This window comes from Bacillus sp. AR13-1 (genome assembly GCF_008042285.1).
GTDB lineage: Bacteria > Bacillota > Bacilli > Bacillales > Bacillaceae_G > Bacillus_A > Bacillus_A mycoides.
Genome location: NZ_QNUA01000037.1, coordinates 1 through 44107, shown reverse-complemented (window position 1 = coordinate 44107; position 44107 = coordinate 1). Strand labels below are relative to the sequence as shown.

General features: G+C 32.4%; 41 protein-coding genes and 5 pseudogenes. 34 read left to right on the top strand and 12 right to left on the bottom strand.

Annotated features, from left to right (window positions below; all coding sequences use genetic code 11):
• Positions 1-331 precede the first annotated feature (331 nt).
• A complete protein-coding gene (locus DN408_RS23770; RefSeq protein WP_147740417.1) occupies positions 332-1762 on the top strand; it encodes an IS4 family transposase in 1431 nt (476 codons plus the stop codon).
• Between the two features lie 166 nt (positions 1763-1928).
• Here the strand turns inward: DN408_RS23770 and DN408_RS23765 are convergent, their stop codons facing one another.
• A complete protein-coding gene (locus DN408_RS23765) occupies positions 1929-2216 on the bottom strand; it encodes a hypothetical protein (RefSeq protein WP_002166775.1) in 288 nt (95 codons plus the stop codon).
• A gap of 365 nt (positions 2217-2581) precedes the next feature.
• Here DN408_RS23765 and DN408_RS23760 point away from each other — a divergent pair, with 365 nt between their 5' ends.
• From DN408_RS23760 to DN408_RS31625, 4 genes are all read left to right on the top strand, one after another.
• Positions 2582-2833, top strand: coding sequence for a hypothetical protein (locus tag DN408_RS23760; protein ID WP_002139650.1), 252 nt, complete (start codon positions 2582-2584; stop codon positions 2831-2833).
• 26 nt (positions 2834-2859) lie between these two features.
• Positions 2860-3996 (top strand): homing endonuclease associated repeat-containing protein, encoded by a 1137-nt coding sequence (locus tag DN408_RS23755; protein WP_002139649.1) that lies wholly within the window; start codon positions 2860-2862, stop codon positions 3994-3996.
• A complete protein-coding gene (locus DN408_RS23750; RefSeq protein ID WP_002139648.1) occupies positions 3971-4204 on the top strand; it encodes a hypothetical protein in 234 nt (77 codons plus the stop codon). The genes DN408_RS23755 and DN408_RS23750 overlap by 26 nt, the downstream gene beginning before the upstream one ends.
• Positions 4205-4414: 210 nt before the next feature.
• On the top strand, positions 4415-4582 hold the full coding sequence (locus DN408_RS31625) for a hypothetical protein (RefSeq protein WP_002139645.1): 168 nt from the start codon (positions 4415-4417) through the stop codon (positions 4580-4582).
• Between the two features lie 59 nt (positions 4583-4641).
• On the opposite strand, the gene DN408_RS23745 is transcribed toward DN408_RS31625, so the two are convergent.
• Positions 4642-4914 carry an HU family DNA-binding protein gene (locus tag DN408_RS23745; protein ID WP_002166774.1) on the bottom strand — a complete coding sequence of 91 codons (273 nt, stop codon included), beginning with the start codon at positions 4912-4914 and terminating at the stop codon, positions 4642-4644.
• Positions 4915-5499: 585 nt separating this feature from the next.
• Between DN408_RS23745 and DN408_RS31620 the strand changes: the two genes are divergently transcribed.
• The 5 genes from DN408_RS31620 to DN408_RS23730 all read left to right on the top strand — a co-directional run bounded on the left by DN408_RS31620 (position 5500) and on the right by DN408_RS23730 (position 9628).
• The gene (locus tag DN408_RS31620) at positions 5500-5640 is read left to right on the top strand and encodes a hypothetical protein (protein WP_002166773.1); all 141 of its coding nucleotides are present in this window, start codon (positions 5500-5502) and stop codon (positions 5638-5640) included.
• A gap of 89 nt (positions 5641-5729) precedes the next feature.
• Positions 5730-7343 carry a DUF4135 domain-containing protein gene (locus DN408_RS23740; RefSeq protein ID WP_002166772.1) on the top strand — a complete coding sequence of 538 codons (1614 nt, stop codon included), beginning with the start codon at positions 5730-5732 and terminating at the stop codon, positions 7341-7343.
• Between the two features lie 67 nt (positions 7344-7410).
• The gene (locus DN408_RS23735) at positions 7411-8718 is read left to right on the top strand and encodes an aminotransferase class I/II-fold pyridoxal phosphate-dependent enzyme (RefSeq protein ID WP_002166771.1); all 1308 of its coding nucleotides are present in this window, start codon (positions 7411-7413) and stop codon (positions 8716-8718) included.
• 135 nt (positions 8719-8853) lie between these two features.
• Complete coding sequence (locus DN408_RS31615; protein ID WP_002166770.1) at positions 8854-9030, top strand: hypothetical protein; 177 nt, start codon at positions 8854-8856, stop codon at positions 9028-9030.
• A gap of 286 nt (positions 9031-9316) precedes the next feature.
• Entirely contained in the window at positions 9317-9628 is a 312-nt protein-coding gene (locus DN408_RS23730; protein ID WP_002166769.1) for a hypothetical protein, read from the top strand.
• Between the two features lie 208 nt (positions 9629-9836).
• On the opposite strand, the pseudogene DN408_RS23725 reads toward DN408_RS23730, so the two are convergent.
• Positions 9837-10100, bottom strand: a pseudogene (locus tag DN408_RS23725) (Tn3 family transposase); the annotation flags it as partial.
• Here DN408_RS23725 and DN408_RS23720 point away from each other — a divergent pair.
• Entirely contained in the window at positions 10061-10789 is a 729-nt protein-coding gene (locus DN408_RS23720; protein ID WP_002166767.1) for a recombinase family protein, read from the top strand. The pseudogene DN408_RS23725 and the gene DN408_RS23720 overlap by 40 nt on opposite strands.
• Positions 10790-10973: 184 nt before the next feature.
• Here the strand turns inward: DN408_RS23720 and DN408_RS23715 are convergent, their stop codons facing one another.
• On the bottom strand, positions 10974-11168 hold the full coding sequence (locus tag DN408_RS23715; RefSeq protein ID WP_033710306.1) for a hypothetical protein: 195 nt from the start codon (positions 11166-11168) through the stop codon (positions 10974-10976).
• A gap of 383 nt (positions 11169-11551) precedes the next feature.
• Here DN408_RS23715 and DN408_RS23710 point away from each other — a divergent pair, with 383 nt between their 5' ends.
• The 10 genes and pseudogenes from DN408_RS23710 (at position 11552) to DN408_RS23655 (ending at position 18739) form a co-directional block, all read left to right on the top strand.
• A complete protein-coding gene (locus DN408_RS23710; protein ID WP_002166978.1) occupies positions 11552-12817 on the top strand; it encodes a Y-family DNA polymerase in 1266 nt (421 codons plus the stop codon).
• The gene (locus tag DN408_RS23705; RefSeq protein ID WP_002166977.1) at positions 12814-13155 is read left to right on the top strand and encodes a YolD-like family protein; all 342 of its coding nucleotides are present in this window, start codon (positions 12814-12816) and stop codon (positions 13153-13155) included. Before DN408_RS23710 ends, DN408_RS23705 begins: the two co-directional genes overlap by 4 nt.
• 48 nt (positions 13156-13203) lie before the next feature.
• Positions 13204-13577: pseudogene (locus DN408_RS23700) on the top strand (hypothetical protein).
• Positions 13578-13727: 150 nt separating this feature from the next.
• Positions 13728-14783: a hypothetical protein gene (locus DN408_RS23695; protein ID WP_002166975.1), complete on the top strand. Its 1056-nt coding sequence runs from the start codon at positions 13728-13730 to the stop codon at positions 14781-14783.
• A gap of 19 nt (positions 14784-14802) precedes the next feature.
• The gene (locus tag DN408_RS23690; RefSeq protein WP_002166974.1) at positions 14803-15279 is read left to right on the top strand and encodes a GIY-YIG nuclease family protein; all 477 of its coding nucleotides are present in this window, start codon (positions 14803-14805) and stop codon (positions 15277-15279) included.
• 543 nt (positions 15280-15822) lie between these two features.
• A complete protein-coding gene (locus tag DN408_RS23675; RefSeq protein WP_002166973.1) occupies positions 15823-16395 on the top strand; it encodes a tyrosine-type recombinase/integrase in 573 nt (190 codons plus the stop codon).
• 91 nt (positions 16396-16486) lie between these two features.
• Positions 16487-16624, top strand: coding sequence for a recombinase family protein (locus DN408_RS23670; protein ID WP_082180398.1), 138 nt, complete (start codon positions 16487-16489; stop codon positions 16622-16624).
• A 35-nt stretch (positions 16625-16659) separates the two neighbouring features.
• A complete protein-coding gene (locus DN408_RS23665) occupies positions 16660-17229 on the top strand; it encodes a YdeI/OmpD-associated family protein (protein ID WP_002166972.1) in 570 nt (189 codons plus the stop codon).
• A gap of 16 nt (positions 17230-17245) precedes the next feature.
• Positions 17246-18160, top strand: a complete 915-nt coding sequence (locus DN408_RS23660; protein ID WP_002166971.1) for a helix-turn-helix transcriptional regulator — start codon at positions 17246-17248, stop codon at positions 18158-18160.
• 78 nt (positions 18161-18238) lie between these two features.
• Positions 18239-18739: a DinB family protein gene (locus DN408_RS23655; RefSeq protein WP_002166970.1), complete on the top strand. Its 501-nt coding sequence runs from the start codon at positions 18239-18241 to the stop codon at positions 18737-18739.
• A 357-nt stretch (positions 18740-19096) separates the two neighbouring features.
• Here the strand turns inward: DN408_RS23655 and DN408_RS23650 are convergent.
• Positions 19097-20526 (bottom strand): annotated as a pseudogene (locus tag DN408_RS23650) (IS4 family transposase).
• Positions 20527-20681: 155 nt separating this feature from the next.
• Positions 20682-21458: a MerR family transcriptional regulator gene (locus tag DN408_RS23645; RefSeq protein ID WP_002166967.1), complete on the bottom strand. Its 777-nt coding sequence runs from the start codon at positions 21456-21458 to the stop codon at positions 20682-20684.
• A gap of 384 nt (positions 21459-21842) precedes the next feature.
• Here DN408_RS23645 and DN408_RS31610 point away from each other — a divergent pair, with 384 nt between their 5' ends.
• The gene (locus DN408_RS31610) at positions 21843-22010 is read left to right on the top strand and encodes a hypothetical protein (protein ID WP_002166966.1); all 168 of its coding nucleotides are present in this window, start codon (positions 21843-21845) and stop codon (positions 22008-22010) included.
• Positions 22011-22069: 59 nt separating this feature from the next.
• Here DN408_RS31610 and DN408_RS23640 read toward each other — a convergent pair whose 3' ends face one another.
• From DN408_RS23640 to DN408_RS23635, 3 genes are all read right to left on the bottom strand, one after another.
• Positions 22070-22342 (bottom strand): HU family DNA-binding protein, encoded by a 273-nt coding sequence (locus DN408_RS23640; protein WP_002166965.1) that lies wholly within the window; start codon positions 22340-22342, stop codon positions 22070-22072.
• Between the two features lie 92 nt (positions 22343-22434).
• Complete coding sequence (locus DN408_RS31605) at positions 22435-22605, bottom strand: hypothetical protein (protein ID WP_002166964.1); 171 nt, start codon at positions 22603-22605, stop codon at positions 22435-22437.
• Positions 22606-22903: 298 nt separating this feature from the next.
• Complete coding sequence (locus DN408_RS23635) at positions 22904-24622, bottom strand: methyl-accepting chemotaxis protein (RefSeq protein ID WP_147740416.1); 1719 nt, start codon at positions 24620-24622, stop codon at positions 22904-22906.
• Between the two features lie 325 nt (positions 24623-24947).
• Between DN408_RS23635 and DN408_RS23630 the strand changes: the two are divergent.
• Positions 24948-25256, top strand: a pseudogene (locus DN408_RS23630) (HBL/NHE enterotoxin family protein); the annotation flags it as partial.
• 873 nt (positions 25257-26129) lie between these two features.
• Here the strand turns inward: DN408_RS23630 and DN408_RS32215 are convergent.
• The 3 genes from DN408_RS32215 to DN408_RS23615 all read right to left on the bottom strand — a co-directional run bounded on the left by DN408_RS32215 (position 26130) and on the right by DN408_RS23615 (position 26759).
• The gene (locus DN408_RS32215; protein WP_232304723.1) at positions 26130-26285 is read right to left on the bottom strand and encodes a SpaA isopeptide-forming pilin-related protein; all 156 of its coding nucleotides are present in this window, start codon (positions 26283-26285) and stop codon (positions 26130-26132) included.
• Positions 26257-26469 carry a hypothetical protein gene (locus DN408_RS23620; RefSeq protein ID WP_002166962.1) on the bottom strand — a complete coding sequence of 71 codons (213 nt, stop codon included), beginning with the start codon at positions 26467-26469 and terminating at the stop codon, positions 26257-26259. The genes DN408_RS32215 and DN408_RS23620 overlap by 29 nt, the downstream gene beginning before the upstream one ends.
• A gap of 119 nt (positions 26470-26588) precedes the next feature.
• The gene (locus DN408_RS23615) at positions 26589-26759 is read right to left on the bottom strand and encodes a cell surface protein (protein WP_002166961.1); all 171 of its coding nucleotides are present in this window, start codon (positions 26757-26759) and stop codon (positions 26589-26591) included.
• A 342-nt stretch (positions 26760-27101) separates the two neighbouring features.
• Between DN408_RS23615 and DN408_RS23610 the strand changes: the two genes are divergently transcribed.
• The 11 genes and pseudogenes from DN408_RS23610 to DN408_RS23560 all read left to right on the top strand — a co-directional run bounded on the left by DN408_RS23610 (position 27102) and on the right by DN408_RS23560 (position 43675).
• A complete protein-coding gene (locus DN408_RS23610) occupies positions 27102-28331 on the top strand; it encodes a helix-turn-helix domain-containing protein (protein WP_002166960.1) in 1230 nt (409 codons plus the stop codon).
• Between the two features lie 93 nt (positions 28332-28424).
• Positions 28425-28752, top strand: a pseudogene (locus DN408_RS32210) (DDE-type integrase/transposase/recombinase); the annotation flags it as partial.
• Between the two features lie 1111 nt (positions 28753-29863).
• Positions 29864-31183 carry a hemolysin BL lytic component L2 gene (gene hblC, locus DN408_RS23600; protein ID WP_002128071.1) on the top strand — a complete coding sequence of 440 codons (1320 nt, stop codon included), beginning with the start codon at positions 29864-29866 and terminating at the stop codon, positions 31181-31183.
• 61 nt (positions 31184-31244) lie between these two features.
• The gene (hblD, locus tag DN408_RS23595) at positions 31245-32465 is read left to right on the top strand and encodes a hemolytic enterotoxin HBL lytic component L1 (RefSeq protein ID WP_078178959.1); all 1221 of its coding nucleotides are present in this window, start codon (positions 31245-31247) and stop codon (positions 32463-32465) included.
• A gap of 36 nt (positions 32466-32501) precedes the next feature.
• Positions 32502-33629, top strand: a complete 1128-nt coding sequence (hblA, locus tag DN408_RS23590; RefSeq protein WP_016127245.1) for a hemolysin BL binding component B — start codon at positions 32502-32504, stop codon at positions 33627-33629.
• Positions 33630-33954: 325 nt separating this feature from the next.
• A complete protein-coding gene (hblB, locus tag DN408_RS23585) occupies positions 33955-35352 on the top strand; it encodes a hemolysin BL regulatory component HblB (protein WP_078178958.1) in 1398 nt (465 codons plus the stop codon).
• A gap of 688 nt (positions 35353-36040) precedes the next feature.
• The gene (locus DN408_RS23580) at positions 36041-38446 is read left to right on the top strand and encodes a PAS domain S-box protein (RefSeq protein WP_000584270.1); all 2406 of its coding nucleotides are present in this window, start codon (positions 36041-36043) and stop codon (positions 38444-38446) included.
• A 275-nt stretch (positions 38447-38721) separates the two neighbouring features.
• A complete protein-coding gene (locus DN408_RS23575; RefSeq protein WP_002185464.1) occupies positions 38722-40938 on the top strand; it encodes a binary toxin-like calcium binding domain-containing protein in 2217 nt (738 codons plus the stop codon).
• Positions 40939-41310: 372 nt separating this feature from the next.
• Positions 41311-42024 (top strand): response regulator transcription factor, encoded by a 714-nt coding sequence (locus tag DN408_RS23570; protein WP_002017159.1) that lies wholly within the window; start codon positions 41311-41313, stop codon positions 42022-42024.
• Positions 42021-43079, top strand: coding sequence for a sensor histidine kinase (locus DN408_RS23565; protein ID WP_002128066.1), 1059 nt, complete (start codon positions 42021-42023; stop codon positions 43077-43079). The genes DN408_RS23570 and DN408_RS23565 overlap by 4 nt, the downstream gene beginning before the upstream one ends.
• 98 nt (positions 43080-43177) lie before the next feature.
• Positions 43178-43675, top strand: coding sequence for a DM13 domain-containing protein (locus DN408_RS23560; RefSeq protein WP_002017161.1), 498 nt, complete (start codon positions 43178-43180; stop codon positions 43673-43675).
• Positions 43676-44107: the final 432 nt, after the last annotated feature.

Here is a 44107-nt window from a genome sequence, read left to right as displayed (position 1 = left end):
CAATATATGTATCATTTAATTATTAGCATAGTATTGCTTTTTGCTATACTATTTTCGTTTTTTGGAAACTATAAAAGTGCTATTTTTAAGTACTCATTTATCTTTATATGTTTAATTAATATGATAATAAATTTCCTTTCTTATTATAAAAAAAGAAATAATTAGTTTTCCATAAAATTAAAAAACACGCTATTCTTTCTTTAAATCATAGGAAAGGATGGCGTTTTTTATGTCTGTTTCTGTGTCTGACGAATTAAAACTATTTGCTCAATAGATTCACAGTTTATTATTTCCAAAGCTATTCTAATCATAGGAAAGGATGGCGTTTTTTATGTCTGTTTCTGTGTCTGACGAATTAAAACTATTTGCTCAAGAGATTCAAAGTTTTTTATCTCCAAATACCTTACGTGATCTTGCTAGAGATGTTGGCTTTGTACAACGAACCAGTAAGTACCAAGCAAAAGATTTAGTAGCTTTATGTGTATGGTTGAGCCAAAATGTAGCTATGACTTCTTTAACTCAGTTATCAAGCTGTTTAGAAGCATCAACAGAAGTACTCATCAGTCCTGAGGGACTGAATCAGCGGTTTAATAAGGCGGCCGTCCAACTTTTACAACACCTACTAGCCGAACTACTAAGCAAAAAATTGGCCGCATCTATGCCGATTTCTTCTCCATACACTTCTGTTTTCAAGCGTATTCGTATTTTAGATTCAACTGCATTTCAACTCCCGGATGTATTTTCATCGATTTATCCAGGTGCAGGAGGATGCAGCCATACAGCTGGGATAAAAATTCAACTTGAGTATGATTTATTAAGTGGACAGTTCCTACATATTCATACAGGTCCAGGTAAACAACATGATCGCACTTACGGCTCTCTGTGTGCACCAACTGTGACAGCGAATGATTTATGTATCCGAGATTTAGGTTATTTTCATTTAAAAGACCTTCAATATATACAAGATAAAGAGGCCTACTATATTTCTCGTATCAAGTCGAATACACGTATGTATCAAAAAAATCCTAACCCTGATTATTTTCAAGATGGAAGAATTAAGAAAGGTACAGAGTATATACAGATAGATATGGAGACGTTAATGAACTCCCTTCAACCAGGACAAACATATGAAATAGCTGATGCTTATGTAGGAATGATTGATAAGGTGCCAGCTCGTGTAATTGTTCATCGATTAACAAAACAACAGCAACAAAAACGATTACAAGATCAAGCTGTAAGAGAAAAAAAGAAAGGAATGAAGTATTCTCCTCGTAGTAAACGACTCAGTGGTATCAATGTATATATGACAAACACCCCTACAGATATTGTCCCGATGGGACAGGTACATGACTGGTATTCTTTGCGTTGGCAAATCGAAATTTTATTTAAAACGTGGAAGTCATTCTTTCAAATTCATCATTGTAAAAAGATAAAACCAGAACGATTGGAGTGCCATTTATATGGTCAATTGATTGCCATTCTACTCTGTTCTTCTATCATGTTTCAAATGCGCCAATTGCTCCTCATAAAGAAAAAACGAGAGCTTAGTGAGTATAAAGCCATATATATGATTAAAGACTATTTTCTTCTTCTATTCCAAACTATACAAAAAAACACCCAAGAGCTATCAAAGGTGTTACTTCGCCTGTTCAATCTCCTACAGCAAAACGGGCGGAAATCTCATCGATATGAGAAAAAAACAGTCTTTGATATATTAGGTGTCATTTACAATTGTACCCTGTCTGATAATCAAGCCGCTTAATTCAAAAAAGTGAAACCCGTTAGGGTTTATTTCGTATGCAAATCTTTCAATCACCTATACTTGCCCTTTAGGAAAAAGAAACAATCTCGTCTAAAATTGACTTTGCATAAGCTAAGCTTGATAGCGATGTGGTGCTACCCCTTAAAGTAATGGTATTAGATATTTTTCATAGCTCTAAATTTTCTTTGCTTATTTTTGCAATATATTTCAAACATTCTACAACTGGATACTGAATCAACGCTTTAGGTTGTGAGAACTTGATTCCCTCTTTTTCAAGAAAATTGACAAGTTGTTCAACAGTCATCTCTTTGCGTTGTATCCTATTGAAATGTTGTACCACAATGCTTTTCCAGTAATAAGATGGACTCTGGAAATAGCCTTCTCCCTGTACTGCATGATTATAAATCATATCCAGCTTTTCTTGTTTCCTCTTCTTTTGTAAATCTCTTTCCATTTGACTCATCTTAATTCACCCATTCTTTAGTGAAAATCTGCATTCCGTCCCCTTTATAATAAAATAGCTTTGTTCTGTGTAGATACCCTTTTGAAATAAGATAGTAAAATTAAGATAGGGGGTACTGTCTAATTATACACGATATACAGTTAATTCCCTTCAAGTTTAAAAATCTAGTCCTAACCGATACGCTGTTTGATGTCTACAGCGTGTATTTTTCCTTTTCAGCAAAAATCAAATTTAGCTTGAGCTTGATGCGCATGTATAGCGATACCTAATTAATTTTTTGAGGAAACAAATACGTAGACGTTTGTCTACGTATTTGTTATTATAAATATAAGAATATAATTAAGGGGGGTATAGGAATGAGAAGTTTAGAAGAAATCGCAATGGAATATGTAGAAATTGAAATGTGTGAAGGAAGTCATAGCAAAAGCAAAGATGAATATGATAATGAATTAGATTTTTATCTTGAAAATGTAACGAATTCAGAGGGTTCTTATGAAACCTACTTAGCTAATAGTCTTTCAAAAGAAGAGTTAGATCACCACGATGTAATTGAAGTATGGAATGCTATCGAAAAAGGAATAAAAGAAGCTGTGGGGAAAAGAAGATAATATTCTTTCATATAGGTGAGTGACGAATGCAATATACAAAAGAAGAGTTAATCTTGATTATTCAGTATAAAGCAAAAGAATTAGGGAAGATTCCAACCAAAAGAGATATTAAACAACAGACGCCAATTAAAAAAATATTTGGGAGTTGGAATAATGCCCTTGCTGCGGCTGGTTTTGAACATCTAAATCAGAGAACTTTTACAGCAGAAGCAATTATCGAGATATTTCATATGTGGATTCGTAAGAATAATAGAATACCGACAACAAATGATTTGAATACAGACAAAACATTGCCAGACTCCAAAGTAATTAAGCGGTATCTTCATATGGGGTATAGAGACTTCATTACTTCATTAGGCTATGAGCCTTTTGACGGGACTGTTTACACACAAAGTGATAAAGAGCTACTACAGTTACTTAAGGATGAGATAATGCGTCTTGGAACGACTAAAAAGAATGTATTTATGATCGAAAGAAATAAGGAAGTAGTGCCATCCGTAACATATTATGAAACTCGTTTTAACATGCGCTGGAATCGTATACTTTTGTTATCTGGTATTTCTAAAGACGAATTATGCGGATTTCACTATACAAGAGAAGAACTCATTCAAATACTACAAGAATTGTATAAAAAATTGGGGGAAGTGCCTTCCCAAAAGAAGCTTGAACAGCTAGGATATAGTCGTCATATCTTTATAAACATGTTTCAGAATTATAATAATGCGTTAATAGCAGCTGGTATTACACCAATTAATAAGACACCCGAGATTGTGAAAGAAACCGATGAAGAATTACTTCAAATGTATGTTAATTATTCTAATTGTTTAGGACAAGCAGCGACATCAAGGCAATTAAATGAATCTCATAATATATATAATGCAGATGTCTTTACTCTACGTTTTGGTGGTATGCTTGAATTGCATAAAAGAGCAGGACTTATTTCAACGTACGGTACTCGCAAAGTTTATACCAAACAAGGATTAGCAGAAAAATTAAAGCATGTATATAGAGTGAATGAGGGACGTATTCCAATACGTCGTTTCAATGAATTTGGATTATGTGCTAGCACACTCCTGCGGTATTTCCAAACAACCAAGATAAACGAAATATGGGAAGAAATAGAGAAGGAGATTAAGCATGACAATCAAAGCTTACGGGAATAGGGAAATCAGCAAAGTAGTTTTCTCAGGAAATCCTACAGCATTATCAGTATGGCTTAAGAAACGAAATGATCGTACGAAAATACTCGCTGCACTTCCAAAAGCGTATGTGGAGCTAGGAACAAGAAAAGGATGGACACAAGAACAGATAGAGAACTGGGCTAAAGAAAATGGCCTAAAATGTGATTGGTCACAAGTAGAGGAATTATAGAGGAGACTAGATCCCACTGAAAAAAATACAAAGCATCGCAACTTTATTTCAAATATATAGTGCACTAATAATTATTATTTTCAAAATTTAACAAATATGATATAATTTATGTTAAGCGATGTTTCTTAAAAGTAAATGGTGGTTCAAGTTAGGGGAAGGGCACTCATACGGGTGCCTTTTTCTTTAGAAATCATTAAAGGAGAGTGCAACATGACTATTATCAACTTGGATGATTTTCGAAAACAAAAAGAAAAACAAGTGGTGACGATACCAATCATTGAACGGATATACAAAGAAGATGGCGAGGTTAAGATTGAAGTATCTGGAGAACGAAAAGTTTCTAAAGCCTGGTTAAACAGACACGATAAGCAAGTATAATATGTCACTAAAGAAAAAGGACCTGATATGAATATCAGATCCTTTTTCACTATGTATAATTATTTCACTACTTCTTTTAATTCTTTTCCGGCTTTAAATGCAGGTGCTTTAGATGCAGCGATTTGCATTTCTTCACCTGTTTGTGGATTACGTCCTGTACGTGCAGATCTTTCACGCACTTCGAATGTACCAAAACCAATAATCTGTACTTTCTCTTCATTTGCAAGAGCGTTTGTTATAGCATCTAATACAGCTTGTGTTGCTGCAGCTGCATCTTTTTGTGTAAGTTCTGCTTTTTCTGCTACCATTTTTGTTAATTCGGTTTTATTCATTTTTTGCACCTCTTTGAATGTAATAAGAGATTATTATAACGTACCCACGTTTCTGATGTAAATTAGATATATAGAAAAAGCCCTAGCAAGAGCTAGGGGCAATTCTGTGTGATAGTAGTAGGGGTTTGTGTAGTAACGGAACAAAAACGGCAATAATATTCCAAATGTGAATTTGAACTAATATTACGATGTTTATGCGAGGCTTTTTCTCTAGCTCGCTTATCTAGAGCTTGTGTTATTTAATAAGTGGGATAGAGCAATAATATAAGAAAGTTATAAGGCATTGAAAGACTTTCTCTATCTTCTTGTTTTATACTAGAAAGAAGGTAAGTTCTACGGAGGGAATCAAAAATTTGTGTAAAAAAGACAATTGGTGATATGCATTTATTGGAGAGTCCAAAGGATTCCAATGTTTATCGACTGTTTATATTAATAGAGGTAACTAAGTCCCTTGCATTTATATGATGAGCTTTTCTTTGGATATCTAAATAATTAACAATAAATCCCAAAAATATTTTGAACAATACACCTAAAAATGTTATTATTATTTTGAATTTTCAGTAAAATAAGAAAGGAGGTGTTCATATGAAAACATCTATACAAGAAAATCAAACTTTTTCACCAAGTGGTGCACATCAACTTGATTTAGCGGAGTTTGTATCTATTGGTCCTGATGGTTGGGAATGTTTCTCTACGGAATGTGGAATTACAGCAAGCTGTGATTGATGGTTAATTTAATTACTTATAAAAATATGTTATCAGCAGATGTAGTAACATCTGCTGATAATTTTTTAGAATAGGGAGTGTATACTAAAATGTTAAAATATGATGTAGAACCACTCAGACGTTTATTACTCGAAAAAATTCTTATCCAACAATTTTCAAGCCTAAAAGATTTACTCCAACAAAATACATCTCCGTATATAACAACCAGTGCACAAGAGCAAATTATACAGCAATTTGCAATACATATGGACTGGATGGTGATCCCAACAATAGCTAAAGAAGTTAATTTTTCTCGACACGAAAGTAATCATACGACAAGAGTATTGAAAAGAGATGGTTATCAACAATTCATATCTAAACATCCTGAGTATATTAAATCTTTATTTAACGATAAATACAATGGACTTTTTAATGATTTGGTTATACGTGCAAATAGAATTATTGAACATATAGCACTATGTCTAAAAAGAATTCAAAATGATTGGCAACAAATATGTAGAAGCTTTTTTTTAAATAAAGAATCATCTATTTCTTCAATAGATATATTTGCAGGTGATCCTCATGCTGGTAAAAATACTGTTATCATTGAATTGACCGATCAAACAGCATTTGTATATAAACCTGTATCTGTTGTGCTTGATAATGTGTTACAAGGTATTATTGAATGGACAAATGGATCTGAAGGCCCCCCATTAAAAACAGTAAATAGCATCGTCAGGAATGGATATGGATATTTTGAATTTATAAAAAATGATTCTAAATGTGTAACCCAAGAAGAAGTAATCAGATTTCATAAATGTTTAGGAAAACATTTAGCACTAGACTGTGCTTTAGGTACTGTAGATGGACATATGGAAAACATAATAGCTGTAAAAGACACCCCTTATCGGGTTGATTTAGAAACAGGTTTTCATACAGTTAATTCTTATCAAAAAGAAAAATTTTCAGCTATTGAACAAACTGGACTTTTAATTAATATTACCAAAATGCCTAGTAATTGGCCTATTGTCTCCGGAATACAAGCTGGAACAATACCTAGACTAAGTTTTTTTGCACCATTTGTTATTAATGATGGTACAGATAATATGGAAGTCCAATATAGACGTAACAGTAGAGGTAAAGTAACTAATCGAATTTACTTTATGAATAGTTTAGTGCATCCAGAAGATTATATAGATGATATAACAGATGGATTTAATATGATGTATAAATGGATAACTACAAACAAAGAAGAACTTTTTAAATTAGTAGAGGAAAGAGTATTCAAATCTCAAGCGATTTCTCGCCATTTATTCCGTGCTACAGCTTTTTATTCATTATTAACTCGTCGGTTATTTCTACCTGAAGTTAGGCAAACAGGAAACCTTAGAGACCAATTACAAGATGCCACAAACCTTTTAGAAAACCCAAAAAGCAAACTAGAACCATTAAAAGAAGAGTTTAAATTATTTCATGAATTTCGGGATATATTAAATTTTGATATTCCGTATTTCTATAGACCTCTTGAAACTAATAACATATGTGCAAGTGACGGAAACACATTTCACAATTTCTTTGATTCCAACATTTTAGATGATCTGAGAACTCGTCTAGAAATTTTCGAACTCTCACTTAAAGATAATCATAAAGCAATCATAGAATGTCTTTCCAGTACAAAAAATAACAAAAGCAATTCATATTCATCAAATAATCCAGTGTATTAATAGTCAGTTATAAAAAAATAAAAAATGATATAATAATTAAAAGTAGAAAATTTGGGGTGGGAAAATTATGCACTTATTAGCTAATCAATTAAATGAACAGATTCAACATGAAAATCCATATATATATGCAATGCTTTCAGATTTAGGAAAACAAATATATTATCCCAAAGAGGGGATCCTGAGTCAATCTGCTGAAGCTAAACAAAAAGCTAATAAATATAACGCTACTATAGGAATTGCTTTAGAAAATAACGAACCAATGCATTTAAAAGTAATTCAAGATACACTATCTTCATACTCTCCCAAAGATATCTATGATTATGCACCACCTGCCGGGAAAGCAGAATTGAGAACATCATGGCGTAAAAAAATGTTTGAAGAAAACCCATCACTTAGAGAGAAAAAAATTGGAAATCCAATCGTCACTAATGCACTTACTCATGGCCTAAGCATTACCGCTGATTTATTTGTGGACGAAGGCGATAGTGTAATTATACCTGATAAAAATTGGGAAAATTACGAATTAACTTTTGGAATACGTAGAAAATGTGAAATTATTAATTATCAATTTTATAATGAAAATGGAAAATTTAATGTCGCTGGACTTTACCAAGCAATTATAAAGCAAAAACACAAAGGTAAAGCGATTGTTATATTAAATTTTCCGAATAATCCAACAGGGTATACTCCTGATATAGAAGAAGGTAAAGAAATTACAGCCGCTCTTAAAGATGCAGCCGAAAACGGAATTAATGTTGTAGTTATCACAGATGATGCATACTTTGGGCTATTTTTTGAAGATACATTACATGAATCACTTTTTGGAGCCTTATGTAATCTTCATCCACGTCTATTTCCTATAAAAATAGACGGAGCCACAAAAGAAGAATATATATGGGGGTTCCGTGTTGGATTTATTACGTATGCTTCGGAAAGTAATATACTATTAAATGCATTAGAACAAAAAACAATGGGAATCATTCGATCAACTATTTCCAGTGGACCACATCCATCGCAAACGTTTGTACTACATGCGTTAAATTCACCACAATTTCATGAGCAAAAAAAAGAAAAATTTAATATTATGAAAAGACGGGCTTGGCTTGTGAAAAATTCACTTGACAGTGGAAATTACAACGACGAATGGGAATGTTACCCATTTAATTCCGGGTATTTCATGTGCTTAAAATTAAAAACTGTTGATGCTGAATCCCTTCGAACTCATTTACTTAATCATTATGGTATCGGAACAATTGCACTGGGTAAAACTGATTTACGTGTCGCCTTTTCTTGTATCGAAGAGGAAAATATTGAAGACTTATTTTATCTGATTTATCAGGGAATCAAAGATATAAAACAAAGAATATCTCAATAAAATGTTGTTTTATTCCATTCTTCAATTATAAAAGTACACCTATTTAGCAGGAAATAGAGTATCTATAAAAAATATATAATTAAAAGCTTCATATCTAAATTAATTAAAATAATAGAATAGGGAAGGATTCGTATTATGATAGAATTACAAAAAATTGAGGAATTTAATGATGAACAAAAAAAGTTTATATTATACAGCATAATTAGTTATATAAATGTTTATAGTAAAGTGGCAACAAAAGAACAGTTAGAATTTATAGAAGATTTATTTCAACTTATAAAAGAAGACATGCAGACAATAATTAGTAATTAAAATTCTAGATTTCACTTAAATAAATATAGGATAACACCAATTCGCTATCAAGCTAAGGTTGGTAAAGGTCAGATTCAGACGGTAAATCTTTTTTATAAACAGTACGACTTTATTTCAAAGCTACAGGGAATACTTAGTCGAAACTTAGAATTAGACGGCTATAATGAAGAGTTGAATATCGCCTTTGAGTATCATGACATCCAACATTATAATTATGATCCTTTCTTTATTAAAATCATTGAAATTTTAATAAACGCAAAGCTTTAGAGTTATATAAAGAGGAACTATGCCGACAAAAGAGAATAAAACTAGTGTCATCCTTTATCACCGCTACACAACTAACGAATCACTGGCTGAATACATTTATATTTTTAATTGTTTAGAGGAATTGAAAATTACTGTACAAGTTTCTTTAAAAGATATACCTTTTAATAATTTTTATAAAAGTTCAACTGTACTAGACGAACTCAGAGAAATAGAAAAAGAAAGAGGAGGGAACTTACTATCTGCTTTCTACGTCAACAGTAAAACTCCGCTAAAATGGCATATTCAAAAGGCATATTTGGGAGGCAAGGCCAAACAATATAAAGAATGGTAGCTGATTTTAGGAATGTAATAAAGAGAAAAAATATGGTTAATTAGTTAAATAAGGTTCAATCAAACAATCAAATTTTGTTATAAAGATGAGCATGTTTTAGTCAAACTTTTTTTCAAAACATGCTCTTTATACATGTCTTCATATTAAGGTTATTAGTAAAAATTGAATTAAACTTTCTTTTAAAGCTACATCAAACCTCATATATATTTTATTTCTCTTCTATTTTTATCAATGGACGTAAAGCTCCGTTTTCAACTTCTTCTGGTAAGTGAAACGAATACCTTCTTACAATATTTATATGTTCATGTCCCACTGGGGAGAGTCTTTGTATGTCCTCTTTATCAATTTCTACACCATTTTCTCGTATAGCATCAAGAGCTGCTGTCATATATCGGGTATTCCATACGACAATGGCATTAACAATAAGACCTAATGCTCCTAACTGATCTTCTTGTCCTTCACGGTAACATTGTAGAAAGCTTTTCAAGGTTAGGGAGAAGTACCAAAGACTTAATCGAATTAGTTGAGTATTTTGAACAAAAAGGTGTAAAACTTATCAGTCTCAAAGAAAACTTTGATACGAATACACCACAAGGGAAACTAATGTTAATTGTATTTCAAGCATTCAGTCAATTTGAACGAGATTTAATCGTACAACGGACGAAAGAAGGAATAGAAAGTGCTAGAGCCAGAGGAAGAAAAGGTGGCCGTCCAAGAATAAAAGAAAAATATATAGAAAAAGCCTTAAACCTATATGCTTCTAAAGAATATAGTATTAGTGAAATTGTTGCCATGTCTGGAATTAGTCAAGCAACGTTATATCGATACATAAGAGAAAAAGGAATAAATGAAAAAGAAAAACAGAGTGCTGAAAAAGAAAAAACAGCTGAAATTAGAATGTGGCTTAGAGTAGAAAATAATAGCAAATTTGTCAGGGGAAAGAGTAAGGTACGGAAAAAAGTGGAGCAATATCTAAGATATCATTTTAATATGGAAGTGAATTCATCTGGTGAATATGTATTTTACGTTCCCTACAAAGATGTCGATGATTTAACAAAGCAGGTTGAAGATATTATTTGCGAGATTGCAAGTGATGCTGATAGAAGAAATTGCTTTATTGAGGCGAATACTTATTGTGATGAATTAGACTTGTATTTGTAAAGCTGTAAGGGGTTTGGAGTGCTATTGCCGTTTTTGTTCCGTTACTACACAAACTCCTAGTACCAAGGAAACTAATCTCAGCATACAGTCAACATTTAGATATTTATATTAATAAATATAAAACGGTGTTTCAGAGTATATGTTTGTTGCTGCATATTCTAAATTTAATAATATCCTTCCAAACTCATTTCATTTTAGAAGGATATTTCCAATCTTTTTCTGTTCCTGCTTTTGGAGTAGAATTAGACGTTTTTTGAGGAAGGGTTTGTTTCTCTATCTTATCCAATCGCTCTTCTACTTTTTCTATTGCCTCTTTTGTTTCTTTCAGCTCTAATTTAATTTCCGTCAACAAACGCAATATAGCGTCTCCTTTTGTCATTTTCAAAGCCAACCACCCCTTCATATATTCGTTCAAAAGAGTTTATATAGTTAGCATTTTACCATATCGACCTTAATACAAAAAACAAGTATTGATGCCACAAAGAAAAGACACTCTCCTTTGAGTGTCTTTTCTCCAACTTGAACCATCTTAATTCTAATAACATCCACTTCTTCTTACAATTACAAATATATCAGCTATCTTTCAAATCACATTCATTTTACCATATTTCTCTATAAAAATTTTTGAGAAATATGATATATAACTATTTTAAATTAAAATCTAGCAAAAAACGAACGTATTTTCGTAAAATAGGTTGAATATTTGGGTTGAATAGGAATATAATAAGAACAAACGTTCTTATATTTTAGGGAGGAATCACAGTGTATGACTATTCAATCCTACCGAATAGGATCATCTTATGTGTTGATTTACGAAGTTTTTACGCTTCAGTAAGCTGCATCAAAATGGGATTAGACCCAATGCATACAAAATTGGCTGTAGTAGGTGATGTGAATAGAAATGGTTCAATCGTGCTAGCTGCAACCCCTCCATTAAAAGCATTGGGTGTAAAGAAGATGGCAAGATTATACGAGATTCCTCGTAGAAAAGACATTCTTGTGGTAAATCCAATTATGAGCACTTATATAAAATGCTCCAATTACATAACAAAATTAGCTTTGCAATACGTTCCTATTGAGGATTTTCACCAATACAGCATCGATGAATTTTTTATGGATATTACTGATAGCATCCATTTATTCGCCCAAGATCCATACGAATTCGCTATGAAATTCAAACGTGAAATATACGATCATACACGAGTTGAATGTACCATCGGAATTGCTCCTAACCCATTAATGAGTAAGGTTGCTTTAGACATTGAAGCTAAGAAGAACAAAAACGGGATTGCTTTTTGGAAGTACGAGGATGTACCTACAAAACTAGGGAGCATACGACCCCTTAATAAATTTTGGGGCATATCATATAAAACAGAAGAAAAGTTAAATAGAAAGGGAATATACTCTATTGGTGATTTAGCCAATTATCCCCTTAAATACTTAAAACAGAGTTTCGGCAAGATTGGAGAAGAATTACACTTACATAGCCACGGAATCGACTTTAGTCGCATTTCAGAAAAATATGTTCCAGCCACAACTTCTGTTGGGAAAAGCCAAATTTTAATGCGTGACTACACAATAGAAGAATTCCCGATTATTCTACTGGAGCATATAGAAGAAGTTTGTTATCGGCTTAGAAGACAAAACAAACTTGCTCAAACCGTTCATTTTTCTGTAGGTTATAGCAAGAGTTATACAGGTGGTATTAGAAAAACACATACTTTAAACCGCCCAACAAATCTAACGATGGATATTTATCATATCTGTACATACTTCTTACATCAACAATATACTGGCGAACCCATTCGCAGCATAAACATATCCTTAACAAACCTACTTCAAGAAGGGGAAGAACAAATTTCTCTTTTTGATAATGTCACGAAACGAGAACAAGAAGTGAAGTTAACAAAAGTAATGGATGAAATACGCACAAGGTTTGGGAAGAACAGTATTTTACGAGGGATTTCCTACACGCATAGCGCTACAGCTAGACACAGAAATACACTAATTGGAGGACACAAATCATGATTAATGCTAATATGCCAAAAGGAAGAGGAATGGTGAAATTCACTCCGTTTGCAGCAATGCCTGAACAGTTTGTTGGTATTCGTGAAATCATCAAGGAGAAAAACAAAGTAACTCGGCCGATCTTAACCGCTGAAGAAAAAGAACTGATCGAGAACATGTTGTTATGTTCCTTATTATCTGAAGAAGAAATACTAATTACATATTATGAAGATGGTTATTTACTCTCTAGCTATATGACTGTTGTTGGTATTGACCAGCAAAATAGTGCTGTCATATGTACCGATGCTTTTCGTAATAAGATGACACTACGATTTTCTAATATAATAGACGTAAAATAGAATAGATTTAAGTGATCAGATTTGAATTGTTATAAAGGAGTGTATAAAATGCAAGGGAATCAGCTAAGAAGGAATACAGCAAGAACAGTTATTCATAACGATATAAATAACTATCCCCATTTAAATATACCTATGATTATTAATGAAAAAAACGGAATGATTTACGAGGTTTTAAACGTTGGTTTTCATAATAATGATGCGGTAGGAATGATAACAACGGACGGTTTCGCTACAACTAGGATAAATACACCAATCGTATCAATAAAAAACAATGATGGTAGCATTCAAGCATGTCACTACCTTTAGAATTGGAATATTGGGTACTTTCATGTATGCGTGCTGCTTCAACAGGAAAAAATCCGTTTCCATGTAAAGTTGCTTTTGGAATCATTGACACTAAATTTCATGTGGAATTCAGATGAAAAAGGAGCAATATTAGAATGCTCTACACCAATTCGTCCAACAACATCTTCCGATAGATGAAGAGCAGTATTTCAATTTAAATATGATAGTATTACACTTAGTATGAGCCTTATATTTTATTATATTGTACTAATCATGGGGGTATGTATATGCGTAAATTATTCAGTGGAAAACGTGTACTAGAAAGGGAAACAAACGAAGGTTCATCCTATTTTGTAGTACCAGAAGAGAAATTTCAGAAGTATGTGGTGCTATGGGGATATTTAATCCCACACGGAGTTTTCAATCAGCCTAATAAATGGGTAAATACGTATACGATCAACCCATTGGATAGATATGTTTTAGTAACAGAATTCAATCCTGAAGAGTATGAATATATGATTTACGAAGAAACAAGGGTTGCTAGAAAATTGCATAAAATATTAGAGCCTTATGGAATAGATATTAATAATGAATTTGAAGAGTTCGTAAAATTAAAAGAGATTCCAAAAGCAGCTATAAGCAAAGTGAAGGACTGTTTATTAGAAAAAGAGTGTATGAATGAATATCCAGAAGACTTTCCAGTAGTAGACGGCTATGAATATATAATTGAGGGACAGAAAACGAAACTTTTTGTTGAAACTGAAACTTATCATAATGATGACACACTATATGACCAAACAGGGAATTTTAATCATAGTTATATCGTTGAAACTTATCGTAAGACAGTTACAAATGGATTTATTTATGTGTTTAAAACGCATGACAATGAATGGTATCAATATTATGCAGCAGACGCTAGTAAAGACTGTTGGATAATGAAAGAAGTTTATGATGATGAGTTAGAAAATTTACCAATTTCATCTTATGAGCTAATTGAAACAGAGAAACGTGAGATTCCGGAAGAAGAATTAATGCCTAATATTAGCTGGAAAGAATTAATAGATCCGAATAATGAATGTGATTTCTATTACTCTGATAAAATGTTTGCAATGAGTTTCTTAGCAAATGAGGGAAGATATAATGTAGTGAACATTAATGGGGAATGGAAAAGATATAGTGAAATGGTTTTTAAAGGAGAAGCACCATTTTCCAAATGGTATGATTTAGTATTTATTGGGACGGCTAAACAAGGGGCAACTGAAGGAAAACAATTTACCCAAGAAGAAATGATGCAATTTGCAGTATATATGCGAGAAAAGAGAGAGAAGTCATCATTGCATTAATCAAAAGGAGTGTACGAATATGGACTTTTTGTACTTATTACCATTTATTCTTATAGTATTTATTATTTTAATCTTTTTATTTCAAGTTCGTCAGCAAAAAAAAATTAGAGAACAAATTTTCGGATTAGCTAATAATACTTTAGAGTTAACGACTAAGGAATTTTTAGAAATGAGAAATAAAAGTTTCGGTGGAAAAGGGAGAGCATTGTATTCTAATAATTATAACTTCGCAGGAGTGTATATATTACATAATAAATCTAAAGATTTATATTATGTGGGACAAGGAAAGCAGGTTTTAAATCGAGTGAACAATCATTTCACTGGAAAGGGTAATGGAGATGTTTATGCAGATTACAAATACGGAGATTATTGGACAATCAAGATGATAGCTCTTGAAAAAAGTGGTTTTAATACTTTGAATGAATTAGAAAGGTATGCAATTGAAACCTACAATTCTTATAAAAGAGGCTATAATAAAACCAGAGGAAATAAATAATATGTTTTAATTAATCTGGTTCATGGTAAACAACAACTAATCTACAAACAAGCAATCTCTACACTTACTATGTAAAACATACCGGGCTTATGTAAAAATTTCTCAATATTATTACTATGTAAACTATAATATAAGTAATTCTTTTTATTATTATATGTTTGTTCTTTCTTGTTGTAGAATCCTTATTATAAGGATTCTATTTTTTTTGCATTAAATTTCTACAAATAAAAAAAGATAAGATCGGAGAATACGATCTTATCTTCAGCACAAGGAGTAAACATAAGTGATAACCATCATATTTTTATTATACTTTAATTTTTGTTAATTTTGAATATTAAAACCATAATTCACAAGTATATCTATATTGAGAAATTTATTACAAAATTAGCTATAAATGATTCAAAATCCGAATGTAAACTTTCTCACAAAAGTTTACATTCGTTTCCCCTTAAACATTGACTTTCATCTAATTTCATTGATATTATAAAAACGGACAAAAAAGTATACATTCAAATCATTGAAAATAGAGGAATTGAAAAACAGATGGATAAAAAGCAACATTTAATTGATGTACAACCAATTCGGAGCATAGAACAGATCGAAGATATGAAATGGTCTCTTAAACGTCATTGTTCAGATCGTGATTATATTTTATTCCTACTTGGGATTAATACTGGATTACGTGTAAGTGACTTACTTAAAATGGAAACGAATGATATTTTAAAATTAAAGCGAAAAAAGCGGAAAGAATTTAAAGTTAAAGAAGGAAAAACAAAAAAGGAACGTATCATAAATATTACATCTATTTTTGAGGAAGTACTTCCATACGCTGAAGATCTAAAAAGTACCTGGTTATTTCCTTCTCGAAAAGGTGATAAACCCATTAGTAAAATCCAGGCTTATCGACAGTTACAAAAAGCCGGGGATTTTGCCGGAGTCGAATCTTTAGGTACCCATACCATGCGTAAAACATTTGGATATTGGTTTTACAAGCAAACAAAGGATATTGCTATGTTACAAGAAATATTGAATCATAGTACACCACAAATTACACTAAGATACATTGGAATTAATAAAGAAGAAAAAGATAATGTACTTGATACATTCCGAATCTAATTTGAATTTGGGTGTTTTTGCCCATCCTCCGAAAAAGGGGAATAAAACAAAATGTAATAAAGCTATTCTATCTCTATGGCTTCTTCAATGAATGGACATTGTTTTTGAAGAGGAAATTTCTGGAGTAACAAAGGATCGCGAACAACTCAAAAAAGTGCTAGCAGATTTACGAGAAGATGATACCATTTATGTTACCGATATAACAAATTTATTAAACAGTTATATTTAGGACATATATTCATTTTAGAAAGGATAATTTTAAAAATGGAAATAGAGAATTTACTTAGAGTTACGACAAGGTGGGAATTAAGAGATTGGCTTGAGGAAAATTCAAAAACAGAAAAATTTTGTTGGGTGATAGTAAGTATAACTGAACAATCAGAAGTGATTCAGTATTTAGATGCAGTTGAAGAGGCACTATGTTTTGGTTGGATTGATGGCATAAAGAAGAAAATATCAGATACTGAACTTGCTCAAAGGCTTTCCCCAAGAAAGAAAAACAGTAATTGGACAGAATTAAATAAGGAAAGAGTAAGGAGATTATATCAATTAGGTTTGATGAAAGAAGAAGGACTGAGAGTTCTTCCTGATATGCGACCTGAATCTTTTACTATAGATGCAGATATTGAAACTCGTCTGAAAGAAGATGACCAATCATATCAAAACTTTATTAATTTTCCTGATCTATACAAAAGGATTAGAATTGATACGATACAAAGTTATAGAAATGAACCTAATATTTTTAATAAAAGATTGGATAAGTTTATTGAAAATACCAGAGAAAATAAAATGTACGGTCAATGGAATGACAATGGTCGCTTAGTCAATTATTAAGGGAAGGAAATGAGAATTGAAATTAGAACGTTTGATATCAATCATATTCAAGCTCTTAAATAATGAAATTTTGTCAGCTTCTAGTTTAGCTGATGAATTTCAAGTATCACCACGGACAATTTATAGAGACATCGAAGCTATTTGTGCTGCTGGAATACCAGTTGTTTCTTACCAAGGGACTAACGGGGGATTCGGTATAATAAAGGGATACAAATTTGATAAAAGCTTAATGGGTTCTTATGACATTCTGAATATAATTACAGTATTAAGTAGTTTATCGAATATCTTTAAAGATACAGAAATTGAACATACGATAGATAGACTAAAAGTACTGGATACAAACAGTAATAATAAGTCTTTATTGGTTGACTTGGAAAGCCATAGAACAGAACCCAATTCATTAATGAATCTGCGAAAAGCTATACATGAAAAAAAGGTAATACACTTTAATTATGTAAGTAATAAAAATGAATTTACATCTCGTGAAGTAGAACCTATTCACCTTCATTATAAGTTCCGTAACTGGTATATGTATGGTTATTGTAGAGAACGTCAGAATTATAGAGAATTTAGATTATCACGTATGATGGATGTAACTCTGACACAAGAAAAGTTTCTACAACATCACGAAATTAAAGATGAAGCATTTTATTCGAACCGTAATCTGGTGGGGTTTGAGGATGTAGTAATCTGGGTGAGTCCTAATTCCTTAGCAGAAGTATTAGATCAATTCCAGAATTCTTCAAAAACCATTAACGATGACGGAAGTATGACAATTACAATTTGTGTTTATCAGCCTCTACAGGCTGGATGGCTTAAATCGATTCTTTTAAGCTTTGGTAGCGGTGCTAAAATTGTAAAACCGATGGAACTGCAATCAATTTTAATAGATGAGGCCAAAAAATTAATAAAAGCTTATGAAGATATATGACAAGCTGCTGTCATATATCTTTTTTTATAATCTAGATATCAACTTTTAAAAAAACAGAACTAAAGGAGTAGATGTTAAATGAACCATGCAAAAAATATGTATAAGTACCATCTTTGGGCTAATAAGGTGTTACTAGAAAGAATAAAAGAATTACCAAGCAATGTCCTATATAAAGAGGCTAATAGTTCATATCCAAATATTGCTCAAACGTTTAGCCATATCTATGTAGTAGATGTTATGTGGTTACAAGTACTTAAAGGAATTGGTATGCAAGAAGCGTTGGAAGCTTCTATGGCATTATTAGAAAAGACTAATTTATATTCTGTAGATGAATTTATTAAGTCTTTCGAAGAACTAGCTTCACAGTATGAAGAATGGATGAATAGCCAAAAAGATTTAGAACAAAAAATTAATTTGAATAATCCTTGGTCAGGTGCTAGAGAGACTGCATACTCAGAAATTTTATTTCACGTTACTAACCATGGTACCTATCATCGAGGTAACATAACAACCATGCTAAGACAACAGGGGCACGCTTCAACAATGAATGACCTAGCTTTATATTGGTATCAGAGTTAGGGCAAAAAGTACTTGTAAATTAATGATGGTTCATATGAGAATCTAATAAAATATTCATCTGTTTTCTATAATAAATGTCCTTCAATTAAACTAACGGGGGCATTAGCTTAATAAACCAAATTTAAAAAATCGGCTCCTTTACGTAAAGGAATCGATTTTTTTTGCTACAGTTTTCTTAACGCTGTAAATCCGCATTTTCCTAACATTACTCCTGGTAGGGGTAACGCCACATCGCTATCAAGCTAAGCTCATACAACATCAATTATAGTAGAGATTGTTTCTTTTTTCTAAAGGCTACGTGTAGGGAGTTTAAAGATTTGCATACGAAATAAACCCTAATGGGTTTTATTTTTTGATTTAAGCCGCTTGATTATCAGACATGTTCCAATTGTAAACGACACCTAATATATCAAAGACTGTTTTCTTCTCATACCTATGAGATTTTCGCCCGTTTTGCTGTAGGAGATTGAACAGGCGAAGTAACACCTTTGATAGCTCTTGGGTGTCTTTCTGTATAGCTTGGAAAAGAAGGAGAAAGTAATCTTTAATCATATATATGGCCTTATATTCACTCAGTTCTCGTTTCTTTTTTATAAGAAGTAATTGCCGCATTTGAAACATGGTAGAAGAACAGAGTATAATGGCAATCAATTGCCCATACAAATGACATTCCAATAGTTCTCGTTTTATCTTTTTACAATGATGAATATGAAAGAATGATTTCCACGTTTTAAATAAAATCTCGATTTGCCAACGTAAAGAATACCAATCATGTACTTGTCCCATCGGGACAATATCTGTAGGAGTATTTGTCATATATACATTGATACCGCTAAGTCGTTTACTACGAGCAGAATACTTCATTCCTTTCTTTTTTCTCTTACAGTTTGATCTTGTAATCGTTTTTGTTGTTGTTCTTTTATTAGTCGATGAACAATCACACGAGTAGGGACTTTATCAGTCATTCCTACATAAGCGTTGGATATTTCACATGTTTGTCCTGGTTGAAGAGAGTTCATTAAAACCTCCATATCTATCTGGATATACTCTGTACCTTTCTTGATTCTGCCATCTTGAAAATAAGCAGGGTTAGGATTTTTTTGATAAATACGTGTATTCGATTTGATACGTGAGATATAATAAGCCTTTTTATCTTGTATATGTTGAAGATCTTTCAAATGAAAATAACCTAAATCTCGGATACATAAATCATTCGCTATTACAGTTGGGACACACAGGGAACCGTAGGTTCGATCATGTTGTTTACCTGGACCTGTATGAATATGAAGGAATTGTCCACTTAATAAATCATACTCAAGCTGAATCTTTACTCCGGCTGTATGGCTGCATCCTCCTGCACCTGGATAAACGAATGAAAAGGGATCTGGAAGTTGAAATGCAGTTGAATCTAGGATACGAATACGCTTGAAAATAGAAGTGTATGGAGAAGAGAGCTGCTTAGCTGAAGATAACTTTTGGTTGAGAAGTTTGGCTAATACTTTCTGTAGAAACTGCACAGCTGCAGCGTTAAATCGCTGATTTAGTCCTTCGGGACTGATGAGCACTTCTGTTGATGCTTCTAAACAACTACATAACTGGGCTAAAGACGTTTTTGCTACACTTTGGCTTATCCATACACATAAAGCTATTAAATCTTGTGCTCGATACTTACTTGCTCGCTGTACAAACCCAACATCTCTAGCTAGATTCTGTAAGGTATTTGGGGATAAAAGACTCTGAATCTCCTGTGCGAATAGTTGTAGTTCGTCAGATACAGAAATAGACATACAAAAAACGCCATCCTTTCCTATGATTCTACAGAAAGAATAACGTATTTTTTATTTTGAGGGTATTTCTTTTTGCTATCAAACTACCTTTTTTTATTAAAGATTGAATCCATAAAAAAGGAAACACTAACTAACATAATGCACTGTTATATTTTTCAATCTACCTTTGGAGTATACATACCATTCTGAATCATATAATACTCCATCGCTTGATTTAACCATTCTTCCTCTTCTTTTGTATATGGGGAGGAAAACATATTTTCAAGCCTTTCTTTTTCTAGATCTTCTAAATCTTGTATAGCGTATATCGCTTCTTCACCAACAAATTCAAATGTTGCCTTCATATGCTTATCTACTAACTCTTGTACCTCAGGATCCTGCACCGATTTTCCCATCAACCTTTTTACTTCCTTAGACAACTGAATAAATTCTTTATCTAATGCCACTAGTTCTTCTTTAGGCTTGTTAAATAACTGATCAGCCACATCTTTTGATATATGTTGTTCAACCCATAGTCGTTGGTCCTTCTCTATTTGCATGCTGTTAATTAAACTCATTAAAACTGGACTATCAACTTCTCCTTCATCTGCTATTAATTCAATCGTGCGATTAATAGCGTTTAATGTGGTTTCAATTTGTTCTTTTTTCTGCTCGAAAGCCTTTTTTTGTTTTTGTAATGTGTCATTTAAGTTTGAATTAAAACTAGACTCCTTCATCATTTTACCGATTTGTTCCAAACTATAGCCTAAAAATTTAAAACTAACTATTTTTTGCAACGTAAGGACATCCTGGTCATTGTATTGCCGATGACCAGAAGAAAGTTGCTTTTCAGCTTTGAGTAACCCTATTTCATCATAATAATGTAATGTTCGTATTGACGTCCCGGTTTTAGCAGAAAATTCTCCAATTGAATATTTTTTATTATTACTCATCTTACATTCTCCCTTCTTTATTCAAACCTGTTTACCTTGATCATACTACCTCACGTAACTGTAGGTACAAGTTTAAAAATTCAATTTTCTAGTATCAAGAATATAAACTATTCTTTATGGATGGGAGAAAAAGCATTTTTATCAAACTTTATTCAAAAGATACATGTACATCCTAGATAGAAAAAATACCGTTTTTTCGTTATGGGGGTACCACAAAATCTTAGCTTGATAGCGATGTGGTAGGACCCCCATTCTCAAAAATTAACAAATATGATACGATTTTCTTTAAGCGATGTTTCTTAAAACTAAATGGTAGTTCAAGTTAGGGGAAGGGCACTCATACGGGTGCCTTTTTCTTTAGAAATCATTAAAGGAGAGTGCAACATGACTATTATCAACTTGGATACTTTTCGAAAACAAAAAGAAAAACAAATGGTGACGGTACCAATTATTGAACGGATATACAAAGAAGATGGCGAGATTAAGACTGAAGTATCTGGGGAACAAGAAGTTTCTAAAGTCTGGCTAAACAGACACGATAAGAAAGTATAATATGTTACTAAAGAAAAAGAATCTGATATGAATATCAGATTCTTTTTCACTATGTATAATTATTTCACTGCTGCTTTTAATTCTTTTCCAGCTTTAAAAGCAGGGACTTTAGATGCAGCGATTTGCATTTCCTCACCTGTTTGTGGATTACGTCCTGTACGTGCAGATCTTTCACGTACTTCAAATGTACCAAAACCAAGAATTTGTACTTTCTCTTCATTTGCAAGCGCATTTGTTATAGCATCTAATACAGCTTGTGTTGCTACAGCTGCATCTTTTTGTGTAAGTTCTGCTTTTTCTGCTACCATTTTTGTTAATTCGGTTTTATTCATTTTTGCACCTCTTTAAATGTAATAAGAGATTATTATAACGTATCTACGTTTCTCAAGTAAACAAAGATATATAGAAAAAGCCCTAGCAAGAATTACTTTTGCTTTGTCTTGTTCTGTAGTTTCTTCTTTTTTTGAACAAAGGCCTTTAACTTCTTTAAATAATCAATTTCCATACGCAAACGTTCATTTTCTTCTTTTAATGCCTCTATAGACCCTTCAACAATCTCATGATTTAATTTTGATATTGTATTTGTGTTTTTCATAGCTGGACGTCCTCTCTTCTTTGTATACAGGGAATCTACGAACTGTTTCATATTGTTACTATCTTGTTTGGTATTCAATATTTTATTATTAAATTGGCATGGAATAAATCCAATAAAATTCAATAAGTATAGACAAAAAAGCTTATCCTTTAGTACTTTTTGATAAGCTTTTTTATTATTGTCTTCATCTCTTTTTCGTTTTAGGGGTATTTTGATTTGTTGATTTTATAGCCTGTTAGCGATGGGGCGAAACCACATGTCAATCAAGCTTAAAGTAATTGTTTTTAACTTTTATTTTTTATTCTTTAATTTTAAATCGTGAAATTAATCCTTCTAATTCTGTATTTTTATTCTTTATTTGCATGGCTTGATTTGTTATTTCTGTAATGGCTGATGCTTGCGTTTGAATGGCTTGTACGGTTTGATTTGTATCTATCGCTACTCTTGTAGAAGTTTCTGATACTACTGATAGTGAAGCGTTAATTTCTTCAGTTCCAGCAGACATTTCTTCTGTTGTAGCTGATACTTCTTGGATTTGACGCGTTATCTTATGAATGTCTTTCATGATTGTTGAAAAGGCTTCGTCTGCTTCATTAGCAGCATTTCTTCCTTGGGTAGCTTCTTCGTGTCCTTTTCTCATGATTTGAACAGTATCTTTTGTATCTTGCTGGATTGATTTAATTAAATCATTAATTTCATTTGCGGATTGCTTGGATTGTTCAGCTAAATCTCTCACTTCAGCTGCAACAACTGCAAATCCTTTTCCATTTTCTCCTGCACGTGCTGCTTCGATTGCAGCATTTAAAGCAAGAAGATTTGTTTGTTCCGCAATATTTGTAATCGCGTCTAAAGCTTTATCTATGTGTTGTGTGCGCATAATAAGACGTTCTATCACCGTAGATGTTTCTTCAACAACTGTATGCACATTATTCATTTGAATAATAGATTGCTTGATTACTTTACTACCATTATTTACACGATCTGTTGTAGCGACAGATACTTCAGCAACAGTTGATGCTGATTCAGCTACTGATTGAACTCCATTTGTTAGGTCATTCATTGCTGTTGAACTTTCATGAATATTAGTAACTTGTCCTTCTATTTGTTTATTTACTTCATTAATTGTTAGAACAGCTTCGTTAGATATTTTAGATGCCTGTTTTGTATTCTGCAACATACTGTCAGTAGAGGAGGTAACTTCGTATGTCGTTACTTGTATTTTCTCAATTAAATGTTGTAAATTATCTAACATGTTATTAAAAGAAGTAACAATAGCTCCTAATTCATCATTTGCTTGATAGGAAGTACGTATTACTAAATTTCCATCTGCTACTTGTTTTATATCATGCTGTAATAAATTAATCGGACGTTGAATAGCTGTTTTAATGACATATCCAATACATATAATAATTGCAGTCGCAATAACTGAAATAAGAATAAATATCATCATTGCAGTTTTGGCGCTGTGAGCATTACGTTCCTGTAATTGTTCTGCTTGGTTCCTATTAGAATCAGCGAGTTCTTGAATAGACTTTATTGATTTTTGCATAGCGGGCTCAACTTCTTTTAAATAATAAGTATAAGCCTCTTCGTTTTTGTTTTGCATTGCTAAATTTTGTGCTTCTTTCATCTTCGGTCTTAACTCGCCGAAATTCACTTTGAAATTTCCAAAAAACTCCTTTTCTTGTGGGGAGCTTAACGTTGATTCCAAACCTTTTATTAACTGGTCATTTTCTTCACGTACTTTAGACAGATTGTTTGCCAACTCTTTGTTTCTATTTTCATCTGTTGTTATCATAAGTTCCATAAAATTAGCATTAGCATGATAGAAATTAGATTCTAGAGTCTTTACCCGTTGAATTGGAAGTAACATGTCGTTATACATACTTTCAGCATTTTTGTCTGTTTTCTTTAATGCTATTCCCCCTATAAGGGATAAAATGATACATGCAATACTCGCTGTAATCATTAATGCATTCAATTTCGTACCAATTTTACTGTTTTTTAGAACTGACATTAAACCACTCCTTATTAAATCTTTATATTACGCTATACATCTCATGATATAAAACAACAAATAACGACATGTTTTTTTAGAAATGTTTTTAGTTGTTATTTTTTTGTTATAGAGAAATATGCAATTTTGTATATCTAAATAAAAGGAAATATTGTGAGTAATGATATTAAATTATACTAAAATTTTTACAATCTAGTTAAATATAAACACAACTGGTATGACCAAAAAGAAAGGAGAAGGGCACACTAATAGAAGTTTAGTAAAGTTGCAACAGAACCAATTAAACCTTTAAAATTTAGTCCAACTATTTTATCAAAATACACCAATTAATAGGAGGAATTACCATGATAAACCGTTAGTCGCAGGGTTATTAGTTACAGCAGTATCTACAAGTTGCTTCTCACCTGTAAATACTTTTGCAGAAAGTAAGACAAATTATTCACAACAAACAAATAGTCTAAATGAAGCTGCTATGAATAGGTTATCAAATTCGATTAGGACATTAGGATCACAGACGCCATTAATTCAAGGATATGGGCTAATCATATTAAAGCAACCAGACATTGAAGTAAATGCTATACCTGGAATAACAACTGATCAACGTACTGCAAGAGATCATGTTCAAGAATGGCTGAGGAACAGTTAACAGGACAATATAGATTACACTAAGTTAAAGATGTAAAAAAGTATCCAAATAAAAATGAATGCTTTTTCCTTTTATTCACATGAAATTCAAAAAAATGATCATGAATCCCAAAAACGACCTCTCAGATTCCTTTGTAAAGTTTTTGATTACTCAGGGTAATACCATAAGTGTCGATTGAAAAAAATCCTATACGAGAGATAAAAAGGTGGTTAAGCGTCCTTTTGTTTTTGTTCGTAATTTTAAGTTCATAATACTTAAGCCAATTTAATATAATACAATTTCATTTATAGGTAATCTGATTATTAATTAAAAATAAAGGGAAAGATTCAAGTAGCCATATATATTTATCTACAAAAAGTGCCATACAAAGAATGCCTAATACAAAAATGGATTTAAAGTAATAATTCCTAAGTGACATTTCTTTTGTTATAGAATAAACAAATTTGAGGTCAATTTATTGTAAACTAAGTGTCTAATGTCTACTTTTACTTTGGATTTATATTGCAGCACCTCTTAATTAGAGGCGTTGCTTTTTGTTAATTAACAACCATTGTACTCAGAGAATTAATAATATGTTATGTGATGCGGTAATAAAGCTGGGTAGCATAGAGACTGTTAATACAAAGATTAACAACATATAAAAATCTTTTTCATATGTCTTGTCTCATTTGCTATTTCTATTCATTTTGAAATCTATTCATTTCTTCCTCTTTTGCGGAAAAATAAAACCAATGTTGCGACCATCAATATAGTGCCAATTAGATAAAAATAATTGGCACTATACCGCCAGCATTTTGAATATTCCATTCGTTTTTTGTGTTTTTTATTTTTATGTTTTGTACTGATGATAAGACCTCTACCTCAATTGAATCTTCTAAATAACATATATCCATTTGGTGCTTGAATTCCTTCCACTGTGTACTTCCTGAAGCATAGTGGTTCCGAAATAGCCTTACCATCTACATCTGTTGTTAATTTCTCATTCTCTTTACCATCTTTGTCTAAAATTTGGAACACAGCATTTTTTCAGTTTTACTTTTGAACCAGCAACATCCACTTTTTTAATCTCAATTTGTCCAAGTGATTGAATTGAAGTTTTGGCTGTGGGTCCTTGCGGTGGTACAGTTTCTCCTGTGACTTTCGCTGTATTTTGAATTTCTTTTCCAGCTTGCCTCTCGCATGGAATACCACTGTATGCCACTCTGTATTTGTCACATCCTCAAATTTTCCGATTGCTTTTCCTGCATCAAATTCACCCTTGTCTGTGTCGACAGCATATGTCACTGTTTGGCCATCTAACTGTAATATGCCTGGGACATATTACAATCCTTCTGGAAATGTATCCGCAATGGCTAGATTTTTCACAAGACTAGCAAGAAGCGTATTTCTTGTTCGAATCGTATACGCCAGTTCATCCCCTATTTCTGTATTTGTATTTTGTAGGTTTTTCACTGTTTTATCGGATTCTATGATTTGATCTTGTAGAATCAAGAAACGATCTCCGCTCATTTCACTGTCGCTTAGAAAATTACAAGAAAAAGATCTATTTCTTTCCACGCAGATAAAGTGTCTTTCACTCTTTTCCTATCTATTTCGATATTTAGATACTAATTACAAATAAATAATATATGATTCTCACAAAAAATATAGTGATATTTTGTCGTGAATTGTACTATTTTGGTATTATAAAGTGATATTTTGTCGTGAATTGTACTATTTCGATATTTTATAGTAATATTTTGTCGTGAGTTATACCCGACGTCAAATAATTTATGAATCTATAATGGAACAATGTGAAAATTTATCATTTAATCTAATTAAAAGGAGAAGGTAATGAATAATTCCATCGACATACAACACTTGTGTGATCTCGCACATAAAGCCTTTAATGTACCTGTTCATATTTTATCTACAGACAAAAAAATCTTATATCATTCTATTTCTGATGATGTTTGTAATCCATTTTATTCTTCTAGAGAAGAACATCTTAGTGACATTTATCAAGAAAATGATCCCAATAACTTCCCACTTTTCAGATGTAACAGTTATCTTGAAAATTTCGTCCTAATTCATATAGCAAATCATGATTATATAAAAGGGACTATTATAATCGGTCCCACTATACATCCAAAGGGCTCAGGTGATATAACCTTTAAAATTCGAAAAGAATTTAACTCAAATAATAACATTCAAGAAAGACTAGCCTATTATCAGTGCCTACCTGAGATTAAAAAAACTACTTTAATTGATATCGGAATCTTATTACATTACATGATTTTCAATGAAAAGTTAGATGTAGGTATCGTTTTAGAAAAAAATAAATTGCTAGAGGAAGTTCCCTATAAAATTGTGAAATCTGATTTATATATTTTAAAATGCCGACAAAATAATCCTGAAATTCACAACATGGCATTAGTACATAATTATTTTTTAGCAATCAAAGAAGGAAATGAAGAAAAGTTATTACAATATATGTATGCAATTCCAAAAGAAAGTGATGGGATTGTTTTAGCAGCAGATTCACTCAGAAACCAAAAGGTTCTTGGAATTATTACGATTACTCTAGCTACTCGATATGCGATAGATGGTAACCTTCCATCAGATAATGCTTTTTCTCTTAGTCTTTTGTATATACAAACCATGGAACAACTAGATAACGTAGACTCTGTAAAGCGATTGATAGGAGACGCTTTACTTACTTTTGCAAATCGTGTGAAAGAATACAATGCTCAAAAGTATTCAAAAACGATTACTGCATGCCTGAATCATATTAGAAAAAATGTTTACAATGAAATATCTCTCAATAAACTCGCTGATCATTTGGCGATTACCCCTACTTATTTATCTAAATTATTTAAAAAAGAAGTGAGAATTCCTTTAAGTGAATATATTCAAAGGGAACGAATAGAAGAGGCAAAAAAATTATTAACACTAACTACATATCCAGTATTAGATATTTGCACTACGCTTAACTTTCATGACCAAAGTTATTTTATAAGGGTTTTTAAAAAAATTACAAACATGACTCCTAGACAGTATCGCGAAAAATATACTGTAATATAAGCTTTGTATCTGTTTCTTGTACAAAAACTTTAATATACGTGTAAGTAATCTCTAAAACTTGGGCATATTGTTTCTATTACTCTAGAAAGGGTACGTAATTTGGTGAAAATGATGGAGAAACGGGGTTTATCCATTTCTTATACAACTATTATGCGTAGCGTTCATCAGTATGGTTCTGAATTGGACAAATGAATCTGATTTCACCTCAAACCAATGACTCTTGAAGAGTCCATGAAACATATATAAAAGTAAAGAGCAATGGATATATATCATGGTGTTAATTTGAAAGGAAACACAAACCATTTTTTTCTAAGCAAAACAAGAAACCAGAAGGCTGCAAAGCGCTTTTTCAAGAAAGCTTTGCAGCCTTTTCATGTTTTAAAACTTCTTGTTATAACAGATCGATAAGAATCCATTTTATTATCTTCATGTTAAGTATTGAGGTGGTTGGGATGAATTGTATTTCAGAGGTTTTTTATGACTATATAAAGATGTTTTTGAATAATATGGTAAATCAAAGAGCGTGATAAATTAAGTATTTATTAATAGAAATATCGGGAATTTTCCCATAAAACTTAATAATATAACATATATCACTTGATATATCTACATTTTATGCAATTATGCATACCCAAATAAAGGTGATAATGTATAAGTAAACCTATTAAATTATTCTATAAGTATTTTTAAAAAAATAAAACTGTACGGTTAAGCTAAAATAGTTATTAATTAACCGTATACACTTTAATTTGTAATCATTACAATTACAGAGATAAAACTCCTAATTGATTATATTGGTATAATATTTTCAACACGATTTTTTACTTGACAGTTAAATTATCGGGCGCAATCGACAAAATTTTGCTATTTACGCATCGAAAATTTAATGTTTTAATGAACAACATAACTGGTATGACCAGACAGAAAGGAGAAGATTACGCTAATAGGAGTATAGTGAAGTTGCAAGTAACATCATGTTAAGTTTAATTTTCTTAATAATCAGTTAATTTATCAGGAGGTCTAGAGTCTCAAAAGGATCAAGTTTGTAATAAAAGTGTTTTAAGTTACTGCATAACAAAAGTGAATTTATTCCGCAATAAAAGTATAAGCAATGTACAGTATAATTTCATCTTTTGTAGTCTTGTAAGGCTATTGCTGACAAAACTAAAAACCATATTATGAAATTGATATTAAAAAAAGGTCATGACAGGATTAACTCTAGAAGCAATAGTTTATCTATCTTCACGGCTCTGTAAGTTAGCAGCTCTAGGGGAGAAATAATATTTTACTACTCATTGGGCAGCTAATTCAAATATAGCTGATGAATTTTTATCGTTTCCTATTTGAAAAATAGAGTATCTAAATGAGAGGGAAGTAAAATCTTTAGATCCTATTAGAAGTAAATAATAACGATAACACCCTATCCGAAAGACTTCCCCTTCCTCATGCGTGTGCAAGGAGAGAGCCTAGCGCTAGGGCGTACAAGTTATATGAATCGAGTTATAAAAAACAATGGTAAAGGAGTGTACGGAATGAAAAATAAAATAATGACAGGATTTTTAATAACATCCATTGTAACTGGAGCAACTATTCCTATCAATACTCTCGCAACACCAATCGTTCAAGCAGAAACTCAACAGGAAAGCATGGATATTTCTTCATCATTACGAAAATTAGGTGCGCAATCTAAATTAATCCAAACGTATATTGATCAATCTTTAATGAGTCCTAATGTACAGCTAGAGGAAGTCCCAGCTTTAAATACCAATCAATTCCTAATCAAACAAGATATGAAGGAATGGTCATCAGAACTCTATCCACAGTTAATTCTATTAAATTCAAAAAGTAAAGGATTTGTAACGAAATTTAATAGCTATTACCCGACATTAAAATCGTATGTAGACAATAAAGAAGATAGTGAAGGGTTTTTGGATAGACTTGAAGTTCTTCAAGAAATGGCTATGACGAATCAAGAAAATGCGCAACGACAAATTAATGAATTAACAGAACTTAAATTACAGCTTGATAAAAAATTGAAAGATTTCGATACTGATGTGGCAACAGCACAAGGCATACTAAGTACAGATGGAACAGGGAAAATAGATCAGTTAAAAAATGAATTATTAAATACCAAGAAAGCAATTCAAAATGATTTACAACAAATTGCATTAATACCAGGAGCTTTAAATGAGCAGGGATTTGCTATATTCAAAGAAGTTTATAGTCTTTCAAAAGAAATTATTGAACCGGCTGCTCAAGCAGGGATGGCAGCGTATAACAAAGGAAAAGAAATTAACAACTCTATTCTAGAAGCAGAGAAAAAAGCAGCGCAAGAAGCGAAAGAGCAAGGTAAAACTGCTCTAGAAATTGAATCAGCCAAAAAAGCAGCTCGTGAAGCAATTGAGCGAAGCAAACAAGGTGAAATAGCTGCAGCTGCAGCCACAAAAACGCAAGAATATGACCTGATGAAAGCCATTGATACTGAAAAGATTAAGAAAACACTTGGTGTCTTCGCTGAAGTAAATAAACTAACAGCAGAACAGCGAGCATATTTAGATGATTTAGAGAAACAAAATCAAAAAATATATGATTTAACAACGAAACTATCAATAGCAGATTTACAAAAATCAATGCTTCTTCTTTCACAAAATGATTTGCATACGTTTGCAAACCAAGTAGATGTAGAACTTGACCTACTAAAGCGCTATAAAGAAGATTTGGATCTAATAAAAAATAACATTACAAAATTATCTACTAATGTTGATGCAACTAACGAGCAGTCTCAAAAAGATACATTAAGACAATTAAAAAATGTAATAAGTTACCTTGAAGAACAGGTATATAAATTTTGATATTACGTTTTTGAAAAAACTATAAAGATTATAAGAATCTAGCGAAAGAAGGAGAATAGTTATGAAAAAATTCCCATTCAAAGTGCTAACTTTAGCCACTCTGGCAACGGTTATAACTGCTACTACTGGTAACACTATTCATGCATTTGCACAAGAAACGACCGCTCAAGAACAAAAAGTAGGCAATTATGCTTTAGGTCCCGAGGGACTGAAGAAAGCATTGGCTGAAACAGGGTCTCATATTCTTGTAATGGATTTGTACGCAAAAACAATGATTAAGCAACCGAATGTAAATTTATCTAATATCGATTTAGGATCAGAAGGAGGGGAGTTGCTCAAAAATATTCACCTTAATCAAGAACTGTCACGAATCAATGCGAATTATTGGTTAGATAAAGCGAAGCCACAGATTCAAAAAACAGCTCGTAATATTGTAAATTACGATGAACAATTTCAAAATTATTACGACACTTTAGTAGATACTGTACAAAAGAAAGATAAGGCAGGTCTAAAAGAGGGCATAAGTGATTTAATTACTACAATTAATACAAATTCAAAAGAGGTTACAGATGTAATTAAGATGCTACAAGACTTCAAAGGGAAACTATATCAAAATTCTACAGATTTTAAAAATAATGTTGGTGGTCCAGATGGGAAAGGTGGATTAACTGCAATATTAGCAGGTCAACAGGCAACGATTCCGCAACTTCAAACTGAAATTGAGCAACTTCGTTCTACTCAGAAAAAACATTTTGATGATGTATTAGCATGGTCAATTGGTGGTGGATTGGGAGCAGCTATTTTAGTTATTGCAGCTATTGGAGGAGCAGTTGTAATTGTTGTAACTGGTGGTACAGCAACACCAGCTGTTGTTGGTGGACTTTCAGCTCTTGGAGCAGCTGGTATCGGTCTAGGAACTGCGGCGGGTGTCACGGCATCTAAGCATATGGACTCCTATAACGAAATTTCTAACAAAATCGGAGAATTAAGTATGAAAGCAGATCGTGCTAATCAAGCAGTTCTTTCGCTTACTAACGCGAAAGAAACATTGGCATATCTATATCAGACTGTAGATCAAGCGATATTATCTCTAACAAATATTCAAAAGCAATGGAATACAATGGGCGCAAATTATACAGATTTACTGGATAATATCGATTCTATGCAAGACCACAAATTCTCTTTAATACCGGATGATTTAAAAGCTGCTAAAGAAAGTTGGAATGATATTCATAAAGATGCAGAATTCATTTCAAAAGATATTGCTTTTAAACAGGAATAGAACTGAAAATTAAAACCTAAATTGGAGGAAAATGAAATGATAAAAAAAATCCCTTACAAATTACTCGCTGTATCGACGTTATTAACTATTACAACCGCTAATGTAGTTTCACCAGTAGCAACTTTTGCAAGTGAAATTGAACAAACGAACAATGGAGATACGGCTCTTTCTGCAAATGAAGCGAGAATGAAAGAGACCTTGCAAAAAGCCGGGTTATTTGCAAAATCTATGAATGCCTATTCTTATATGTTAATTAAAAATCCAGATGTGAACTTTGAAGGAATTACTATTAATGGATATGTGGATTTACCTGGTAGAATTGTACAAGATCAAAAGAATGCAAGAGCACATGCTGTTACTTGGGATACAAAAGTAAAAAAACAGCTTTTAGATACATTGACGGGCATTGTTGAATACGACACAACATTTGACAATTATTATGAAACAATGGTAGAGGCGATTAATACAGGGGATGGAGAAACTTTAAAAGAAGGGATTACAGATTTACGAGGTGAAATTCAACAAAATCAAAAGGTTGCACAACAACTAATAGAAGAATTAACTAAATTAAGAGACTCTATTGGACAAGATGTTAGAGCATTTGGAAGCAATAAAGATCTCTTGCAGTCGATTTTAAAAAACCAAGGTGCAGATGTTGAAGCCGATCAAAAGCGTCTAGAAGAAGTATTAGGATCAGTAAACTATTATAAACAATTAGAATCTGATGGGTTTAATGTAATGAAGGGTGCTATTTTGGGTCTACCGATAATTGGCGGTATTATAGTGGGAGTAGCAAGAGATAATTTAGGTAAGTTAGAGCCTTTATTAGCAGAATTACGTCAGACCGTGGATTATAAAGTAACATTAAATCGCGTAGTTGGAGTTGCTTATAGTAATATTAATGAAATGCACAAGGCACTTGATGATGCTATTAACGCTCTTACTTATATGTCCACGCAGTGGCATGATTTAGATTCTCAATATTCGGGCGTTCTAGGGCATATTGAGAATGCAGCTCAAAAAGCGGATCAAAATAAATTTAAATTCTTAAAACCTAATTTAAATGCAGCGAAAGACAGTTGGAAAACATTAAGAACAGATGCTGTTACATTAAAAGAAGGGATAAAGGAATTAAAAGTGGAAACTGTTACTCCACAAAAATAGGGAAATATTAATTCTGTTGCAAAGTGAACCATAACATAGAGAGTCTATGATTACACTGTTAAACAGTAAAGCGATAATTAATAAATCCTTATATATTAAAAAGGCGGAGTCTCATTAAAGACTTCGCCTTTCACTTATATATAAGTTTTATCCAAATAAAAAGATAGCCATGTAGTTTACTTGTTTTTAAAAATTTGTAACAGAATCGATTAATAGGGGACAGTTTATATAGATTCGCTTAATAATATCGAATCTATGCAACTACATCGTCTTTTAATAAGAATAGGACTTGAAATCATACTCTATACAGGAGGAATAAGAAAAGATGAAAAAAAAACCTTATAAAATACTGGCTGTATCAGCATTTTTAATTATGACAACTACCTATGCAGTCACACCAGTAGCAACCTTTGCAATTGAAACTGAACAAACGAACACTGGAGATATGTCTCTTTCAGCAAATGAAGAAAAGATGAAAAAAACTGTACAAGATGCTGGGTTATTTGCAAAAGCTATGAATGAATATTCTTATTTGCTAATTAATAATCCGGATGTGAGTTTTGAAGGAATTTCTATTAATGGGTATGCAGATTTACCTAGTAAAATTGTACTGGATCAAAAGAATGCAAGAGCACATGCTGTTACATGGAATACAAAAGTAAAAAAACAGCTTTTAGATACATTGACCGGCATTATTGAATACGATACAAAGTTTGAAAATTATTATGAAACATTAGTAGAGGCGATCAATAATGGAAATGGGGATACTTTAAAAAAGGGGATTACTGATTTAAGGGGGGGAATTCAACGAAACCAAAAGTCTGCAAAAGCATTAATAGAAGAATTAACTAAATTTAAAAACGCTATTGGAGAAGATGTTAGAGTATTTGGAAGCCATAAAGAGACCTTGCAATCGATTTTAAAAAACCAAGGAGCTGATGTGGAGACTGATCAAAAGCGTTTAGATGAAGTTTTAGGACAAGTAAACTATTATAAGAAATTAGAATCTGATGGATTAATAATGGTGAAAATACCTTTTATCCCCACGCTTATTTCTGGTGGCATAATGATAGGTACTGCTAGAGATAATTTAGGTCGATTAGAGCCTGCTTTAGCAGAATTACGTAAAACTGTTGATTATAAAATTACATTAAATCGTGTAGTCGGAGTTGCATTTCATAATATTAGCGATATGCATAGTACGATTGATAGTGCTATTACTGCTCTTACTTATATGTCCACACAATGGGATGATTTAGACTCTCAATATTCGGGCGTACTGGGGCATATTGATAAAGCTGATGAAAAAGCTGATCAAAATAGATATAAATTTTTAAAGCCTAACTTGAATTCAGCTAAAGATAGTTGGAAAACATTAAGAACAGATGTTGTCACATTACTAGAAGGCATAAAAATTGCAGAGAAGAAAGAACAGGATTTTATGAATCTACTTCGTCCATCAAACGTTTTTTACTTTTATAAAAAAATCCATAACGCATACACTTTTGAAATAAAGACTGGAACAAATGCACCAAATGCGTCTTATAAAGTTATGAATTTAACTAAAAACACTGTTCATCATATGTGGAGTGGAGGTGCTAATACAAGCATGTGGGCTGACTGGCTTTCATTCAATCCAAATGATGAATTTGCGGTGGTAGTAGTAGTGGATGGGAAAGAATATGTTGTGTATAAAGACAAAGTAGAAAATATAATGAACTGAACCCAAAAAAATGCATTAATTGGGGATGGTACACATCGCTATCAAGCTAAGAAAAACAAATACCCCCAGAACGAAATTTTGTGCTAACTTTTAACAGAAAAGCTCATTTTTTCGTTTTGGGGTGAATCTATTTTCTTAAGTTGATGGGCATGGGGATGGTACACTAAACTAGACACCAAGTTAAGTGAAAAATTGAACGGCATAAGGCTCCTTATTTCCTAGAACACCTAGCTAAAGCAAAAGAATTTGTACAGTAAAAAAGTGAATATTGAATCAAGGTGCTGGTTGCTTTATGTGTATGGCTTAACCAAAAGATTGCAAATACATTAAAAGAGCAACTTGTAATAAAGATATTGCAATATTTTTAAAGCGAAAAGCCGAAATTGAGGAATTTGAAGAATTGTAATAGTGAAGGAATTGATTAATTTATAAAAAACATAGGAATTAAATATTCCTACGTTTTTTTGTACATAACATTTAAATAAAAAGAGAGAATAAACACCTTATTTTTGGGGTGTTTGAAGGTTCAAATGGAAGATTCCCTGGTTTTCGATTTGAATCAATATGATACTATTTACATGTACTGTCATGTAGGGAATTATATTTTTTACACCTGAACTGTTTGTACTATTTGTAGGATTTTCTGTTTTTTTGTCGAATATATCTTTAATGCAAGGAGGGACATTACATGATTATTAAAGACTATTTCATCAATCTTTCTATTTTTTCTTTATTAGTTAGCGCAGCGATATTTATTCAAGTGTTTTTGATTCATTCCAGGCGATATTTCGAAAAATTCTATGGAGGGATTATTGCAGTTACTTTGATGCTCTTTTCTTTTCCATACATGGGATTTTCCTACGATCTTCGAGTTGTTCCTCTTATTTTATCTTTTATTTACTTTGGTCGCATTGCTGGTTGGATTACATTAATTAGCATTATTATCATGCGTATCTTTTACATTGGAGGTTACTGGGAACCTCCTGTGATTGCTTATTTAGGTTTGGGTATCCTATTTGTTACTTTTAAAACATATTTTAAAAACCTTCATCCTTTTAAAAGTGCATCTTTATATTTTTCTGTTTTTGTTGGAATAAAGTGGTTAGTTGGTGTATTCTTTAATACTAAGTTACTTTACACTGGAGGCTTATTATATATAGCTTTAGGGCTTTTAATTGGGCTATTTCTTATGGAAGCCTACCAGAGATTATATTATTTAACACAGGACTTATCTAAAATGAATCGGGAATTAAAAAAATCCAAGCAAGAACTCACAGATACCGTACATGAGCTTCAAGGAGGGATTTTTAAATTTAAAAAAGTGGGTAAGCACTTTATACACACTTTATGTGATGGACAGTTTTATTATCAAAAAGGATTTTATTCTGAACAGGTGGTAGGGAAAAGCTTACGGACTATTGATGCTTCTATTGTTCCACCACATTTAGTTCCACAATTGATGAAGTATTATCTTCAGGCATGGGAAGGGAAAGAAAATATATTCGAATTACCCTGGCCAGATGATAAAACGATTATTCTTATTGCACTTAGGCCGATTAAACGAAATGGACAAGTTATGGAAGTTGTTGGTTCTATAGTCGATATAACCGAAAGGAAAAAGGTAGAATCAGAATTAAGAGCTACCAAAGAATTACTAGAATCATTTATAAAGCATAATGTAGATGCTATTACCATTTCTGATCGAGAAGGGCATATTTTACAAGCAAATAAAGCTTATGAAAAGATATTTGGATGGTCATTACAAGAAATCATAGGTAAGAGATTACCCTGTGTACCAGATTTCTTAATGGAAGAATCACTTGGAAATATTCAGAAAATTCTAACGAAAGAATCCGTAGTTACTAGATTAGAAACTGTTAGACGACGTAACGATGGAAGTCTTCTTGATGTCAGTCTGACAGTTTCTCCTATACTAGACGTAAGAGGAAATGTGTTAGCTTTATCTGCAATATGTAGAGACATCTCTGAAAGAAAACAAGCAGAAAGAGAACGACATCGATTACACCAACAATTAAAAGATAGTGAAATGAAGTACCGTGCACTAATCGAACAAGCAACTGATGCAGTATATGTAGTAGAGCTGAATGAAAATCATGTTCCAAGTCGATTCATTGAGGTAAACCCTGTTGGTTGTAAAAGATTTGGATATAGTAGAGAAGAGCTGCTCTCGTTACCATTTCCAAATGTAGTACCACAAGATTCTAAAATGATTGTAAGGTTGTTAAAAAGAATTAGAGAGGGACAAACTTCCTTCACTTTGCAAGATGAATATGTTTTTCCAACAGGAAAAATAATAACAACTGAGTTTAGTGTCCGTGTTTTTAACTTAAATGGTAAAAAAGTTTTCCTAAGTATTTCTCGTGATATCACTGAACGGCTAAAAACAGAAGAATTACTACGGAAATCTGAAAAACTTGCTGTCGTAGGACAATTAGCGACTGCAATGGCTCATGAAATTAATAATCCATTAACCGCAATGAAAGGGTTTATGCAATTACTAAAATCAACGGAAACTGAGAATAATCGGGGTTATATAAATATAGTATCATCAGAGATTGAGCGTATAGAAAGTATTACTAATGAATTTATGGCGGTAGCCAAACCACAGGTGGTAAAGATACAACCTAATGATATTAGTGTGCTAATGGATCAAGTTTTAATGCTACTGCAACCTCAAGCAATGATGAATAATATAAAAATTAGAATTGATTTTACACCTGGTATTCCACTGATTCCATGTGAAGGAAATCAATTAAAACAAGTATTTGTTAATATTATAAAAAATGCAATTGAATCCATGCCAACAGGAGGAGAAATTTTGATTCAATTTGATAAACTTGATAATAATCAAATAAGGATTCGCTTTATCGATCAAGGATGTGGGATTCCAAAAGAACGTATACCATATTTAGGAGAACCTTTTTACAGTATTAAGGAAGAGGGAATCGGCTTAGGATTAATGGTCTGTTATAAAATTATTGAAACACACCAGGGGAAGGTATTTATTGAGAGTGAAGTGAATAAGGGGACTATAGTTGAAGTCACTCTCCCAATTTGCACACTTCAAAATTAATACATTCTTTTACTGAAATTTTATAAGTTAGTGAGCAGTTAGCTTTGGCTAGCTGCTTTTTTGTATATATTGTAATCGATTCTTCATATTACGGCTTTTTGATGTTTCATATATAGATTTTATGGCTTTTAAAAACTCTGTAAGTGTTTTGTAATATTTACGAGAGACTTTTTTAACAGTTATGAGAGAGAAAAGAAAGATTTGTTATATATGATGAAATTAATCTTACTAGTAGGTGTTCTAATGGACCTAGAAACCAAGGAGGAAAAATAACAATGAAACAATTGAAGCCAGCAATTAGTGTATTAGGTAGTGTATCGATGGCACTGACTTTAGCATCTCCTGCTTTAGCAGATGTAAAACAACCGAATCCAGGAGGTACAGTTGAAATATTCAAAGAGAATGCAAATGTAAAAAAAGAAGATAAGAATTTCACGCTCGGATCTGATGGGGAAATAGGTTCACTCATTACACAAAACATTGAAATGGCAAACAACGATTGGGATAAAGATGGTATTTCCAACGACTTAGAGATTAATGGATATAAAATTGAATTCAATTCACAAACTGGAAAAAATGAAGCGAAAGCATGGGATCCCGAGAAGGATAAAGGGAAACCAAAATTTATATCGAATCCTATGAATGCAAATACGGATGGTGATCCTTTTACTGATATGTATGAGGTTGAGAATTATAACAACGATTCTGATACTAATTTCAATCCGATAGTTGCCAACATGCCGAATTTGCAAATTGGTGTCAAACGAATTGAAGTAATTCCTATTGCAACCATTACGGATAATAATGGCGGATCAGTTAGTAGAGGATGGGAAAAAAGTGTATCTACACAACATTCATTTAATGTAGGTTTAAGTGGTTCAGGTGGTGTAGAAGGCTCAGCAGCCGGTCCTGTTCCTTCCGGAAGTGTTTCAGCAAATGTGGGATACGGATATTCAAAAACAACTACGGAAACGGAGAGTTATACAAATAATTTTGATTGGTCTACTGCAACAACTGTGGACACAGCGAACGCAGCAAAATTACGGGTACATTTGGAATATAAGAATGTAGGAACAGCATCCGCTGAAAATGTTTCGCCTCATTTTAATATTCGTTTAGGAAACAAAATTATTAATACTGTAAAGGCAACACAAGATCGTTATAAAGCAAACTATTTAAGTACAGAAAAAGGTGGACGGAATAAAACAGAAGTAGTAATTGACAGTTTAGAAGGACAAGCAGATGCGAATATTGTCTTATCTTTGGATGAATTGAAAGCTGTTGAACAAGGGGAACTTCTTTCGATTGAAGTTTTACCTACAAGTACAATGGATTTATCTATTGAAAAAGGTGAAGAAATTATGCATTTGGGGGATTCAGGGAGATATGAGTCTAGAGTAAATGCAGTTACTGAACAATTAGAAACAGATATAGGAAATATACCAAAGTTTAGGGTATATACTCCTAAAGACAAATCTCTTGCTGATAAGCCAGTTTTATCCTATAACGAAGTTTTTCAACAGGTAAATATAGATACGAAAAAAGTAAATCATATTGTAAACAAGGCTAAAAGTACTAATAACGTATCAGTGGTTTCAGCTAATAATGGAACTGATGCATTGAACGATTTAAAAGCGGGACAGGGAGATCGCGGTTATTTACATAAAGACTCTGTACACGGAGCTTTTGCAAAGCTACAGCAACCAACATTAGTAGAAGGTAGTTATGATTCTGTGACGCAAAAGATTAGGGCAACAATTTTACCTGGTTTATTTGGAGTGAGTAAAGATATTCCTACTACTTATAGTAAGAAATGGAATGCTCCGTCACAAACAGTAACACTGGTTAAACGTGAAAATGGATTTACATATGAGTCTAGAGAAAATATACACCCTATTAAATCTGAAATTGCTGCGCACAGAAAAGTTACATTTGAAATCAATGACGCACACAATCTAACGCCTACACAAAAGATTGATACTGAAATTAAAGCTAATAAAGAATTTGAAGATTATGTAGTAGATAATTCAGGTGAATTTGTTACAGAAGGAGTTCCTTATACCGTGGCTTCATATGGAAATACAGCTTATTTAGGAAGTCATCATGCAGGGAATAAATGGGAGTATCTTTGGGCTGAAAAATCTAGCGATGAAAAAGTGAATGTAATTATTGAAAGAGTAGGTCAACCTAAACCTGGAAAACCAATTAAAAAGGATGAAGAGGTATTAATTAAATTTCAAAATCCTATTTATTCAGATTATGCATATTTAAAACTTCAAGATAGTTATATCCATTTAGATCAAAAACAGAACGCAAGTACTTTTAAATTTAATCATGCATATCCAAAGAATTTCACTGGACACCATAAGCAATGGAACATACTATCTAATGGTAATAAGTTAAAGGTAGGATATTTAATCGATTATATGAAATATGGTAATGGAGAGAATGGGACTGATACTATAGCATGGAATCTATCAAGAGTTCAGTAATAGGTAACAGTTCTGTTGCTAAGTTTGGAAAGAGAACTGGAAATGAATTGAATCCGAAAAGTTAGATACAATAATTTAGGTTACTAATAAGGAATGAGTTCGATGGTGAATCGGACTCATTCCTTTTAATTTATATAATTTAGAAACTACTATTTTAAATACTTATCTAGTCATATAAGTAATCAAATGTTAAGATTACTATCTGTATTACATGATTTATTTTCCGAATTTTCATTCGTTTCGAGGGTGAAATGTGGAATTCTGATTTATTTATGTGATTAGTTTTTATATCTTTACCTATAAAGATATTTTTATTGGGTAATAGAAAAAATAAATTTTTTGTTATTGGTGAAAAAGAAGTGAGGATAGTATATGAAGAAAAGAATTTTAATCGTAGAAGATGAAGAAAATATTCGAGAAGTATGCAAACGGTATTTAGAAAGAGAAGAATATGAAGTTTATACCGCTGTAAATGGTAAAGAAGGTTGGGATTTATTTCTTACACATCAACCAGATTTAATTATATTAGATTTGATGATGCCAAAAAAAGATGGATGGGAATTATGCGAGGAAATTCGTCAACAATCAAATGTCCCTATTATTATGTTAACTGCTAAGGGAGAGGAAAGGGATCGAATTTTAGGCTTAACAATGGGGGCAGATGATTATTTAACAAAGCCATTTTCCCCTCGTGAATTAGTATTAAGGGTTCAAATTATACTAAGAAGAGGAAGCCATGTACAAATACAAGCGAAAGAATCCTTATTGGAAGTGATAGAGTTTCCAGATTTAAAAATATATCCAAAGACAAGATATGTACTTGTTTGTAATAAGGAAGTGGAGTTAACGGTGAAAGAGTTTGAGGTACTTTATCTCATGGCAAAGCATCCAAAACAAGTATTTTCTCGCTCGCAGCTTCTTGAATTAATTTGGGATTTTGGACATGAAGGAGCATCAAACACAGTTACCGTGTTAGTGAGTCGTTTACGTGAAAAACTCGAGAAGCATACGATAAAGAATCGTTGGATTCATACGGTTTGGGGTATAGGATATCGCTTTGAGCCAAATGGAGGAAATGAAACATGAGATTACGTATTCAATTGTTACTCATGAATCTATTAAGTACTAGTATTATGGTAATTGCTATATGGTATAGTGATACGAAAATGTTACTTGAACCGGAACAAACGCGGTTATTAACAGTAATTGCATTTGTGGCATTCATTATTTCAACGTTTATTTATTGGTTAATGACACGTCCTATCATGAGATCTATACAAAATTTAATAAAATTGACGAAACAATTTAGTGATAGACACTTTGAAACGATGTATATAATTGGGCAAGAACCACGTGAGTTTAAAGAATTGGCAACAGCCTTTCAACAGATGGCAAAAAAATTAGAAGAAGGGTTTACTAAGTTAGAGGAACAGGAAAACTCTCGTAAGGAGCTAATTACCAATATCTCACACGACTTACGAACACCTATGACTAGCATGCAAATGATGATAGAAGCATTACAAGATAACCTGATTGAAGATCCTGAAATGAAAAAGCAATACTTAGCAACGGTTTTAAAAGAAATAGAAAGATTAAATGGATTAATTAACGACTTATTTGATCTTTCAAAGTTAGAGTTTGAGCAAGTAGATTTTCATCCAAGTTTCACACATTTAGATAAAGTTCTATTAGATGTATTAGAGTCACATTCTGTCTTATTAGGAGACAAACAAATTCATGTGCAATTGGATGTCCCTGATACATTACCTCGACTTTTGATTATGCCTTGTAAAATAGAAAGGGTCATAGGTAATTTATTACATAATGCAATTCGATATTCTCCTATCTCTGGAACAATTGAATTGACTGTAGTGGAAAATAAACCAACTCAACAGGTCCAATTCACTTTGCGGGATGAAGGAATGGGAATTTCTCCAAATGATCAATTACGCGTATTTGAACGTTTTTTTAGAACAGATCGATCAAGAAGTTCACAATCTGGAGGTTCCGGACTTGGATTAGCTATTGCAAAATCATTGATTGAAATGCACAAAGGGGAAATTGGTGTAAGGAATCGCGCAGATGGTAAGCAGGGAAGTGAATTTTGGTTCACTCTTCCCATCACATCAGTAAAAAAATAAGACGGCTGAAAGACTTTTGTAACATTTACGTTAGAAAAATGAAAGACCTTCTTGTTAACATACTACTACACAGTATGTTACAGGAGGTTTTTTACTTTATGAAAAGAAAATATGTATGGCTTATAGGTGGTTTGATAATTGTATTGGGGATTTTATGGTCATTGTTCCGACCAGAGAAATTATTTATTGATAAGCACGTAAATGAATCATTGCCACAAGCAGAGATACAATCAACTGAAGTAAGGCAACAAAGTGATCGAGTAATAAGGGAAGGTCAGTTTCAAAACGGTGTCCATGAAACAACTGGAACGGCAAAAATTTACCAATTAGCGGATGGAAAACGTGTTTTACGACTTTCTGATTTTGCAACATCTAATGGGCCAGATGTACGAGTTGTATTAGTTCCTACAAATCGTTTGAAAAATAATGAAGACGTGAAAAACTATCAGTATATTGAATTAGGAAAATTAAAGGGAAATAAAGGAGACCAAAACTACGAAATTCCTGAAGGGATAGATGTAAGTGAATATGGTTCGGTTTCTGTTTGGTGTAAAAGATTTAATGAAAACTTTGGTGCGGTTTATTTTAATAATTAAATATGAACTTAAAATTTCCTCTTACAGGCAAAATTCATCGGGGTAATGATAATAGTTGCAGCGGACTTAGTTGCTAAGAAGGGCACTCATAAGAGTGTTTTTTTCATATTCTTCAATATTTGTATATTTTAGAGCTATTGGACGTTTACGGAGAGATTTTATTTAGTGTGGAAGCGTACTGTCTGTGAATAGAAGGATGAATAATATGTTACAGGAAAACATAACTCTTTTATAACTTAATTTTGAAGGAACATATACTTTTTTCATTTATCGGCTTGTAAAGAAGTATGGAAATTAAAGTTTATAATTTAAAAGTCAGCTTAAAGATGCAATAAGCAATTTGAATAGTAATCTTAAGTAAATAAAAAAGAGAGAGGAGCATCGATGAGCTCTTCTCTCTTTTTAAATCTAATTAGGGTTTCCATAACTGTA

Coding starts and splice junctions, on each gene's coding strand:
- DN408_RS23770 (WP_147740417.1), top strand. CDS start 332: ATGTCTGTTTCTGTGTCTGACGAATTAAAACTATTTGCTCAAGAGATT.
- DN408_RS23765 (WP_002166775.1), bottom strand. CDS start 2,216: ATGGAAAGAGATTTACAAAAGAAGAGGAAACAAGAAAAGCTGGATATG.
- DN408_RS23760 (WP_002139650.1), top strand. CDS start 2,582: ATGAGAAGTTTAGAAGAAATCGCAATGGAATATGTAGAAATTGAAATG.
- DN408_RS23755 (WP_002139649.1), top strand. CDS start 2,860: ATGCAATATACAAAAGAAGAGTTAATCTTGATTATTCAGTATAAAGCA.
- DN408_RS23750 (WP_002139648.1), top strand. CDS start 3,971: ATGACAATCAAAGCTTACGGGAATAGGGAAATCAGCAAAGTAGTTTTC.
- DN408_RS31625 (WP_002139645.1), top strand. CDS start 4,415: ATGACTATTATCAACTTGGATGATTTTCGAAAACAAAAAGAAAAACAA.
- DN408_RS23745 (WP_002166774.1), bottom strand. CDS start 4,914: ATGAATAAAACCGAATTAACAAAAATGGTAGCAGAAAAAGCAGAACTT.
- DN408_RS31620 (WP_002166773.1), top strand. CDS start 5,500: ATGAAAACATCTATACAAGAAAATCAAACTTTTTCACCAAGTGGTGCA.
- DN408_RS23740 (WP_002166772.1), top strand. CDS start 5,730: ATGTTAAAATATGATGTAGAACCACTCAGACGTTTATTACTCGAAAAA.
- DN408_RS23735 (WP_002166771.1), top strand. CDS start 7,411: ATGCACTTATTAGCTAATCAATTAAATGAACAGATTCAACATGAAAAT.
- DN408_RS31615 (WP_002166770.1), top strand. CDS start 8,854: ATGATAGAATTACAAAAAATTGAGGAATTTAATGATGAACAAAAAAAG.
- DN408_RS23730 (WP_002166769.1), top strand. CDS start 9,317: ATGCCGACAAAAGAGAATAAAACTAGTGTCATCCTTTATCACCGCTAC.
- DN408_RS23720 (WP_002166767.1), top strand. CDS start 10,061: ATGCTCCTAACTGATCTTCTTGTCCTTCACGGTAACATTGTAGAAAGC.
- DN408_RS23715 (WP_033710306.1), bottom strand. CDS start 11,168: ATGACAAAAGGAGACGCTATATTGCGTTTGTTGACGGAAATTAAATTA.
- DN408_RS23705 (WP_002166977.1), top strand. CDS start 12,814: ATGATTAATGCTAATATGCCAAAAGGAAGAGGAATGGTGAAATTCACT.
- DN408_RS23695 (WP_002166975.1), top strand. CDS start 13,728: ATGCGTAAATTATTCAGTGGAAAACGTGTACTAGAAAGGGAAACAAAC.
- DN408_RS23690 (WP_002166974.1), top strand. CDS start 14,803: ATGGACTTTTTGTACTTATTACCATTTATTCTTATAGTATTTATTATT.
- DN408_RS23675 (WP_002166973.1), top strand. CDS start 15,823: ATGGATAAAAAGCAACATTTAATTGATGTACAACCAATTCGGAGCATA.
- DN408_RS23670 (WP_082180398.1), top strand. CDS start 16,487: ATGGACATTGTTTTTGAAGAGGAAATTTCTGGAGTAACAAAGGATCGC.
- DN408_RS23665 (WP_002166972.1), top strand. CDS start 16,660: ATGGAAATAGAGAATTTACTTAGAGTTACGACAAGGTGGGAATTAAGA.
- DN408_RS23655 (WP_002166970.1), top strand. CDS start 18,239: ATGAACCATGCAAAAAATATGTATAAGTACCATCTTTGGGCTAATAAG.
- DN408_RS23645 (WP_002166967.1), bottom strand. CDS start 21,458: ATGAGTAATAATAAAAAATATTCAATTGGAGAATTTTCTGCTAAAACC.
- DN408_RS31610 (WP_002166966.1), top strand. CDS start 21,843: ATGACTATTATCAACTTGGATACTTTTCGAAAACAAAAAGAAAAACAA.
- DN408_RS23640 (WP_002166965.1), bottom strand. CDS start 22,342: ATGAATAAAACCGAATTAACAAAAATGGTAGCAGAAAAAGCAGAACTT.
- DN408_RS31605 (WP_002166964.1), bottom strand. CDS start 22,605: ATGAAAAACACAAATACAATATCAAAATTAAATCATGAGATTGTTGAA.
- DN408_RS23635 (WP_147740416.1), bottom strand. CDS start 24,622: ATGTCAGTTCTAAAAAACAGTAAAATTGGTACGAAATTGAATGCATTA.
- DN408_RS23610 (WP_002166960.1), top strand. CDS start 27,102: ATGAATAATTCCATCGACATACAACACTTGTGTGATCTCGCACATAAA.
- hblC (WP_002128071.1), top strand. CDS start 29,864: ATGAAAAATAAAATAATGACAGGATTTTTAATAACATCCATTGTAACT.
- hblD (WP_078178959.1), top strand. CDS start 31,245: ATGAAAAAATTCCCATTCAAAGTGCTAACTTTAGCCACTCTGGCAACG.
- hblA (WP_016127245.1), top strand. CDS start 32,502: ATGATAAAAAAAATCCCTTACAAATTACTCGCTGTATCGACGTTATTA.
- hblB (WP_078178958.1), top strand. CDS start 33,955: ATGAAAAAAAAACCTTATAAAATACTGGCTGTATCAGCATTTTTAATT.
- DN408_RS23580 (WP_000584270.1), top strand. CDS start 36,041: ATGATTATTAAAGACTATTTCATCAATCTTTCTATTTTTTCTTTATTA.
- DN408_RS23575 (WP_002185464.1), top strand. CDS start 38,722: ATGAAACAATTGAAGCCAGCAATTAGTGTATTAGGTAGTGTATCGATG.
- DN408_RS23570 (WP_002017159.1), top strand. CDS start 41,311: ATGAAGAAAAGAATTTTAATCGTAGAAGATGAAGAAAATATTCGAGAA.
- DN408_RS23565 (WP_002128066.1), top strand. CDS start 42,021: ATGAGATTACGTATTCAATTGTTACTCATGAATCTATTAAGTACTAGT.
- DN408_RS23560 (WP_002017161.1), top strand. CDS start 43,178: ATGAAAAGAAAATATGTATGGCTTATAGGTGGTTTGATAATTGTATTG.